This is a genomic window from Streptomyces sp. NPDC048650 (genome assembly GCF_043199095.1).
GTDB lineage: Bacteria > Actinomycetota > Actinomycetes > Streptomycetales > Streptomycetaceae > Streptomyces.
The window spans coordinates 338,484-395,097 of sequence record NZ_JBICVM010000004.1; the positions used below are offsets into that span (position 1 = coordinate 338,484).

The 56,614-nt window shown below is 71.1% G+C and carries 50 protein-coding genes and 1 tRNA gene (2 of these 51 only partly in view); 27 read left to right on the forward strand and 24 right to left on the reverse strand.

All coding sequences use genetic code 11. The features are described from left to right. The 6 genes from ACGFML_RS13920 to ACGFML_RS13945 all read right to left on the reverse strand — a co-directional run. A protein-coding gene (locus ACGFML_RS13920) for a PE-PGRS family protein (RefSeq protein WP_393543283.1) crosses the window boundary here: on the reverse strand, positions 1-723 show its 5' portion. The gene continues 399 nt to the left of window position 1, outside the view; only the first 723 of its 1,122 coding nucleotides appear in the window; it begins with the start codon at positions 721-723; its stop codon lies beyond the left edge, outside the window. 70 nt (positions 724-793) lie between these two features. Further along, on the reverse strand, positions 794-2,902 hold the full coding sequence (locus ACGFML_RS13925; protein WP_393543285.1) for a hypothetical protein: 2,109 nt from the start codon (positions 2,900-2,902) through the stop codon (positions 794-796). Further along, positions 2,899-3,756, reverse strand: coding sequence for a hypothetical protein (locus ACGFML_RS13930; protein WP_393543287.1), 858 nt, complete (start codon positions 3,754-3,756; stop codon positions 2,899-2,901). Before ACGFML_RS13930 ends, ACGFML_RS13925 begins: the two co-directional genes overlap by 4 nt. Before the next feature lie 130 nt (positions 3,757-3,886). Further along, complete coding sequence (locus tag ACGFML_RS13935; protein WP_393543771.1) at positions 3,887-4,537, reverse strand: Crp/Fnr family transcriptional regulator; 651 nt, start codon at positions 4,535-4,537, stop codon at positions 3,887-3,889. A gap of 193 nt (positions 4,538-4,730) precedes the next feature. Continuing rightward, positions 4,731-5,495 (reverse strand): recombinase family protein, encoded by a 765-nt coding sequence (locus tag ACGFML_RS13940; protein ID WP_393543289.1) that lies wholly within the window; start codon positions 5,493-5,495, stop codon positions 4,731-4,733. Between the two features lie 150 nt (positions 5,496-5,645). After that, on the reverse strand, positions 5,646-6,068 hold the full coding sequence (locus ACGFML_RS13945) for a YjbQ family protein (RefSeq protein WP_393543291.1): 423 nt from the start codon (positions 6,066-6,068) through the stop codon (positions 5,646-5,648). 326 nt (positions 6,069-6,394) lie between these two features. Between ACGFML_RS13945 and ACGFML_RS13950 the strand changes: the two genes are divergently transcribed. Continuing rightward, positions 6,395-7,297, forward strand: a complete 903-nt coding sequence (locus tag ACGFML_RS13950; protein ID WP_393543293.1) for a winged helix-turn-helix domain-containing protein — start codon at positions 6,395-6,397, stop codon at positions 7,295-7,297. Positions 7,298-8,144: 847 nt separating this feature from the next. Next, complete coding sequence (locus tag ACGFML_RS13955; protein WP_393543294.1) at positions 8,145-8,582, forward strand: ankyrin repeat domain-containing protein; 438 nt, start codon at positions 8,145-8,147, stop codon at positions 8,580-8,582. Positions 8,583-8,705: 123 nt separating this feature from the next. Here ACGFML_RS13955 and ACGFML_RS13960 read toward each other — a convergent pair whose 3' ends face one another. After that, positions 8,706-9,527 (reverse strand): alpha/beta fold hydrolase, encoded by an 822-nt coding sequence (locus ACGFML_RS13960; RefSeq protein WP_393543296.1) that lies wholly within the window; start codon positions 9,525-9,527, stop codon positions 8,706-8,708. 101 nt (positions 9,528-9,628) lie between these two features. Between ACGFML_RS13960 and ACGFML_RS13965 the strand changes: the two genes are divergently transcribed. The 7 genes from ACGFML_RS13965 (at position 9,629) to ACGFML_RS13995 (ending at position 15,996) form a co-directional block, all read left to right on the forward strand. Then, positions 9,629-10,159: a PadR family transcriptional regulator gene (locus ACGFML_RS13965; RefSeq protein WP_393543298.1), complete on the forward strand. Its 531-nt coding sequence runs from the start codon at positions 9,629-9,631 to the stop codon at positions 10,157-10,159. Positions 10,160-10,434: 275 nt separating this feature from the next. Continuing rightward, positions 10,435-10,518 (forward strand): putative leader peptide, encoded by an 84-nt coding sequence (locus ACGFML_RS13970; RefSeq protein ID WP_393543773.1) that lies wholly within the window; start codon positions 10,435-10,437, stop codon positions 10,516-10,518. Positions 10,519-10,673: 155 nt separating this feature from the next. Then, positions 10,674-11,576: an ABC transporter permease gene (locus ACGFML_RS13975; RefSeq protein ID WP_393543300.1), complete on the forward strand. Its 903-nt coding sequence runs from the start codon at positions 10,674-10,676 to the stop codon at positions 11,574-11,576. Continuing rightward, on the forward strand, positions 11,549-12,460 hold the full coding sequence (locus ACGFML_RS13980) for an ABC transporter ATP-binding protein (RefSeq protein WP_393543302.1): 912 nt from the start codon (positions 11,549-11,551) through the stop codon (positions 12,458-12,460). The genes ACGFML_RS13975 and ACGFML_RS13980 overlap by 28 nt, the downstream gene beginning before the upstream one ends. Continuing rightward, positions 12,457-13,500, forward strand: a complete 1,044-nt coding sequence (locus ACGFML_RS13985; RefSeq protein ID WP_393543304.1) for an ABC transporter substrate-binding protein — start codon at positions 12,457-12,459, stop codon at positions 13,498-13,500. Before ACGFML_RS13980 ends, ACGFML_RS13985 begins: the two co-directional genes overlap by 4 nt. Before the next feature lies 1 nt (position 13,501). Continuing rightward, a complete protein-coding gene (locus ACGFML_RS13990; protein ID WP_393543306.1) occupies positions 13,502-14,707 on the forward strand; it encodes an LLM class flavin-dependent oxidoreductase in 1,206 nt (401 codons plus the stop codon). Between the two features lie 155 nt (positions 14,708-14,862). Continuing rightward, the gene (locus ACGFML_RS13995; RefSeq protein ID WP_393543308.1) at positions 14,863-15,996 is read left to right on the forward strand and encodes an NAD(P)-binding domain-containing protein; all 1,134 of its coding nucleotides are present in this window, start codon (positions 14,863-14,865) and stop codon (positions 15,994-15,996) included. A 447-nt stretch (positions 15,997-16,443) separates the two neighbouring features. Here ACGFML_RS13995 and ACGFML_RS14000 read toward each other — a convergent pair whose 3' ends face one another. Further along, positions 16,444-17,787 (reverse strand): MFS transporter, encoded by a 1,344-nt coding sequence (locus ACGFML_RS14000; protein ID WP_393543310.1) that lies wholly within the window; start codon positions 17,785-17,787, stop codon positions 16,444-16,446. Between the two features lie 122 nt (positions 17,788-17,909). Here ACGFML_RS14000 and ACGFML_RS14005 point away from each other — a divergent pair, with 122 nt between their 5' ends. The 5 genes from ACGFML_RS14005 (at position 17,910) to ACGFML_RS14025 (ending at position 23,240) form a co-directional block, all read left to right on the forward strand. Beyond that, positions 17,910-18,686 (forward strand): (Fe-S)-binding protein, encoded by a 777-nt coding sequence (locus tag ACGFML_RS14005; RefSeq protein WP_393543312.1) that lies wholly within the window; start codon positions 17,910-17,912, stop codon positions 18,684-18,686. After that, positions 18,683-20,182, forward strand: coding sequence for a lactate utilization protein B (locus ACGFML_RS14010; RefSeq protein ID WP_393543314.1), 1,500 nt, complete (start codon positions 18,683-18,685; stop codon positions 20,180-20,182). Before ACGFML_RS14005 ends, ACGFML_RS14010 begins: the two co-directional genes overlap by 4 nt. Further along, entirely contained in the window at positions 20,179-20,910 is a 732-nt protein-coding gene (locus ACGFML_RS14015) for a lactate utilization protein C (protein ID WP_393543316.1), read from the forward strand. Before ACGFML_RS14010 ends, ACGFML_RS14015 begins: the two co-directional genes overlap by 4 nt. Before the next feature lie 153 nt (positions 20,911-21,063). Continuing rightward, complete coding sequence (locus tag ACGFML_RS14020) at positions 21,064-22,443, forward strand: hypothetical protein (RefSeq protein WP_393543318.1); 1,380 nt, start codon at positions 21,064-21,066, stop codon at positions 22,441-22,443. A gap of 65 nt (positions 22,444-22,508) precedes the next feature. Further along, positions 22,509-23,240: a hypothetical protein gene (locus ACGFML_RS14025; protein WP_393543320.1), complete on the forward strand. Its 732-nt coding sequence runs from the start codon at positions 22,509-22,511 to the stop codon at positions 23,238-23,240. Here ACGFML_RS14025 and ACGFML_RS14030 read toward each other — a convergent pair. The 3 genes from ACGFML_RS14030 to ACGFML_RS14040 form a co-directional block, all read right to left on the reverse strand. After that, on the reverse strand, positions 23,134-23,721 hold the full coding sequence (locus ACGFML_RS14030) for an NUDIX hydrolase (RefSeq protein WP_393543322.1): 588 nt from the start codon (positions 23,719-23,721) through the stop codon (positions 23,134-23,136). The genes ACGFML_RS14025 and ACGFML_RS14030 overlap by 107 nt on opposite strands. 186 nt (positions 23,722-23,907) lie before the next feature. After that, positions 23,908-24,315, reverse strand: coding sequence for a DoxX family protein (locus ACGFML_RS14035; protein ID WP_393543324.1), 408 nt, complete (start codon positions 24,313-24,315; stop codon positions 23,908-23,910). An 83-nt stretch (positions 24,316-24,398) separates the two neighbouring features. Beyond that, on the reverse strand, positions 24,399-26,279 hold the full coding sequence (locus tag ACGFML_RS14040; RefSeq protein WP_393543326.1) for an ABC transporter ATP-binding protein: 1,881 nt from the start codon (positions 26,277-26,279) through the stop codon (positions 24,399-24,401). A 115-nt stretch (positions 26,280-26,394) separates the two neighbouring features. Here ACGFML_RS14040 and ACGFML_RS14045 point away from each other — a divergent pair, with 115 nt between their 5' ends. Together ACGFML_RS14045 and ACGFML_RS14050 are read left to right on the forward strand one after the other, a co-directional pair. Further along, a complete protein-coding gene (locus tag ACGFML_RS14045) occupies positions 26,395-26,853 on the forward strand; it encodes a MarR family winged helix-turn-helix transcriptional regulator (protein WP_393543328.1) in 459 nt (152 codons plus the stop codon). Positions 26,854-26,904: 51 nt separating this feature from the next. Next, positions 26,905-29,835: an FAD-binding and (Fe-S)-binding domain-containing protein gene (locus ACGFML_RS14050; RefSeq protein ID WP_393543330.1), complete on the forward strand. Its 2,931-nt coding sequence runs from the start codon at positions 26,905-26,907 to the stop codon at positions 29,833-29,835. A gap of 42 nt (positions 29,836-29,877) precedes the next feature. On the opposite strand, the gene ACGFML_RS14055 is transcribed toward ACGFML_RS14050, so the two are convergent. Beyond that, complete coding sequence (locus ACGFML_RS14055; protein WP_393543332.1) at positions 29,878-31,254, reverse strand: alpha-amylase family protein; 1,377 nt, start codon at positions 31,252-31,254, stop codon at positions 29,878-29,880. 315 nt (positions 31,255-31,569) lie between these two features. Between ACGFML_RS14055 and ACGFML_RS14060 the strand changes: the two genes are divergently transcribed. Further along, positions 31,570-33,006 carry a Gfo/Idh/MocA family protein gene (locus ACGFML_RS14060; protein WP_393543334.1) on the forward strand — a complete coding sequence of 479 codons (1,437 nt, stop codon included), beginning with the start codon at positions 31,570-31,572 and terminating at the stop codon, positions 33,004-33,006. Between the two features lie 54 nt (positions 33,007-33,060). Here ACGFML_RS14060 and ACGFML_RS14065 read toward each other — a convergent pair whose 3' ends face one another. Together ACGFML_RS14065 and ACGFML_RS14070 are read right to left on the reverse strand one after the other, a co-directional pair. After that, the gene (locus tag ACGFML_RS14065) at positions 33,061-34,461 is read right to left on the reverse strand and encodes a cation:dicarboxylate symporter family transporter (RefSeq protein WP_393543336.1); all 1,401 of its coding nucleotides are present in this window, start codon (positions 34,459-34,461) and stop codon (positions 33,061-33,063) included. Between the two features lie 183 nt (positions 34,462-34,644). Further along, complete coding sequence (locus ACGFML_RS14070; RefSeq protein ID WP_393543338.1) at positions 34,645-35,394, reverse strand: L,D-transpeptidase family protein; 750 nt, start codon at positions 35,392-35,394, stop codon at positions 34,645-34,647. Positions 35,395-35,622: 228 nt separating this feature from the next. Between ACGFML_RS14070 and ACGFML_RS14075 the strand changes: the two genes are divergently transcribed. Both ACGFML_RS14075 and ACGFML_RS14080 read left to right on the forward strand, forming a co-directional pair. Further along, a complete protein-coding gene (locus tag ACGFML_RS14075) occupies positions 35,623-37,473 on the forward strand; it encodes an ABC transporter transmembrane domain-containing protein (protein ID WP_393543775.1) in 1,851 nt (616 codons plus the stop codon). Beyond that, positions 37,470-39,251 carry an ABC transporter ATP-binding protein gene (locus ACGFML_RS14080; RefSeq protein ID WP_393543340.1) on the forward strand — a complete coding sequence of 594 codons (1,782 nt, stop codon included), beginning with the start codon at positions 37,470-37,472 and terminating at the stop codon, positions 39,249-39,251. Before ACGFML_RS14075 ends, ACGFML_RS14080 begins: the two co-directional genes overlap by 4 nt. 109 nt (positions 39,252-39,360) lie before the next feature. On the opposite strand, the gene ACGFML_RS14085 is transcribed toward ACGFML_RS14080, so the two are convergent. The 3 genes from ACGFML_RS14085 to ACGFML_RS14095 form a co-directional block, all read right to left on the reverse strand. Beyond that, complete coding sequence (locus tag ACGFML_RS14085; protein WP_393543342.1) at positions 39,361-40,152, reverse strand: metal-dependent hydrolase; 792 nt, start codon at positions 40,150-40,152, stop codon at positions 39,361-39,363. 156 nt (positions 40,153-40,308) lie between these two features. Beyond that, complete coding sequence (locus ACGFML_RS14090; protein ID WP_393543344.1) at positions 40,309-41,505, reverse strand: alpha/beta hydrolase family protein; 1,197 nt, start codon at positions 41,503-41,505, stop codon at positions 40,309-40,311. 110 nt (positions 41,506-41,615) lie between these two features. Then, on the reverse strand, positions 41,616-43,019 hold the full coding sequence (locus tag ACGFML_RS14095; RefSeq protein ID WP_393543346.1) for a purine-cytosine permease family protein: 1,404 nt from the start codon (positions 43,017-43,019) through the stop codon (positions 41,616-41,618). A 348-nt stretch (positions 43,020-43,367) separates the two neighbouring features. Between ACGFML_RS14095 and ACGFML_RS14100 the strand changes: the two genes are divergently transcribed. From ACGFML_RS14100 to ACGFML_RS14110, 3 genes are all read left to right on the forward strand, one after another. Next, entirely contained in the window at positions 43,368-45,881 is a 2,514-nt protein-coding gene (locus ACGFML_RS14100) for a DEAD/DEAH box helicase (protein ID WP_393543348.1), read from the forward strand. A 52-nt stretch (positions 45,882-45,933) separates the two neighbouring features. Further along, positions 45,934-46,851 carry an acyl-CoA thioesterase gene (locus ACGFML_RS14105; protein WP_393543349.1) on the forward strand — a complete coding sequence of 306 codons (918 nt, stop codon included), beginning with the start codon at positions 45,934-45,936 and terminating at the stop codon, positions 46,849-46,851. A 283-nt stretch (positions 46,852-47,134) separates the two neighbouring features. Beyond that, entirely contained in the window at positions 47,135-47,338 is a 204-nt protein-coding gene (locus tag ACGFML_RS14110) for a cold-shock protein (RefSeq protein ID WP_393543777.1), read from the forward strand. Positions 47,339-48,683: 1,345 nt separating this feature from the next. Here ACGFML_RS14110 and ACGFML_RS14115 read toward each other — a convergent pair. The 3 genes from ACGFML_RS14115 to ACGFML_RS14125 all read right to left on the reverse strand — a co-directional run bounded on the left by ACGFML_RS14115 (position 48,684) and on the right by ACGFML_RS14125 (position 50,407). Then, a tRNA-OTHER gene (locus ACGFML_RS14115) sits at positions 48,684-48,755 on the reverse strand. A gap of 279 nt (positions 48,756-49,034) precedes the next feature. Further along, the gene (locus tag ACGFML_RS14120; protein WP_393543351.1) at positions 49,035-49,919 is read right to left on the reverse strand and encodes a DUF6397 family protein; all 885 of its coding nucleotides are present in this window, start codon (positions 49,917-49,919) and stop codon (positions 49,035-49,037) included. An 80-nt stretch (positions 49,920-49,999) separates the two neighbouring features. After that, a complete protein-coding gene (locus tag ACGFML_RS14125) occupies positions 50,000-50,407 on the reverse strand; it encodes a roadblock/LC7 domain-containing protein (protein WP_393543353.1) in 408 nt (135 codons plus the stop codon). A gap of 165 nt (positions 50,408-50,572) precedes the next feature. Here ACGFML_RS14125 and ACGFML_RS14130 point away from each other — a divergent pair, with 165 nt between their 5' ends. Further along, a complete protein-coding gene (locus tag ACGFML_RS14130; protein WP_393543355.1) occupies positions 50,573-51,001 on the forward strand; it encodes a PPOX class F420-dependent oxidoreductase in 429 nt (142 codons plus the stop codon). Between the two features lie 17 nt (positions 51,002-51,018). On the opposite strand, the gene ACGFML_RS14135 is transcribed toward ACGFML_RS14130, so the two are convergent. Then, a complete protein-coding gene (locus ACGFML_RS14135; RefSeq protein ID WP_393543357.1) occupies positions 51,019-51,633 on the reverse strand; it encodes an ATP/GTP-binding protein in 615 nt (204 codons plus the stop codon). Between the two features lie 252 nt (positions 51,634-51,885). On the opposite strand from ACGFML_RS14135, the gene ACGFML_RS14140 reads away from it, so the two are divergent. Further along, positions 51,886-53,370: a purine-cytosine permease family protein gene (locus ACGFML_RS14140; RefSeq protein WP_393543359.1), complete on the forward strand. Its 1,485-nt coding sequence runs from the start codon at positions 51,886-51,888 to the stop codon at positions 53,368-53,370. Next, the gene (locus ACGFML_RS14145; protein ID WP_393543361.1) at positions 53,367-53,978 is read left to right on the forward strand and encodes a class I SAM-dependent methyltransferase; all 612 of its coding nucleotides are present in this window, start codon (positions 53,367-53,369) and stop codon (positions 53,976-53,978) included. Before ACGFML_RS14140 ends, ACGFML_RS14145 begins: the two co-directional genes overlap by 4 nt. 16 nt (positions 53,979-53,994) lie before the next feature. Here the strand turns inward: ACGFML_RS14145 and ACGFML_RS14150 are convergent, their stop codons facing one another. After that, positions 53,995-54,891, reverse strand: coding sequence for an oxygenase MpaB family protein (locus tag ACGFML_RS14150; RefSeq protein WP_393543363.1), 897 nt, complete (start codon positions 54,889-54,891; stop codon positions 53,995-53,997). Positions 54,892-55,113: 222 nt separating this feature from the next. Between ACGFML_RS14150 and ACGFML_RS14155 the strand changes: the two genes are divergently transcribed. Then, positions 55,114-55,305, forward strand: coding sequence for a hypothetical protein (locus tag ACGFML_RS14155; protein WP_393543365.1), 192 nt, complete (start codon positions 55,114-55,116; stop codon positions 55,303-55,305). On the opposite strand, the gene ACGFML_RS14160 is transcribed toward ACGFML_RS14155, so the two are convergent. After that, complete coding sequence (locus tag ACGFML_RS14160; RefSeq protein WP_393543367.1) at positions 55,248-55,652, reverse strand: hypothetical protein; 405 nt, start codon at positions 55,650-55,652, stop codon at positions 55,248-55,250. The genes ACGFML_RS14155 and ACGFML_RS14160 overlap by 58 nt on opposite strands. Positions 55,653-55,741: 89 nt before the next feature. Between ACGFML_RS14160 and ACGFML_RS14165 the strand changes: the two genes are divergently transcribed. Then, on the forward strand, positions 55,742-56,524 hold the full coding sequence (locus tag ACGFML_RS14165; protein ID WP_393543369.1) for a hypothetical protein: 783 nt from the start codon (positions 55,742-55,744) through the stop codon (positions 56,522-56,524). A gap of 88 nt (positions 56,525-56,612) precedes the next feature. Here the strand turns inward: ACGFML_RS14165 and ACGFML_RS14170 are convergent, their stop codons facing one another. Next, a protein-coding gene (locus ACGFML_RS14170) for a hypothetical protein (protein WP_393543371.1) crosses the window boundary here: on the reverse strand, positions 56,613-56,614 show a 2-nt sliver of it. 181 nt of this gene lie beyond the right edge of the window; only 2 of the gene's 183 nt are visible here; the start codon falls outside the window, past its right edge; its stop codon straddles the right edge of the window (only 2 of its three bases are visible, at positions 56,613-56,614).

Below are 56,614 nucleotides of genomic sequence, written 5' to 3' on the forward strand. Positions count from 1 at the left end.
CTCATCCTGGCGACCCTGCAGCAAGACCAGTTCGTGATCCTGTCGGGCCCGCTCCACACTCCGCTCCGCCCTGAGCCGGTCCTCTCGAATTTCCAAGTCGTGTGACATGTCCAGCTGTTCGTCGGCGTACCGGAGTCGGCGTAGCTCCCGCTGGTGGGCAATCGCCGCGTCGTCCAGCCTGAGCCGCACGGCACACGACGTGCGCAACCCGGCCTCGTCCCCCAACTCACCCACCCTGGCGAGCACCTGGTACACGGCGCGTTCGGCATCCGCACTCCGGTCGATCGGAAAGCCACGGCTGACGGGGTACATCAGCTGCTCCAGTCGGCGCCTCAGGAGAGCGGGTACGTCCCGTTCTCCGCTGGCCACGAACTGTTGCGGCCGGGAGACCTGCCAGGTCAGCTCTACCTCGGCGGTGAAGTCGAAGGCGTCGTTGTCGCTGGGCAGAAGCAGCGACACGGTGCCGGTGTGCACCCCCATGTCGACCTCGTAGACCGCGGTGTACCGCCTGGTGGCGAGCAGAGAGCGCGCTGGCCGATGGGGCGGCAGGTAGACATCGAACGCCCCTTTGTCCGTGGTGAAGACCAGCGCGTTGTCGATCCGGCTGTAACCCCTGCGGTGGTCGAACCGGGACAACTGGCGAACAGTCAATACGGGGTCGACCAGCTCACTGTGCCGGTCCGCGCCCTGGTCCCAGTCGGGCTCGCGGCGGATGTCCACCATGGTTCATCTCTCCTCAGTCAGCGGTGATCCGGAATTTCGCGGCCCGTGGCCGCATACGAGAGGCGGCGGCTTACAGCACGGCCATCAGGCGATGGGCCACCGCGGGCGGGCCGCCCCCGCGCCGGTCGCGCAGCGACCCGAGCATGTGATCGAGGCGCTTACGGTCCTCGTCGGTGCCGACAAGCATCGGAAACAGCATCGCCAGTTCCCGCTCGGCCTGAGGATCGCCGTTCGCATCGAGGACCCATCCGGCCAGGGCCTTCAACGCATCGGCCGTGTACCGCAGATCACCCAGGGCGGTCTGCCAGAGCAGGGACAGCCACCGTGCGTCCTCGGCCGGGCCCGTTGAGGCGGCCTCCGCGTGCCACCGCAACAACAGCCGGCTGTCGGCGCGCGCGCAGGCCAGGACAAACGCGTGCAGTGCCAACCGACGGTCGGAAGGTCCGTCCCGGAGGAGTTCGAGCAGGCCCCGCAGCACCCGGCTGCGCACCGATGCCGATTCGTCGCTCAACAGCAGCGCGGCGGACTCGGCGATGTGCTGCGCTTCCTGCTCGTCGTCCCCGGTGCGGGCGGCCTTCGCCAACGCCTTCAGCGCTTCGTCAGGCATCCTGGGGCCCACCAGAGCGTAGGCCCTGATGGCTGTCCAGCGAAGCCGTGGTCCGGCATCCTCCTCGCACCAGGAACGCAGGATCGGCGGGATGTTCGGGGCGCCGACGGCGTGCGCCGTCGCGAGGGCGTTGGCGGCGACGAGGCAATCGCGGTAGAGCTTCGACTTCGCCCAGCCCTCGATGAGCAGGGCCATCGCCGAGGGCAAGTCGGTCTGGGCGAGCACCGCGGCGGTCACCGCCGCGCGGGCACGCACCAGCGGTCGGCCGTCCTGTGCGAGCTGACGGAGCCACGCGAGCAGAGCAGGCCGCGCGGAGGGGTGGCTCGTCCAGACCTCGCGAAGGACCTCGACAGAGGTTCTGGGCTCCTGGAATCGGGCCACGCGCTGGCGCACGGGGCCCCACTCGGTGTGCTCCTCCCTCCAGTACTCGACAGCTCGGGCCAGGCGCAGGCGTTTGGTGATGGACGTCCCGAAGATACCGACCTGGGGCTCCCTCCCGGCGTCCTCCGTTCTCTGGAACTGCGCGTACAGGGTGTCGCTGAGCTCCGCGGTCAGGGCGTAAGCCGCCTCGTCGAACGCTGCCAGGGAGATGAGGAACGCCTTGTCCCGAAGCTGGGTCTCGTCATCATCCCCGAACCATTCCCGGACCTGCTCCCGGACCAGCCTCGGGCCGACGTTCGCCAGCTCCTCCCGAGTAGTCGTGCCGTCCGCGTGTTCGGCCAGTGCCTTCGCGAACGCCGCCGCCTCCCGCAGCTGGTGGTCGTGCCGGTCGAGGAACTCCTGAGAGAGTTCCAGAGCCAGCAGCTCGCGCTCCCTCCGAGGGTCGTCCACCAGGGCGTGCAGGTGTGACCGGAGCACAGCCTGGGGCGACGGAGGCACCCATGGGACGGGGTCGACGCCCCGCAGGGTCGCGAACAGGTCGACGGTGATGACCAGATAGGCGTCCTTCTCCCGGAGGGCGTCCCGCAGGGCCCACAGGTCGATGTCGCGCAGTGGGTTCTCCCTGCCCGTCACCAGGTCGCTCACGAGGTAGCCGTGCGAATCGCTATTCACCTCGTCCTTCAGCGCGGTCGGCGGGGTGTTGGGGTCGACGGCGCGTACGGGCACGGCGTCCAGGGAGCGCAGCAGCATCAGGGCAGCGCTGCGGCGGCCGGTGAAGGGCGCGCCGTACAGCACGAGTACCCGCTTCTCGCGCAGCTGGTCGCGCAGGGGGTGCACGAGTTCCTCGTAACCGGCGAACTCCATCGCAAGTTGGTCGAGTTCGGACGAGGGGATGTCTCCGGAGGTGTGGGGGGCGGCACCGATACGGTAGTGGTGCTCCACCTTCGTGCCGAGAACGACGTCGCCCGCGACGCTGCCCCCGCTGACCCCGATCTGATCGCCGCCGACCAGGCTGCCGCTGACCGCGGCCGGTACGTGCTCGTACAGCTCGCGCCGCGCCGCCCAGGGGTCCTGCGGGCGGTCGTCCTCCGCCTCGGTGTGCTCGTCGTTGGTCCGCTCCTGCTGGTCGGCCGTCGGGTCGGTGTCGTCCCGGGAGCGATCCGCCTGCTTGTCACCAGGCTGATCGCTCATGCCTGCTCGCTCCGGCCCTCGTGCCGGACAGAACCCATGACCACGTCCCCGGTGACGTGGCCGCCGCTGACCCCGGTCTGATCGCCGTTGATCTGGCTGCCGCCGACCGACACGGTCCCGCCGTTGAACGCGAATGCCGCCCCGGTGCTCGCAGGCGTTGAGACAGGCGCCGTGGGAGCCTGGCCGGCGGCATCATTGTGCGTACCCCCGCCGCCGCGCCCGGCGGGCGCGGGTCCCGGGGCAGGGACGGTGGTGACGTGCGGGAGCGGATCGTGCAGCCACAGGTCGAGCCGGTCCTTCTTCACGGCCACCGCGGCGTGGTGGAACTCCTCCGGGCGCAGTCCGCGGTGTCCGTGGCGGACCACCCCTTCGTAGACGGGGGACGACACCGCCAGCACACAGTCCGCGTCCCGCTGCGCGAGCCCTTCGCGCAGGGCGTCGGCATCGAGCAGCCGGCAGGACTGGTTGAGGTCGTGGCCGACGAGCCCGCCGACCGTGCCCTGCTTCGGGTCGAAGGCGACCTCCCCTGCGGCCAGTACCATCCGCAGCCGCATCTGGGCACTGCTCGATGCCAGCCGGTTGTACTGGCACAACGCATCCGGGGTGGTCGTCAACAGGGCCCGGAGGAGCACAGTTTTCGGGATATCGGCGCTGACCAGCACGATCAGGCCGTCCCCGCGGTCCTCGCGGTACTGCATATTCCTCTCGACACCCGCCTCAGCCAGGGTGTCCTCCACCACGTTGTGCAGTTCCCGGCGCAGGCAGGCCTGCACCACATCGCCCCGTGGGCTGAAGTCCTCGATGTCCAGCAGCAGAATGGTGCGGTTGACGGGTTCTGTCAGGGCCAGAGTCATAGGTGCCTCTCGGATGGTCGGGCTCAATCCGGAGCACTATCTCGTAGGGGTCTGACAGCGGAAAAGGAACAGCTGCACACAGCGTCTGTAGCCGATGGCACACAACTTGCCCCCACTGCAGGGCCGTCGGCTATTCGCCGCCCCCAATCCGGCGCAGCAGGTCCGGGCGGACGATGACCAGTCCTCTACGGCTGGTGCGGACGATGTCGCGTTCCCGTAGCTCTTTCAGAAGCCTGGCCACCGCCTCGCGGGAGGCTCCGACCGCGCCTGCCAGCTCGTGCTGGCTGAGACCGGTGGTCAGGCGCACCCCCTCCGCATCCTGCACCCCGTGTGTGCGCGACAGCTCCAGGATCAGGAGCGACAACCGCTCACGAACCCCGAGCGCTCCTTGCTCCACGCGTCGCCGGTCGCTGGCCTGTGTCCGGTCCCCAATGAGGCTGAGCAGTTGGAGGGCAGTAGCCGGGAACTCCGCGAGATGGTCCAGGAATCTGCCACGCTCGATCGTGACGGCCTCGACCTTTCCGAGTGCGGCGACCGTCGCCGAGCGCGAGCGGCCGCTGACTGCGGAGGCCTCACCGACGATGTCGCCCGGCCCCCGCAGGGCGAGCAGAGCTTCATAGCCGTTGGCCGCGGAGTGGATGACCTTGGTCCAGCCGGCGAGGATGACCATCACGTGGGTGGACGGTTCGTCCTGATGCACCAGGACGGACCGCGGGCTGTACTTCATGGGCCGGCCCAGCTCCAGCAGCCCGACCCGCTCCTGGTGCTCCAACCGGGCCAGGAACGGAACTTGATCGTCGAGCCTGCTGGCTCGTGACGGCCTCTTGGGCTCGGACTCCGCGGGGGCGGCCGCTGGTCCCGGCTGCCCCGACACCGGGTTGACCACGCTGTCGGTATCCACCCACACTCCCCCAAAGCCGCTTCACTCCACGGTACTTCAGCGAAGTCTTCCTTTCACACCCTGCGCATCGAGCCTATGGCACACAAACCAGAGCGCCCCAGTTGAGCGCGTCCTCCTGGCGCCGACAAAGGCACGTGGGCAGGTAGGACACCGTGGGCGTCGCCCCACCAAGCAAACCGACACGGCGAGTGTCCGACCCCCAGCCGTGGCCCCCGAGAGCGCACGAGAGCCGCCACCCGGACCAGGCCCTCCAGGGAATGACCAGTCCCAAGGTCACCCCAGGAAGCTCGATCTCACCTTTCGGTTCGGATTGTTCCCGTTTGTATCCGCCTGGTCGATCTTGCCGCCCATCACCACCCGGACATAGCGGAAACCGTTCGACGATTTCCCCTTGGGCCGTCCTGCTGGCAGCACGCGTCTTGACGGTGGCGCTTCGATTCCGGCGCTGGATGGCGCGCAGTGCCATCCGGGCACCCCACGCCTCCATGGTGAAGCGGTTCTCGTCGGTGGCGTCGTTGAGCTCCCAGGGGCCGTCGTGGCCATACCTGACGAGCAGCTTTCCCTCGTCACACATCTTGTAGCCAGTGCTCTGGCAGTCCACGACGGTGCGGCCGAGCCGGTCCACCGCTGCGGCGACGAGGGCCGCCATATGGCAACCGCTCGCCACGAAGCCACGGCCGAGCTTGGGCCGGGTGACCGGGTCCGGAGCTCCCGATGCCTCCCAGTCGTCGGCCCAGCCGACGATGTGCCCGCCGACAGATGCTGCGGCAGTCGGAACGTCCTCCCGTTGACGCTCCGGGGACGACGCGGCCGGCTTCATACGGGACAGCCGCAGCACGCCGAGCAGGCACTTTCCACATGCCGAGCAGGCACGTTCCACATCCGTCAGAGGGTCGTTCGATCATGTCCAGGTCCGTACCGCGCAAGACTTCTCCGTTTCGGGAACGCAGGGTACGGAGAATGCGCGGCCACCCCAGGACGATCTTGGTCAGCCCAGGAAGCTCAGCCGAACCTGACGGTTGACATTAGAGATGTTGGTGTCCACCAGGCACACCGACTGCCAGGTGCCGAGGGCCAGTTCGCCCCCCACCACCGGGAGTGTGGCGTGCGGCGGAACAAGCGCCGGCAGCACATGGTCGCGACCGTGGCCAGGGCTTCCGTGCCGGTGTCGCCACCGATCATCCGCCGGGAGCAGGTCACCGAGAGCGGCCAGCAGGTCCTCATCACTTCCCGCTCCCGTCTCCAGGAGTGCCACGCCCATCGTGGCGTGGGGGGTGAAGACGTTCAGCAGTCCGTCCCGGCCTCGGGCCATGTCCCTCAGGAAGGACGCACACTCCCGGGTCAGGTCGTAGACCGTCTCATCTGAACCGGTCCGCACGTCGATCACTCGCGTCATGAAGGTCTCAGCCATGCTTCGATCCTGCCAGACACGCGAGATGCGCGCGTGGACCACGGCGGGGCGCGACGTCGGGTGTGAACCGCCCCTGTGCGGCACGCACGTGCGTCGGCCCGTCGCCGCTCCGTTCGGCCGGTCAGGCGCCGAGGACGACGCCCGGCAGCATGACGACGACCCGCCCCGATGCCGGAGGACTCCGCCGGAAACGGCCTCGGGCGTCGAAGGGTTGGGGTCCCGCCGGTCGGAACATGTTCTGACCGTCGGGACCCTTTCGGAAAGTGGAGCCGGATCGCGCATACCGGCGCTACGGTGGTTCCGCGGCGATTCCAGGGGAGGGCCAGATGCCCAGGACAACCAAGTACGAGCAGGTCGCGGACCGGATTCGTCATGCGATCAAGGGAGGGGATCCGGGCGAAGCGCTGCCTGACATCGTCGACTTGGCGCACACGTACGAGGTGTCCCGCGCGACGGTCACCAAGGCGCTGGAGGTCTTGCGGGACCAGGGCTCGGTGCAGCCGGGAGATGCCGGCGGCTATGTCATCCCGCCGACGAGAACAGTCGCGGTACCGGCCAGCCGGGAAGCACCCGAGGTTCTGTCGGGGCGCGTGATCACGGAGCACATCGACCCCGACGCGGAACGCGCCCTCAAGCGGCCAGAGGTGGCGCAGGCGTACCAGGAGGGCCGGGAGCTGGGCCGGGCCTGGGTGGCAGCGGAGGGCCGGGCGACAGAGGCCAAGCGTGCGCTGTCCGTCAAGCTGATGGACATGCGCGAGATGTTCCAGCACAAGGGGCACCTCGACTGGAACGGCCAGTCCCGCGAGTACCAGGCCCTGGCCGCCCTGCTGTACCAGGACCTGGGGGTGGACAGGCCGGCACAGCGGGCGGTCCTCCACCACTTGGAGGACCGCAAGCGGGAGCGGGTGCCCAAGGCCCTGTGGCCGGAGTTCGGCGTGGAGGAGCTGACCCGAGGGCAGCGGGCCGGACTGGGGAGAAAGGCCGCCAAGGCACTGACCGAGGTTTCACAGACGGCCGATGCCGCGGCCGGGCAGGCCGCCAAGGGCAAGACCACCGGTCACCAGCTCGTGACGCTCGCCAAGCGCATCGACCAGGGCATGGCCGTGTTCTCCACGGCCTCTCTTCGCGTCCTCACCCCGAAGCAGCGGCAGACGTTCAGGGACGAGGTGAAGGCGGCGCGGGACCATGCGGACGCGCTCCTGAGGGAGTTGGAGGGACTGGACGAGTGAGGTCACGCGATGCCGGCTCACCCGGTAGGTCCGCCATGGCGGACCTGGCCGACTGGCGAGTCGGGCGGCGAACTCGGACCTGACCGGATTCGCCGGGCGACGCGGTGGGCGGGGTGGTGGCGCCCCCGCCCACACATCGTCTGGGACCGGAACGGCACACCGAGGCCATTCGGCGAAATCGCGGTTTCACGGGGGGTCCGAGCATGAAGCGTGTCGCCGGCACGAAGCGTGTCGCCTCCTGTCGAGCGGGGGAGCAGAGACAGCCCCCACCGGACCGGTCACGATCCCGGAAAAGCGGAGGTGGAGGGCGCTCGCCTCACCTGCACCGGAGCCACCGCTGGCCAATGTGGCAAAGTTCCACCCCCGGTTTTGTACACAAACGGTCCACGACGGCGATGGGGTCGAAGGTGCTTGACTACCCCTATGAGTCAGCGGGTTGAGAAGAAACCGAGACCTCCACAGTTCGAACTGCGCTGCGGAGGAGTGCATCTGATAATTCACCGCATCCCAGGGTGGTTGATCACGCTGGTCACCACGGCCACCGGTAGCGGACTCGCTTGGTGGACGAGCCGATAGCGCGCGGCGGACAGCGCCGCTTCGACCACTTCCGCCGGGCCGGCGGGTTCCACATCCGTACCCCGTGCCGTGCACCGCTCCCCCGCACTCACAGCACGGCCACGCCCGGGACCCAATCCGGGTGGTTACTGCCTCATGGGTCGTGAGGCGCAACCACGCGGCCCGGAATCGGTGCGTCCGCAGTTCGTACCCGGTAACCGTGCTGGTCGCAGCCGTCAACGAGTGGATACAACTGGCGCCGCCACGTGCTCAGTCGCTAACCTCGGCCCTCATGAACCAACGGCGGCAGAAGAAGCTCTCTCGTCATCTCTTCCATGAGATCCTGGCAGGTGACACCGCCCGCGTGAAAACTGTTCTGCGGGCCGGGATCGACCCCAACAAGCTGTACGGCGAGGGGACTACGCCTCTGTATCTGGCATCCGTCACCGGAGAAGCGGATATCGCCCGCCTGCTCCTCAAGGCCGGTGCCTCCCCCGACACCGAGAGCAGCGGCGGATTCGGCTCGGAGGGCACTCCGCTGTGCGCAGCCGCGTGCTGGGGACACACCGAAACGGTGCGCGAACTGTTGGCACACGGCGCCGATCCCAACCGGCGCGAAGACCACGGAACGGGCCGCTCCCCGCTGGACTGGGCCAACGAAGGCCCCCATCCTGAAACCGTCGAACTTCTCACCTCGGCGGGCGCAACCGCCAGCAGGGGGACCACGTAGCAGCGCCGTTCGTCGTCACGAATCCCATTGCCGGCCCAAGAGCCACCTGCGCCGCAGGCCCTAGAAGGCCGGGCTTGGCAGGCCGGGCTCTCAAGCGCTCCCGGCCGGCGGTGGCAGGGGTCGTCACTCGTCACCAAGAACGGGTCCCGGGTGCCCGGCGGTCGCGCGGTCGAGGAATTCCCTTACGGTTGCGCCCAGTTCTTCCTGGTGCGTGATGTAGAAGTCGTGGTGCCCGTCGATCGTCACGACTTCCGTGCCAGGTCGGAGGCGGACCATCTCCTCTGCGTGCTGGTGCGGGACGACCGTGCTGCGTCCGCCCCGCACCACCATCAGCGGTTGCTCGGCGGCGATGAAGTCGTCCCACCAGTCGCCTCGGACGGCGACCTTGGCGGCGTGTATCTCCTCCGCCCGCCACAGGAACCGCCAGCCCTCCGGCTCCTCCACCGCGCTCTCGGTGAAGTGCCGGGGCTCGTCCATGGACGCGAGCGCGTCCAGCATCGCCCGCATGCTCGGGAAGTGCGTCGGCAGTGCGCCCAGCTGATCGTCGCCGATCGGTGCCCGGTACTCCGCCGGAAAGTCCACCACGACCACCGCCGCAACCAGTTCCGGTCGCCGTGCGGCCAGTTGGTACGCGGTGATGCCTCCGAGTGAGTGTCCGACGATGGCGACCGGACCGAGTCCGAGGTGTTCGACGAACGCGGCCGCGTCGGCGACGTAGCCCTCTCGCCCGTAGTCGTCGGGGTGGTCGGAGAGGCCGTGGCCGCGCTGGTCGAGCGCGATGAGCCGGTATTCGGGTCCGAGATGGTCGGCGAGTCCGAGCATGGAGCGGCCGCGCCCATAGGCACCGTGCAGGGCGAGGACGGGGCGGCCGGTGCCGCCCAGGTCGAGGTGGGCGAGCCGGATGCCGTCCGGGGTGCGGAAATACCGCGTGGTGGCCATCGTCATGACTTTGACTCTAACAGAGTTATCTCTATTCGAGGCATGAGTGGAGGCGCGGCTACTCTGGACAACCACGACGACCGCGAAGTACGCACCTCGGAGGCCCGGTGCTCACCCTCTGCATCCTCGGATTTCTCAACGAGGACCCCCTTCACGCGTACGACCTGCGCGCCCGCATCTCCGGCCTCAGCGGCCATGTGCGCCCCGTGAGCGACGGCGCCCTCTACCCCGCCGTCAAGCGCCTGGAGGCCGCCGGGCACCTCACCCGCCACACCGAACCCGGCGAACGCGCCACACCCCGCCAGGTCCTCACCCTCACCGAATCCGGCCGCGCAGAACTCAGGCGCCGACTACGCGAGCCCACCGACCTCGAGATCACCGACCGCAACTCCTTCTTCGTCCTGCTCGCCTTCCTCGGCCAGCTGCCCAATCCCGCCGACCAGGCCCGCGTCCTGCGCCGCCGCCTCGCCTTCATGGACGAGCCCGGCAGCTACTTCTACGAGGACGGCCGCCCGCTGCGCGTCCGCGACATGACCGACCGCTTCCGCCGCGGCATGCTCCAACTCGCCGACGCCACCAGCAAGGCCGACCGCGCCTGGCTGGAGCGCACCGTCGGAGAGCTGGCAGGCGACTCCTAGAGCCCGAGAAGGGTGGAGCGGCCGTCGTGCGGATCCGAGGGTCCCGTAGTACCCGCGCCCCCCGATGCCTGTGATCACACGGTCGGCCAAAGAACTCTGACCCGGTACCCGCCGGGGAAGGACAGCGCCGGCACACCGGCCGGCGCCTCCGACGCCGCATCCACCCGCGCAGGTCTCCGCGCCCCGCGCGGGCCCCCGCAATACGCGTGCAACAAAGGTCCATCAGCCGAGACGGCGTTTGACCCTGCTCGGAACGCACCGCTACGTTCGGCGACATGTCCAAGTCAGCCCAGCTCACCACGCGCGGTCACATCGACCTGTTGCGGGTGGCCTCCGCCGCGTGTCGCCGCGGCCGCTGACGCGACCCCACCCGCGCACCCCTCTGACGGGTTCGTCGCCCCGTAGGTAGCGCTCTTCGCCGGTGCCCTCCGGTCTCCGCTCGCTCTTTCCGCCCCTGTGTCGCCGCCTCCCGGCCGGCGGCCGCGGCGCACCCTCTCCTGTCCGTGGAGCTCCCATGACACTCGACCAGGCCGTACCCGGCCACGCCCCGCCCGATATCACCAAGAATGCAGGGAATGTCGAGGCTGCACCGTCCGCGGCGTTGCCCGCCTCCCCCGAACTCGCCCGCGTCGTGCCCGTTTCCGGCCGTCGCCGGCCGGTGCCGCGCTGGCTGCGCCGTGCGGCGGGGCCGGTCGGACTGCTCGTGCTGTGGCAGGTGCTCAGTGCGACCGGTGCACTGCCCGCGGATCAGCTGGCGTCGCCCGGCACCATCGCCACCACCGCCGGCGATCTGCTCGCGGACGGGACCCTGCCCTCGGCGATGCTGGTGTCGCTCCAACGGGTCGCCGTCGGGCTGCTGTTGGGCGGCGTGGCCGGTATCGCGCTGGCGCTCGCCTCGGGGCTCTCGCGACTCGGTGAGGACCTGGTCGACGCCACGGTGCAGATGCTGCGGTCCATCCCCTGGGTGGGCGTGATTCCGCTGTTCATCATCTGGTTGGGCATCGGCGAGGCACCCAAGATCGCGTTGATCTCCCTCGGTGTCGCCTTCCATCTGTATCTCAACGTGTATGCCGGGATTCGCGGCGTGGACGCCCAGTTGGTGGAGGCAGGGACGTCCCTGGGGCTGAGCCGGTGGGGACTGATCCGGCACGTGGTGCTGCCGGGCGCCCTGCCCGGCGCCATGACCGGGCTGCGCTACTCGCTGGCCACCGCCTGGCTCGCCCTGGTCTTCGGCGAGCAGGTCAACGCCGATGACGGGCTCGGCTTCCTGATGAACCAGGCCCGCGAGTTCTTCCGTACCGATGTGATCGTGGTGTGCCTCGTCGTCTACGCGATCCTCGGGCTCATCGCCGACTTCGTCGTCCGCACACTGGAAAGGCTGTTGCTGCAATGGCGACCGACATTCACGGGGCAGTGAGCCCGGCGGACACCGGCACCGCCGTGGAGGTCGACGGGCTGGTGCGCTCCTTCGACGGGCGGGCCGTCATCGACGGTCTTCACCTGACGCTCAGGCCGGGCGAGTTCGTGGCGCTGCTGGGCCGCAGCGGCTGCGGCAAGTCGACGCTGCTGCGGGTGCTGGCCGGGCTCGACCGGGAGATCGAGGGCGAGGTGCTGGTGCCGCGCCGCAAGGCGGTGGCGTTCCAGGCTCCGCGGCTGATGCCGTGGAAGCGGGTCTGGCGCAATGTGCTCCTCGGGCTGCCCGGGCGGCCGGAACGCGACGCGGCGGTGCGGGCGCTGGCGGAGGTCGGGCTCGGCCACCGGGCGGATGCCTGGCCGAAGACGCTCTCCGGGGGCGAGGCGCAGCGTGCGTCGCTCGCCCGTGCGCTGGTGCGCGAGCCCGATCTGCTGTTGCTCGACGAGCCGTTCGGCGCGCTCGACGCACTGACCCGGATCAAGGCCCAGCGGCTGGTGGCCGAGCTCTGGCAGGAACGCGGCTGCGCGGTGCTGCTGGTCACGCATGACGTGGAGGAGGCGCTGCTGCTCGCCGACCGTGCGCTGGTGATGGAGGGCGGCCGGATCGCGTACGAGACCGAGGTGGACCTGCCCCGGCCGCGCGAGGTCTCCGACCCGCGCTTCGCCGCGCTGCGCGCCCGCCTCCTCGACCGGCTGGGCGTCGACGAGACGGAGGCGGGGCCGCGGAACGGCGGGGCGGCGCCCCGCAGCGGAGCCGCCGCCTCGCGCACGGCGGACGAGCAGGCGTCCGGCGCCGGGACGTCGTCCGCTTCGCCGGCCGGCCCCACCGCTGCCACCGACCTCACAGCCCGGCCCGATCACTCTCAGCACAGAACGGAAAACCCATGAGACCACGGCACCTCACCCCCGCCCTCCTGCTCCCGCTGACCCTGGTGCTGGCCGGATGCGGTGGCGGTCCGCGGGCCGGCGGCGCGTCGGGCGGAACCGGCAGCGGGACCGACGGGAAGGGGTCGGTGACCCTCAACGTCGGCGATCAGAAGGGAGGTTGGGAGGCCGTTCTGCGGGCCGCCGGGGAGCTGGACCACCTTCCGTACAAGATCAAGTGGTCGACGTTCACCTCCGGACCGCCGCTGTTGGAGGCGGTGAACGCCGGGGCCGTCGACGTCGGCGGAGTCGGGAACACACCACCGGTGTTCGCCGCGGCCGCGCACTCGAAGATCAAGGTGATCGCAGGGACGCACAGCAGCGCCCACGGCGAGGCGGTCCTGGTGAAGAAGGGCTCGCCGCTCAAGCGACCGGCCGACCTGAAGGGCAGGTCCATCGCCGTGGCGCAGGGCAGCTCGGCGAACTACCAGCTGGTCGCCGCGCTGAAGAAGGCCGGGCTGTCCACCAAGGACGTCACGCTCAACTACCTTCAGCCGGCCGACGCGCTCGCCGCCTTCTCCCGGGGCAAGGTGGACGCCTGGGCGGTGTGGGACCCCTACACCTCGCAGGCGCTCGACCAGGCCGATGCCCGGGTGCTGACCACCGGCCAGGGCACCGTCAACGGACTGAGCTTCCAGGTCGCCGCGCCTGCGGCGCTGGCCGACAAGAAGAAGTCCGCGGTGCTCAAGGACTACGTCGACCGGCTGCGGCGGGCGCAGAACTGGGTCTTCAAGCACCCGGACGCCTGGGCGACGGCATGGGCCAAGGAGACCGGACTGCCACGGAAGGTGGCGCTGGACGCGGTCAAGCGGACCCGGGGCACCGCCGTGTCGGTCGCCGTGGACAAGGCCGCGATCGCCTCCGAGCAGAAGATCGTCGACACCTTCGCCTCGCTCAAGCTCATTCCCCGCTCCTTCGACTTCGGGTCGTTCGTCGACCCGCGCTTCAACGGCGATCTGCCTCCTTCGAGCACGGCGCCCCGCACCTATGGAAAGGCCGGCTGACATGTCCGTACACCTGCATTGGTTCCTGCCGACCGGCGGCGACGGGCGCACCCTCGTCGACCGGCACGCGTACACCGACGGCGGAGTGCGTCGGGACCGCATCACGCCGGTCAGCGGGGTCCGGGCGCCGGACATCGAGTATCTGGCCCAAATCGCCAAGGCCGCCGAGCAGTTGGGGTTCGAGGCGGTGCTCACGCCGACCGGGACGTGGTGCGAGGACGCGTGGCTGACGACGGTGGCGCTCACGCAGGTCACCGAGCGGCTGAAGTTCCTGGTCGCCTTCCGTCCCGGGGTGATCTCACCGGTGCTGGCGGCGCAGATGGCGGCGACGTATCAGCGGATCTCGCGCGGGCGGTTGCTGCTGAATGTGGTCACCGGCGGTGACTCCACCGAGCAGAAGCGGTTCGGGGACTCACTCGACCACGACCGGCGCTACGCGCGTACGGATGAGTTCCTCCAGATCGTCCGGGGCGTCTGGGGCGGGGCTCCGTTCGACTTCCGGGGCGAGCACTACCAGGTCGAGGGCGGCCTGACGGCGCTGCCGCCGGACCCGCTGCCGCAGATCTTCTTCGGCGGCTCGTCACCGGCCGCGGGGCCGGTCGCGGCCCGGAACGTGGATGTCTACCTGACCTGGGGCGAGCCGCCCGAGCAGGTCAAGCAGAAGATCGACTGGATCCGTGGGCTCGCGGAGAAGGAGGGGCGTACGGTCCGGTTCGGCATCCGGCTGCACACGATCTCGCGGGACTCCTCGAAGGAGGCGTGGGCGACGGCCGGGCGGCTGCTCGACGACCTCGACCCGGAGACGGTTGCGGCCGCGCAGCAGGCCCTGGGCAAGAGCGAGTCGGTGGGTCAGCAGCGGATGCTGGCGCTGCACGGCGGCTCGCGCGACAAGCTGGAGATCTCGCCCAACCTGTGGGCGGGCGTCGGCCTGGTACGCGGCGGGGCGGGCACCGCGCTGGTGGGCAGCCACGCCGAGGTGGCCGACCGGATCGAGGAGTACCACGCGCTGGGCGTCGAACACTTCGTGTTCTCCGGCTACCCGCACCTGGAGGAGGCGTACTGGTTCGGGGAAGGCGTACGGCCCGAACTCGCCGCGCGCGGGCTGCTGGACGCCGTCCCGTCGCCGGTGGCGGGCGTACCGGCCGCCAACGGCCGCCCGGCGTCGGCACCGGGCGGGGCACCGCTGCTGGTGGCGGGTGGTCGCTGACACCCACGGCGGGTGGCCGGGGCGCCCCTCCCCCGGCCACGGCCCGTCCCCTTCGTGGGCCTCCTCCGCTCGTCCGCGGAGGAGGCCACCGGCACGACCTGGGCCGCAGCCGTCCGTCCGGGAAGACTCGCGGCCCGTCGCTGGTTGACCCGGGCATGAACGACAGCGGCGGGCGCGCCACGGACATCGAAGTGCTGGTGGTCGGTGCCGGGCAGGCGGGCCTGGCCGCCGCCTTCCACCTGCGGCGCACCGGCCACACACCGGACCGGGACTTCGTCGTCCTCGACCACTCGCCGCGCCCCGGCGGCGCCTGGCAGTTCCGGTGGCCCACCCTGACGTACGACAGGGTCCACGGCATGCACGCGCTGCCGGGGATGGAGCTGACCGGCGCCGCCGGGGACCGCCCGTCGTCCGAGGTGATCGGGGGCTACTTCGACAGCTACGAGCAGACCTTCGGGCTGCGGGTGCACCGGCCGGTGAGCGTGCTGGCGGTACGCGACGCCGGTGCGGGTCCCCCCTGGGCGGAGCCCGTCGGAGCGGTTGGGGGAGGGCGGCTGCTGGTCGAGACGTCCGAGGGTGCCTACGCGCCACGCGCCCTGATCAATGCGACCGGCACCTGGGACCGGCCGTTCTGGCCGCACCTCCCGGGCCGGGAGACGTTCGGCGGGCGGCAGGTGCACAGCGCGCAGTACGGCGGCCCAGAGGCGTTCCGGGGCGCGCGGGTGGTGGTGATCGGCGGCGGCACCTCGGCAGTACAGCAGCTGTTGGAGATCGCCCCGGTGGCGGCGGCCACGACCTGGGTGACGCGCCGGCCGCCCGTGTTCCGGGAGGGCCCGTTCGGCGCGGACGAAGGCCGGGCCGCCGTCGCGCTCGTCGAGGAACGGGTCCGGCAGGGGCTGCCGCCGCGCAGTGTGGTGAGCGTGACCGGACTGCCGATGACGGAGGCGATCCGGGCGGCCCGGGCGAGCGGGGTGCTGGAGCGGCTGCCGCTCTTCGAGCGGATCACACCCGGCGGGGTGGTCTGGCCGGACGGACACGCCGTCGCGGCGGACGTCCTGCTCTACGCCACCGGCTTCCGCGCCGCCATCGACCACCTCGCCCCGCTGAAGCTGCGCGAGCCGGGCGGCGGCATCCGGATGGCCGGCACCCGCGCCCTCCGCGACGCGCGGGTGCACCTCGTCGGCTACGGGCCGTCGGCGAGCACCATCGGCGCGGGGCGCGCGGGCCGGGCGGCGGTGCGGGAGATCGGGCGGCTGCTGGACCGGGAGCCGGCCACCGACGGCAGCTGAGGGCCGCCGCGCAGGGGGCCGACGACAGGGGGAGCACCTCAGCGCCCCGGCACCCCGGCGCCCCGGCGCCCCGGCGCCCCGGGACACAAAGGGCACTCCCACCCGTACCCCTTGTGGGAACAAGCGAACGTGGGACCGAGTGTTCGTCAGAAAGTGTGGTCGATACCGGAAGGGCTTCCGGGGGCGCGACACATCGGGCGATGCTTACGGGGCGCAAGCGACGGGCTGCAGACCGTTACCGCGCCTCCGGTCGACATCCCTTGCTGGGCCGGAGAGTTGGTCCCACAACGCAAACTTGCACGACTTGCTCAAGGAGACAGAGCCAGATGAACTTCCTCACCAACCTGCTCGCCGGCGTCGTCCACTTCGTGGGTTGGCTCGTCTGACGGACCTCGTACACAGCGCCGCCCCTCCCTGTCCCGGGAGGGGCGGCGCTCTGCGTGGGGGCTACTTGTCCAGCTTCTGCCGGGACGTCTCCGGCAGCGTCAGATAGACGCCGAACGACACCAGGCACAGCACGGCCACGTACCAGGGGAACAGCCCGGCGTGCCCGGCCTGCTTGAACCACGTACCGACATACGGGGCCGTGCCGCCGAAGAGGGCCACGGTGAGGGAGTAGGGGAAGCCGATACCGGCCGCCCGCACCCGTGCGGGGAAGAGCTCGGCGTTCACCGCCGCGGCGATCGACGTATAGCCCGTCAGCAGCACCATGCCCGCACACTGCACCAGCAGCAGTGACGCCCAGGCGTCGGAGACCAGGTGCAGCAGCGGCACCGCCAGGACCGCGAAGCCCAGGGAGAAGCCCAGCAGCAGCGGCTTGCGGCCGATCCGGTCGGAGAGCAGACCGCCCAGCGGCTGCAACAGGGCGAAGAACGCCAGCGAGATGGTGCCGACGGTGAGCGATTCCCCCTTGTCGAAGCCGGCGTTGACCTGTGCGTAGGTCGGCAGATAGGTGGTCCAGGTGTAGTAGGCGATCGTGCCGCCCACGGTGACGCCGCAGATCCGCAGGGACTGCCGGGGATAGCGGCGCAGCGCCTCGAAGAGGCCGGGCCGCGCGGCTGCCTTCCGGTCGGCACCCGGGGTCTCCTCTGCTCGGACGGAGTCGTGAGCCTGGGGAAGGGTCTCCTGCGCCCCTCGGCGGATCCACAGTCCCAGCAGGCTCAGCACCGCGCCCACCAGGAACGCCACCCGCCAGCCCCACTGCCCCATCTGTCCCTCACTGAGCTGCCCGGCGAGCAGCGCGGCGGTCCCCGAGGCCAGCAGCTGGCCGATGCTCGTGGAGACGTACTGGAAGCTGGAGAACAGGCCGCGCCTGCCGGGCCCCGCCGACTCGACGAGGAAGGTCGTGGAGGCGGCGAACTCCCCGCCCACCGACAGCCCCTGCACCAGACGGGCGATCACCAGGACCACGGGGGCCAGCACGCCGGCGCTCGCATAGGTCGGGGTGAGCGCCACCAGCAGGCTGCCGCCGCCCATCAGCAGGATGGTCAGCGTCAGCGCGGTCCGCCGGCCACGACGGTCGGCCACCGCGCCCAGCAGCAGCCCGCCGACCGGCCGCATGAAGAAGCCGACCGCGAAGACCGCGAAGGTGGACAGCAGCGGCACCAGGGAGTTGCCGCTGCCCTTGGGGAAGACCTGTTCGGCGAAGTAGGCCGCCAGGAAGGAGTACGCGTACCAGTCGTACCACTCGACGGCGTTGCCCACCGAGGCGGCGGCCAGCTGCCGCAGTCGCGACGGCGGGCGCCCGCCGCCGGCCGTCCGGCCCTCTGCTATGTCCTGTGCGCTCGGCATGGTCCTCCGCTCCCGGTTCTTCTCCTGAGCCCGCTCCTGGGGCAGGATGATCCGACAGGTGATCATGTACCGGTGAGGCGGGTGGCCGCCAGAGCTCGCGGCGGCCGAAAGGAGATGGCAACGTGCGCGTAGCACTGTTCGTCACCTGTATCAACGACATGCTCCATCCCCGGACGGGGCAGGCGGTGGTCACCCTTCTGGAGCGGCTGGGGGTGGACGTCGACTTCCCCCAGGAGCAGTCCTGCTGCGGGCAGCCGCAGTTCAACACCGGCTACCGGCACGCCACCGAGCCGCTGGTACACCGCTTCCACCGGGCCTTCAAGGACTACGAGTACGTCGTCACCCCGTCCGGCTCCTGCGCGGCCATGGTGCGCGACAACTATCCGCGGATCGGCGCCAAGGCAGCCGCCGAGGGACGCGGCCGGGAGCTCGTCGCCGCGGCGGCGCTGGCGGTGCCCAAGACGTACGAGCTGACCGAGTTCCTGGTCGATGTGCTGAAGGTGGAGGACGTCGGCGCCTGCTACCCGCACACCGTCACCTACCACCCCACGTGTCACGGCCTGCGGATGTTGGGCCTGGGCGACCGCCCGCGGCGGCTGCTCTCCCACGTCAAGGGGCTGGAGCTGCGCGAGCTGCCCGGTGCCGAGGAGTGCTGCGGCTTCGGCGGCACCTTCGCGGTGAAGAACCCGGCGGTCTCCTCGGCGATGGGCGCCGACAAGGTCCGCCACATCACCGGGACCGGCGCGGAAGCCGTCTGCACGGTCGACAACTCCTGTCTGCTGCACATCGGCGGCACCCTCGCCCGCCAGGGCTCCCCGGTCCGCCCGGTCCACATCGCCGAGATCCTGGCCGCTACGGAGGACGGTACGCGGGCCGGGACGGAAGGGAGTGCCCGATGAGCGGCACCTATCTGGGCATGCCCGCCTTCCCCGAGGCCGCGGCGGCCTCCACGCGGGACACCCGACTGCGCGCCAATCTCACCCACGCCACGCACACCATCCGCGACAAGCGGGCCAAGGCCGTCGCCGAGCTGGACGACTGGGACCGGCTGCGGGCCGCGGGCGCGGCCGTCAAGGACCGCACGCTGCGCCATCTCGACGACTATCTGGTGCAGTTGGAGGCGGCGGTGACCCGGGCGGGCGGGCACGTCCACTGGGCGGCGGACGCCGACGAGGCCAACCGCATCGTCACCCGGCTGGTCCGGGAGACCGGCGAGCGGGAGGTGGTCAAGGTCAAGTCGATGGCGACGCAGGAGATCGGGCTGAACGAGGCCCTCGCCGAGGCCGGGATCCGCGCGTACGAGACGGACCTGGCGGAGCTGATCGTGCAGCTCGGCGACGATCTGCCGTCGCACATCCTCGTCCCGGCGATCCACCGCAACCGCTCCGAGATCCGCGACATCTTCCGGCGGGAGATGGGGCGTTGGGGCCGCCCGGCGCCGGAGGGCCTGTCCGACTCGCCCGCCGATCTGGCGGAGGCCGCACGGCTGCATCTGCGGGAGAAGTTCCTCGCGGCGAAGGTCGGCATCTCCGGCGCCAACTTCATGGTGGCCGAGACCGGCACCCTGGTGGTCGTCGAGTCCGAGGGCAACGGCCGGATGTGCCTGACCCTGCCGGAGACCCTGATCTCGGTCGTGGGCATCGAGAAGGCCGTTCCCACATGGCAGGACCTGGAGATCTTCCTACAGCTGCTGCCCCGCTCGTCCACCGCGGAGCGGATGAACCCCTACACCTCCACCTGGACGGGGACCACCGACGGCGACGGTCCGCAGACCTTCCATCTCGTCCTCCTCGACAACGGACGCACCGACACCCTCGCCGACACCGTGGGGCGCCAGGCGCTGCGCTGCATCCGCTGCTCGGCCTGCCTGAACGTCTGCCCGGTGTACGAGCGGGCCGGCGGACACGCGTACGGCTCGCCCTACCCCGGCCCGATCGGCGCCATCATCACACCCCAACTGCGCGGCGTGTCCGGCTCGCTGGAGGCGTCGCTGCCCTACGCCTCGTCGCTGTGCGGGGCCTGCTACGAGGTGTGCCCGGTGGCCATCGACATCCCGGAGGTGCTGGTGCATCTGCGAGAGCGGGTGGTGACGGGCGGACCGGTGACCCGCGACGGGGTGCGTACGGTCCTCAGGCCGGCCAGGGGGCATGCCGCGGAACGCGCCGCGATGCGCGCGGCCGGCTGGGCCTTCGACCACCCCGGGCTGCTGCGCGCCGGGATGCGGCTGGCGGCCCGTACCCGGCGGCTGCATCCGCGACGGCTGCCGGGGCCGGGGCGTGCCTGGTCGGACACTCGCGATCTGCCGACCGTGCCGGCCGAGTCCTTCCGCGACTGGTGGCAGCGCACCCGCGGTACGGACACACCGTCGTCGGAGCAGCGAGGAGCCGGCAAGTGAGCAGCCGCGACGAGGTGTTGGGGCGGGTCCGGCGGGCCCTGGCGGATGTGCCGGGCGACGAGCGGCCGGGCGGCCCACCGGTGGTGCGCGACTACCTGCGGGTGCACGGCGCCCGAACGGCCGGGCAGCGCGTCGATCTGCTCGCCGAGAACCTCGCGGACTACCGGGCGGTGGTGCACCGCTGCACCGCCGCGGGGCTGCCGGCGCTGATCGCCCGGCTGCTGGCGGAGCGCGGGGCACGGACGGTGGTGGTCCCGCCGGGCGTTCCGGCGTCGTGGACGGCCGCCGCCGAGGTGACCTGTGTGCCCGACCGTGCGTCGACCACGGCCCGGGAACTGGACGCCGTGGACAGTGTGGTGACGGGCTGTGCGGTGGCCGTCGCGGAGACCGGCACCCTGGTGCTGGACGCGGGACCCGACCAGGGCAGGCGGCGGATCACGCTGGTACCGGACCATCACCTCTGCGTGGTCCGCGTCCCGGACCAGGTCGTCGACTCGGTGCCGCAGGCGTTGCCGCGGCTGTCCCCGAGCCGGCCGCTGACCTGGATCTCCGGCCCGTCCGCGACCAGCGACATCGAACTCGACCGGGTCGAGGGGGTGCACGGGCCGCGCACGCTGGAGGTGATCCTGCTGGCGGACGAGGCGGCCCGGCCCCCGGAATCGGATCCGGATGCGGAGTCGGACTCGGAGTCGGACTCGGAGTCGGAATCGGAGTCGGATCCTGCCTAGTCGGCGGGATCCCCTCCCCACGTGGGTCCGCCGCCCGCGCGGGCCGGGACAGGTGTGCGACCCCGCTGTCGGTGGGGACTTCTACACTGATCGGGTTGCCATGCCCCGCGCATGCGGTGCGGGGTGGCGCCGTCCGGGGGGAGGGAGCGGATCATGCTGCGGCAGCGCGTACGGCCACCGGGGCCCCGCACGGGCGGCGGGACGCCCCCGCGGGCTCGCGGGGCGGCATCGCCGGCGGCGCCGGATTCACCGCCCCTCTCCACTCCCTCCCGGCTGCTCACCTGGCTCGGGCGACTGGGCGCGCCGGCCGCGGCGTTCGCGGTCTTCCAGACACTGCTCGGGATCCTGCCGGAGCAGTTGGCGGGCGAGGTGGCGCGCTATTCCGTGGCGGCCACGGCCGGGGTCGGGGCGGGCGCGGTGGTCTGGCTGGCGGCCGCCCTGCTGCACGCCCGCGCCGCGGTCGGCGCGCAACCGGCGTCGCACGCATCGTCGCCGACCGGTCCGTTGCCGGAGCTGATGGACGGTGCGTACGAAGCGCTGCGGCGCGGCCTGTCGGTGATCGATGTGCCCGGGCGCGGGCCGCTCACCGGGTGGCCGCACTCCCTGGCGGAGAGCGATCCACCGGTGCATCCGACGGCGTTCGGTACGGCCTACGGCCTGCATCTGCTGCTGGACATCGCCCCGCTCGACGGCCGTGTCCGCGCCGGTGAGGTCGCCGAGACGCTGTGGCGGCTGCGGCTGCCCGGCGGCGGCTGGGCCGCGCGTTCCCAGGGCGGCGGGGCGCGTCCCGAGGTGACGGCGATCGTGCTGGGCGCGCTGGCGCGTGCCGGGGCCGACCCCCGGCTGCTGGAGTCGGAGGTCCGCTCCTGCGAGGTCCTGCTGGACTCGCAGCACGACGCGTCGGGGCTGGCCAACACCTATGTGGTCACGAACGTCCTGCGCGGGCTGCTGCGCGCCGCGCCGGGGTCGGCCGCGCTCGCCGGACTGCGCGATGTCCTGGTGAACGGCGCCACCGCCGATCCCCTCCGCGGCAACCACCGCTGCTGGGGCGCGGCGCTGGCCACCGGGCGCGGCAATCCGGCACCGTCCGCGGTGCACACCGCGCGGGCGGTCGTGACGCTCGACCGGGCGGCGCGGGTGCTGGGCGAGGACGAGCGGCAGCGTGCGGTGCGCGAGGAGGGGCTGCGCTGGTTGCTGGCGGGCGGGGTGCCGGATCTGGAGAACTGTCAGGAAGAGGTGCGCCGGCCGGGCCGGGAGGATCCGCTCCATCAAGAGCTGCTTTCCGTACGCCACTTCGGGGCGGCCTGGGTGGCGCGGGCGCTGATGACGGACGGGGCCGGGCGGGTCGCGGCGGACGGGGTCGGGGTGGTGGCCTGGCAGTCGCAGCTGTCCGCCGCCGTGGCGCGGGTCCACGGCATGCAGCGCGGCGGGGTGTGGCGGTGGGACGACGGACCCATGGGACACCCGGTGTGGATGGCCTATCAGGGCCTGTCGGTGCTGCGCCGGCATGCGCTGATGGTGCACCGGCCGTGACGCCACGGCCGGATTCGGGTACGCCGGGACCTCCGAGGGCCGGCGGCAGTGAAGGGGAGGCACGCATGCAGGTCGAGGATGCGCGGTGGCTGCTGGCGGACCGGCTGGGCGGCGGGCCGCGGCCCCCGTCGCCCGAGGCGGCGCGGGACGCGGTCGCCCGGCTGGCCCGCCCGGACGCGCTCGGCCCGCTGCTGCGCCGATTATCCGCGGGCGGCACGGACCTCGCCGGCTGCACCGGCCTCTCGTACCGCCATGTCCTGGGATTCGACAAGCTGTTGCTGCTCGACGGGACCCCGCACTTCATGCTGCGGGTCCATCTCTGGCACGGCGGGACGGGTCCGGTGCCCGAGGACATCCACAACCACCGCTGCGCCATCGCCTCGGCGGTGGTGCGCGGACGGGTCCGGATGCAGTGCTACGAGCCGGTCGCGATCGGCGGGCCCGAGGACGCCCTGCCCGCGGACGTCGTGCCCACGGTCGCCTACCGCGAGACCATCGACGGCCCCGGCGGTGCGTGGCGGCTGCGGCGGATCGGGCCGGCGCGGCTGCGGCCGGTGCGCGACGACCGGTACGGCGCGGGGAGCAGCTACTGCCTCGGAGCCCGGGCGCTGCATCGCGTGGTGAGCGAGGAGGCGACCGTGACGCTGTTCCTGGAGACCGCCGCTCAGCGCGCGGTGACCGATGTCCACGTCAGGACCGGCGGCGCCGAGCGGCCGGATCCGCCGTCCAAGACGCCACTGGCGACGGGTGTGTATCTCGCCGAACTCGACGCTCTGGCGAGCTCTTTGGGCTATTGATGCCGTTCGGTGCGAGGCGCAGGGGCCCGAGCGTGGCCGGGGCCCGGAAGCCGGACGCGTCCAGCCGGCCGCCGAGGGCCTGCCGGATCACATCGAGGTTGTAGGCGTCCACCCCGATGCCGGCGAGCTCGGCGGGCCGGGCCCAGAGGTAGGCCTGGTCCGCGCTGGGCAGCACGACGTCCAGGGTCAGCGGGCGGACGGCGAAGTTCTCCTGGTGGTTGCGGACGCGCCGCCCCTGATACGTACTCAGGAACGTCGACGAGCCGGTGTGGGCGACGATGGTGCCGAGGAGACCGGTCTCCTCCTTGAGCTCGCGCAGGGCGCCGTTGCGGGCGGACTCCCCGCGATCGAGCTTGCCGCACGGCACGCCCCACGCGCCGGGCAGAAAGCGTTCGTTGTAGCTACGGCGCACGATCAACACGCGCGCGTGGTGCACCACCACGGCCGCGGCCAGGTAGGTGTGAGCTGCGGGCTGATTCATCAGACATCTCGCGTTCCGGGAGGACGGGCTCCTGGGCCCGATGCGGATGTCCACCGTACCGGCGAAGGCCCGTGGGCGGACCGGCTCCGGCAGGCCCGCAGCCGATGCAGTGGTGCGCGAAGGGCGGCAAGGTGGCGTGCCGGTGGCATTCGCCTGGCGTGCGTGCGGTGCCCGCGCGGCGGGAGCTTACGGGCGTTGCCCCTGCGGTGCGGGCAGGGTGTCGCGGGAGGCCGTGCGGGCGGTGCGCAGGGCCCAGCCGATGAGCGGCGCCTGGGCGGGCAGGCGTCCGTAGGCGAGGGCCTTGAGAGGCGCGGAGCGGTGGCGCCAGTCGTGGGCCATCTTGACGTTGGCCGGGAAGACTCCGGCGAAGAGGCCCGCGGCGGCCAGGGCGCCGGCCCGGCGGGTACGGGGCACGGCGATGGCGGCGGCCACGGCGAGTTCGGCGGCGCCGCTGACGTAGGTCCAGGTGCGCGGGGTGCCGGGCAGGCGCCGGGGCACCATGGTGTCGAACGGCCGCGGGACGAGGAAGTGGGCGACCCCGGCTCCCGCGAGCAGCTTGGCCAGCAGGAGAGCGGAACGATCGTTGGCTGCCACGGAGACCTCCCGGATCGATGAAAGGGTGCGGCGGCCGCCCCGACCAGTGAACTGGCCGCCGCGAGGATGACCTTACCCGCGGGTCACTTAGCGGTCATCACCTGATCGCCGACGGGTGTGAGGTGTGCGTCACGCTCGTCGGCCTCCGGGCGGGTGGCGTCGTGCGCCTCGGCCGGTGTGCGCTGGGCGTCGCGGCGCAGCAGGGCCGCATAGCGTCCGTCGGCGGCGAGCAGTGCGTCGTGGGTGCCGCGTTCGGCGATCCGGCCGGCGTCCAGGACGACGATCTGGTCGGCGTCGCGGACGGTGGAGAGGCGGTGCGCGATGGTGAGCGTGGTGCGGCCCCGGGTCAGGGCGTCGATCGCCTGCTGGACGGCGTGTTCGGTGCGGGTGTCCAGGGCGCTGGTGGCCTCGTCCAGCACGAGAACGGGCGGGTCGCGCAGGATGGTGCGGGCGATGGCCAGGCGCTGCTTCTCGCCGCCGGAGAAGCGGTAGCCGCGCTCACCGACGAGGGTGTCGTAGCCGTCGGGCAGGGCGGCGATGTGGTCGTGGATCTGGGCGGCCCGGGCGGCGCGGACCAGTTCGTCGTCGGTGGCGTCCGGCTTGGCGAAGCGCAGGTTGTCGGCGACCGAGGCGTGGAAGAGGTAGGTCTCCTGGGAGACGACACCGACCGAGCGGGCGAGGGTGTCGAAGGTGAGCGCGCGGACGTCCTCGCCGTCCAGCGTGACCCGGCCCGCGGTGACGTCGTACAGCCGGGGCACCAGATAGCTCAGGGTGCTCTTGCCGCTGCCGGTGGGGCCGACGACGGCGAGGCTGCCGCCGGCGGGGACGGTCAGATCGATGCCGTCGAGGGTCGGGGCCGCCTCGGGGTCGTAGCAGAACGTCACGTTCTCGAAGCGGATCTCGCCGCGCGGGGCCGGGAGGTGCACCGGCTCGGCGGGCTCGGTGATGGCGACCGGCAGGTCGAGGTATTCGAAGATGCGCTGGAAGAGGGCGAGGGAGGTCTGCATCTGCACGCCGGTGGACAGCAGGGAGACGGTCGGGCGGAGCAGGCCCTGCTGCAGCGAGACGAAGGCGACCAGGGTGCCGAGGGAGAACGTCGGGCCGCCGAACCGGAGGACCAGGCCGGCCGCCCAGTAGATCATCGCGGGCATCGCGGCCATGACGATGCCGATGGTGGCCATCCGCCAGCGGCCGGCCATGTTGGCACGGACCTCGAGGTCGACGAGGCGCTCGGACTCGTCGGCGAAGTTCTTGGTGAGCGAGTCGGCGCGGCCCATCGTGCGGCCGAGCAGGATGCCACTGACCGACAGCGATTCGGTGACCATCGCGGACATCGACGCCATCTGCTTCTGCCGCTGAGTGGTGATCTTCTTGCGTTCGTTGCCGACCCGGCGGCTGATCCAGACGAAGAGCGGGAGCAGGACGAGGGAGACGACGGTCAGCCGCCAGTCGAGGGCGACCATGGCGACGACGGTGGCGACCACGGAGGTCAGGTTGGAGACCAGGGACGTCGCGGTGGAGGTGACCGTCGCCTGCATGCCGCCGATGTCGTTGGCGATCCGGGACTGGACCTCGCCGGTGCGGGTGCGGGTGAAGAAGGCCAGCGGCATCCGCTGGAGCTTGGCGTAGACGGCGGTGCGCAGATCGTGCATGACGCGCTGGCCGACGGTGGTGGACACCAGGGTCTGCAGGACGCCGAAGACGCTGGTGGTCACGGCCGTGGCGATCATGCCGAGGGCGAGGAGGGTGAGCAGTCCGGTGCGTCGGCCGGGGATGGCGACGTCGAGGATCTCGCGCAGGAGGAACGGCGAGGCGACCGAGACGAGGGAGGAGGCCCCGACGAGCAGGCCGACCAGGGTCAGCCGGGCGCGGTAGGGGCGGAAGAGCGTGAGGATCCGCCGCAGTGGGACCGGCGCCTCCGGGTCCTTGGGCGGTGCGGTCCACTGAGGTTCGTCGCTGCGCATGGGCTCCTTCGGGAGGGGGTGGGGAGGAACGGTCGATACGGGCATCGTGGAGCTTAGCTCATTGTTACCTAAGCTCACAATGAATAAGGTCCTGGATATCGGCTATCCTCACCGCATGCCCTCCCCCGAGCCGACGGTCAGCACATCGAACCTCGCCGAGCAGTTGGTCCGGTTGACCCGCCGGATGCACCGCGCCCAGAAACACCATCTGGACGGCCTGGACATCGTCTTCACCCCGGCCCAGTCCCGGCTGCTGCGCATCGTGGACCACTACCGCGACGCCCCGCCCCGGATGGCCGATCTCGCCGAGCGCCTGGAGGTGGTCCCGCGGGCGGTGACGACGCTGGTGGACGCGCTGGAGGCGCACGGAGCCGTGCGGCGGGCGCCGGATCCGGCCAACCGGCGGGTGGTACGGATCGAACTCACCGACACCGGCCGGTCCACCCTGCGCGCGCTGCGCAGCGCGCGGCGGGCCGCGGCAGAGGAGATCCTGGCCCCACTGACCGCCGAACAGCGCGAGGTACTCGGAGGTCTGCTGTCGACTCTGGTCGACGGGCCGGGTAAGCAGCACTAGCACGGGCGCCCGGCCCAACCCCGCGCGCCCGGCCGATGGGAGGAGTGCGTCATGCCCCTGCTGGAGCCCGGGCCCCGAGCCCTGCGGCCGACCGCCGCCGCGAACCCCGCGCCCGACCGGGTGCCCGAACTGCGGGCGTCGGGCACCCCCGAGCCGCTGCGCGGCGACCTCGTCGCGCTGCTCGGCCCGGACAAGGTGTTGCACAAGATCTCCGACCTGGTGCGCTACGCCTCGGACGCCAGCCCGTACCGCTTCGTACCGCAGGTGGTGGTGCTGGCCGAAGACATCGACGACATCTCGGCCGTCTTCTCGTACGCCCACGGCAAGGGCCGCAACGTCGTCTTCCGAGCCGCCGGCACCTCGCTCAACGGGCAGGCGCAGGGCGAGGACATCCTGGTGGACGTGCGGCGCCACTGGGCCGGGATCGACGTGCTCGACGGCGGTGCCCGCGCCCGGATCGCCCCGGGCACGACGGTTCTGCGGGCCAACGCCACGCTCGCCCGCCACGGCCGGCTGCTCGGCCCCGATCCGGCCAGCGCGATCGCCTGCACCCTGGGTGGAGTGGTCGCCAACAACGCCTCCGGCATGACGGCCGGCACCGCCCGCAACTCCTACCGCACGCTGTCCTCGGTCACCCTCGTCCTCCCGTCGGGCACGATCGTGGACACCGCGGAACCGGACGCCGACACCGAACTGGCGCACGCCGAGCCCGCGCTGTGCGCCGCGCTGCTGGCGCTGAAGGCGCAGATCGAGGCGGATGCGGAGCTGGTCGCGAGGATCCGCGCCAAGTACGAGATCAAGAACACCAACGGCTACCGGCTGGACGCCTTCCTCGACGGCACCACACCGGTGGAGATCCTGCGCGGGCTGATGGTCGGCTCCGAGGGCACGCTCGGCTTCATCGCGGAGACCGTCTTCGACACGCTCCCGCTGGACCGGCACACCGCCGCCGCGCTGCTGTTCTTCCCCACGCTGCGCGCCGCGGCCGCGGCCGTACCGGCGTTCAACGAAGCGGGCGCGCGGGCCGTGGAGCTGATGGACGGCAACACCCTGCGGGCCTCGGTGCGGGTGGCCGGCGTCCCGGCCGACTGGGCGGCGCTGCCGAAGGAGACGACCGCCCTGCTGGTGGAGTTCCGGGCGCCGGACGAGGCCGCACTGCGCGGGTACGAAGAGGCCGCCGCGCGGGTCCTGGCGGGGCTGGAGCCGGTCGCCCCGGTCGCCTCCGTCAGCAACGCCTTCACCAGGGACGCCGGCACCATCGGCGGCTACTGGAAGGCGCGCAAGGCGTTCGTGACGGCGGTGGGCGGCTCCCGGCCGACCGGCACGACACTGATCACCGAGGACTTCGCGGTGCCGCCGTCCCGGCTCGCCGACGCCTGTGCCGCGCTGCTGGAGCTCCAGGCCCGGCACGGCTTCGACGCGGCGGTCGCCGGACACGCCGCGCACGGCAATCTGCACTTCCTCCTCGCCTTCGACGCGGCGAAGCCCGCGGACGTGGCGCGCTATGCCTCCTTCATGGAGGAGTTCTGCCGGCTGACCGTCCAGCGCTTCGACGGATCACTGAAGGCCGAGCACGCGACCGGCCGGAACATCGCACCGTTCCTGGAGCTCGAATGGGGCCCGCAGGCCACGGCGGTGATGTGGCGGATCAAGGAGATCATCGATCCGCACGGCATCCTCGCGCCGCGCGTCGTGCTCGACCGCGATCCGAACGGGCATCTGCGCGGCCTGAAGACCATCCCCGAGGTCGAGGCGATCGCCGACCCCTGCATCGAGTGCGGTTTCTGCGAACCGACCTGCCCCAGCGAGGACCTGACCACCACCCCGCGCCAACGGATCGTGCTGCGCCGCGAGATGCTGCGCCAGCCGTCCGGGTCCCGGGTCGAGGACGAGCTGCTGGCGTCCTACGGCTATGACGCGGTGGACACCTGCGCCGGCGACTCGACCTGCAAAATCGCCTGCCCGGTGGGCATCGACACCGGTGCCCTGATGCGGGACTTCCGACACCGCCGGCACTCGCCGCGCGAGGAGCGGGTGGCTGCCCACCTCGCCCGGCGGTTCACGGTCGTGGAGCGGTCCGCGCGGCTGGCGGTGGCGGCCGCGGACCGGATCGGCGACCGCCTGCTGACGTCGCTGACCGGCGTGGCCCGCAAGGCGGTGCGCCCTGATCTGGTGCCCGAGTGGCTGCCGCAGATCCCGGGCGCCGCGGCCCGGAGGCTGCCCGCCACCCCCAAGACCGGGGCGGTCGCCGTCTACTACCCGGCGTGTGTGAACCGGATCTTCGGCGGACCGGCCGGGTACCGCGGACCGTCGCTGCCCGAGGCGGTGGTGACGGTCTCACGGCGAGCCGGCCGCCCGGTGTGGATCCCGCCGGACGTGACCGGTACGTGCTGCGCCACCATCTGGCACTCCAAGGGATACGACGAGGGCAACCGGGTGATGGCCGACCGCATGGTGGAGGCGGCCTGGGGCTGGACGGCCGGCGGACGGCTGCCGCTGGTCGTGGACGCGTCGTCGTGCACGCTGGGCATCGCCGAGGAGGTCGTGCCGTATCTGACGCCGGACAACCGCGCGCTGCACGCCGAGCTGACCGTCGTCGACTCCGTCGTGTGGGCCGCCGAGGAGCTGCTGCCGCGTCTGGAGATCCTGCACACCGTCGGCTCCGCCGTGCTCCATCCCACCTGCTCCATGCAGCACTTGGGCGACGAAGCGCAGCTGCGGGAGGTCGCCGAGGCGTGTGCCCGGGAGGTCGTGGTGCCGGACGACGCCGGCTGCTGCGCGTTCGCGGGTGACCGCGGGATGCTGCACAAGGAGCTGACCGAATCGGCCACCGCCAGGGAGGCGGCCGCGGTCACGGCGCGGCCGTTCGACGCGTATCTGTCGGCGAACCGGATGTGCGAGGTGGGGATGGACCACGCCACCGGCGGGCGGGGGTACCACTCGGTGCTGATGGCGCTGGAGCGGGCCACCCGGCCGGACTGATCCCGGCCTGAGCGGCCCGCCCTTGGGGACGGCGTCCGCGAGTCAGCTCTTGGCGCCGATATGCAGCGCGACGGCGCCCTTGGCCGGGACGGCCAGCTCCGCCTTGCCGTCGTCGCCGACGGTGACGGTGTTGCCGTCGCAGCGCTCCGGCGCGGCCTTCGCCACGTTGCAGTAGGTACCCGCGGGCAGCGAGGTGGCGAAGGTCCGGTGGAGTTCGCCGTCGCCGTTGTTGAGGGCGACGAACCCCTTGGCGCCGCGGCCGAAGGCGATCGCGCTGCCGCCGTCGTCCCACCAGTCGGTCAGTGCGGCCGAGCCCACCGCGTTGCGGAAGCCGACCAGGCCGGTGATCTCCCGCTTGGTGTGCTCGTTGGTCCAGCCTTCGGCGCCGCTGGGCGGCCCCGCGTCCTTGTCGGACCACTCGTAGCCGGAGTAGACGTTCGGCGAGCCGTAGGGAGAGGCGAGCATGAAGACGTTGGCGAGGGTGTAGGACGCGCCGTCCTTGTAGGTGAGCGTCGAGCCGTTGCGCTCGGTGTCCCAGTTGTCGACGAAGGTACGGGCCTTGTCGCTGCCGAGCTTGCCGTCCGCGACGGACTTGAGCTGGGCGAGATTGCTGCCCTGGAAGGCGCTCTTGAGGTGGCTGCCGTAGCGGAATTCGTCGACGTCGCCGATCCCGGTGTACTCGTCGGGCTGGACGGCCTCGCCGGAGCCGTGGACGACCTCCTGCACCCAGTAGCCGGGGTCGCTCATCTTGCCCTTGATGGCGGCGATGTCGGTGGCGGACATGTGCTTGGCGGCATCCACCCGGAAGCCGTCGACGCCCAACGACCGCAGGTCGCCGAGGTACTTGGCGATGGTGGTCCGGACGTAGTCGCTACCGGTGTCGAGGTCGGCGAGCCCGACCAGTTCGCAGTTCTGGACGTCGTCGCGGTTGCCGTAGTCGGAGATGTTCTTGCGGCAGCCGTGGAAGTCCTGGTCCTGGTAGGAGCCGGGGTAGTTGTACTTGCTGTACTGCGTGCCGCCGGTGCCTGTGCCGGAGCCGGCGGCCATGTGGTTGATGACGGCGTCCGCAATGACTTTCACGCCCGCGTCGTGACAGGAACTCACCATCGACGCAAAGGCGTTCCGGTCGCCCAGCCGCCCGGCGATCTTGTAGCTGACGGGCTGGTAGGAGGTCCACCACTGGCCGCCCTGGATGTGCTCGGTGGCGGGCGAGACCTCGACATAGCCGTAACCGGCCGGGCCCAGCTGATCGGAACAGGCCTTGGCGACGTCGGCGTACCGCCACTCGAACAGGGTGGCCGTGACGGACTTCTCGCCAGGTGGGGTGGCCTGCGAGGACCAGGGCGCGAGGGTGGCCAGGCCGACCGCGGCCAGTACACCGGCCAGGGCCCCGCCCAGCACACGCGAACGATGCTGCATCTTGCGGCTCCTTCGTCTGCGGGCGCGGCAGGGCACACCGCGCCCTCGAAAGCAGCCACGCGCCAGGCCGCCATGGGGGGATTCCGTTAACGGAGCCTGCCGTTTCGCTCGTGGACACGTCAAGGTTCATGCGCAAGACATTTCAGGTTCTTGCGAAAGATGCTGCACAGGGTGGATGCGGCATCGCGGCGAAAGAGTCCAAGGGTGTCGCCCCAAGAGTCCAACTTGCCCTCTTGTGCCTCAGGCGGCTCAACCGCCAAGGTCCTGACCGAGGTTCACGCATGCCCCGCGCACCATCCGCTCCCTGGAGGACCGATGACCGAGGCACCACAGCAGAACCACGGCCATGATGACGAGGCGGGGCCGAGCCGACGCTCGGTCCTGTGGACCGCCGGTGCGGCGGGCGCCGGGCTCGGACTCGGCGGGCTGACCGCGGGCAGCGCCGCGGCGGCCGCGCCGGAGGACGCCCGCGCCGCGACGGTGGCCGCCGCGACCCCCGAGGCCAAGGGCAGCACCATGATCGGGGTGCCGTTCGAGGGGCGCAGCACGGTGCGCGTCGGCCTCATCGGCCTCGGCAACCGCGGCGGCAGCATGATCGATCTCTTTCTCGCGGTGCCCGGCGTGCGGGTGGTCGCGCTGTGCGACCCGGTCAAGGAGAAGACGGCGAAGGCCGCCAAGAAGGTCACCGACGCCGGGCAGCCCGCACCCGCCGTCTACACCAACGGCGAGCACGACTTCGTCAACCTCTGCAAGCGCGGCGACATCGATTTCGTGTACGCGGCCACCCCCTGGGACCGGCACTTCGAGATGGCGAAGACCGCCCTGCTCAACGGCAAGCACGTCGGCGTGGAATGTCCTCTCGCGCTCCGCCTGGACCAGCTGTGGGAGCTGGTGGATCTCTCGGAACGCACCCGCAGGCACTGCATGCAATTGGAGAACTGCTGTTACGGCAGAAACGAGATGCGGGTGCTGCGGATGGCGCACGCGGGCCTGTTCGGCGATCTGCTGCACGGCGCCGGCGCCTACCACCACGACCTGCGCGGCCTGATGTTCGACCCCGCGTACTACGAGGGCCCGTGGCGCCGCCTGTGGCACACCCGGCTGCGCGGCGACCTCTACCCCAACCACGGGTTCGGCCCGGTCGCCAACTACATGGACGTCAACCGCGGCGACCGGGCCGTGCGCATCTCCAGCTTCGGCACCCCCTCCCTGGGCCTGGCGGCGTACCGCAAGGAGCACATGCCGCCGAACGACCCGAGCTGGAAGGAGTCGTACATCGAGAGCGACCGGACGATCAGCCTCGTCCAGACCGCCAAGGGCCGGGTGATCCGCCTGGAGCACGATGTCTCCACCCCGCATCCCTACAGCCGGATCAACAGCCTCGGCGGCACCAAGGGCGTCTTCGAGGACTACCCCGAGCGGATCTACATCGAGCCGGATCAGAGCAACGACGAGTGGGGCGACTTCGCCGCGTACGCAAAGTGGGACCACTGGCTCTGGAAGGAGCACGCCAACCCGCCCGGCGGCCACGGCGGGATGGACTACATGCTGGTCTTCCGGCTGATGCAGTGCATGCGACTGGGCCTGGTGCCGGACTTCGATGTCTATGACGCGGCGACCTGGACGGCGCCGGTGCCGCTGAGCGACCTCTCGATCAAGGCGCAGGGCGCACCGCAGGAGATTCCCGACTTCACCCGCGGCCTGTGGAAGAAGGCGCGGCCGGGCATGGATTCGCCGAAGCCGCAGGAGTAGGAGCGGCAACGGCCTTGGGGCGGGCGGGCGTTGCGGCCCGCCCGCCCCACGACGTCACTTCTCGCCGGTCGGGACGGCACTGTCGGCAGCCGGGACGGCGCTGTCGGCGGTCGGGACGGCGCTCACGGCCGGCTCGGGCGCCTTCTCCGCAGCGCCCTCCGCCGGCCGCTCGCCGTTCAGGACCCGCTTCGCCGTCACCCGGTCCAGCGCGCCCTCCCAGCGGGACACCGCGAACACCGCGACGCAGTTGCCCAGCAGGTTGGTCGCCACCCGCATCGAGTCCATGATGCGGTCGACGCCGAGCAGCAGGGCGACCGCGGCGGCCGGGATGACGCCCAGTGCGGAAGCGGTCGCGGACAGCGCGAGGAACGCCGAACCCGGCACGCCCGCCATGCCCTTGCTGGTGAGCATCAGCACCAGGACGACGGTGACCTGCTGCCCGAGCGAGAGGTCGACGCCGATGGCCTGCGCGATGAAGAGCGTGCCGATGGAGAGGTAGATGGAGGCGCCGTCGAGGTTGAAGGAGTAGCCGGTCGGCAGCACCAGGCCCACCGCGTCGTCCCGGCAGCCCGCGGCCCGCAGCTTCTGCATCATCCGCGGCATCACCGTCTCGCTGGATCCGGTGCCGAGCGCGAGCAGCAGTTCCTCACGGGTGTAGCGGACGAACTTCCACAGGCTCAGCCCGGTGACGGCCTTCAGGGCCAGCCCGAGCAGGACGAGGAAGACCAGCGCGACGCCGTAGCAGACCGCGATCAGCTTGCCGTACGTCGCCATCGCGCCCAGCCCGTACTCCCCGACGAGATGAGCGGTGGCGCCGAGGACCGCGAGCGGGGCGAGCTTCATGATGTAGCCGACGATGGTGAAGACGACGTCCTGGACCTGCTCGATCAGCGGCAGGATCTGCGGCACCTTCCGCTGCCCGAGGTGCAGCAGCGCCGCGCCCACCAGACAGGCCAGCACCAGGACCTGGAGCAGCGAGTTCTCGGCGAACGCACCGATCGCGCTGTCCGGCAGGGACTCCAGGACGAACTGGGCGGCGGAGGGCAGGTGACTGCCGCCCGTCTTGGCGTCGACGGCGCCCTTGTCGAGCGATGCCGGGTCGACGTGCATCCCGGCGCCGGGCGCGAAGATGTTGCCGGCCAGCAGCCCGACGACCAGCGCGATGCTGGTGGCGACCTCGAACCAGAGCAGGGCCTTGACGCCGATCCGGCCGAAGGACTTGAGGTCACCGGCCTTGGTGATGCCGGCGACCACGACGCAGAAGACCAGCGGGGCGATCATCGACTTGATCAGCCGGACGAAGCCGTCGCCGAGCGGCTGGAGCGACGAGCCCGCCCCCGGCCACAGGCGCCCTACGACGACGCCGAGGACCAGGGCGACGAGTACCTGCGTGAACAGGCTGGTGCGCAGGAGACGGCCTGCGCGGCGTACAAGCGTTCCGTTGGCGTGCGGCACGGGCACTCCTACATGGACGGATTCTGGCATGCGGAATTTAACTTCCGCGACCCGTCACTATTGCGGCCCGTGGTTCCTGACGAAAGAGGCCGGTGAAATTTCCCGCGAAATCTTGGAGCTTGATCCAAGCCACGCGCACCCGGGTGTTCCCGCCGGGCGCACTTCACCCCGCCACCTGCGCACTCAGACCGAAAGGTGAGCTTTGTCGCCCATCACGACGACGGGGTGCCGCGCCGGATCGAGCGTCCGCAGCAGGGCCGCCATCCCGGCCTTGGGGAGGCTGACGCAGCCGGAGGTCCCGCTGCCGTGGTCGAGGTGCAGCCAGATCCCGCCACCCCTGGTCTGCCCCTGAGGCCGCGTCGGATCCAGCGGGGAGGTGCCCTTGACGCGGTTGTAGTTGATGGCGACCACATAGTCGAAGTCGTGCCGGGTGCCCTTGTCCCAGTACGGGGGCGGGGTGAACTCCGTCGAATGCGTATAGGGCAGCCGGGCCCCCGGGTCCGTGAGGACGCCGCCCGCGTCGGTCAGCGTGAACACCCCGACGGGACTGCGCTTGTCGCCCTCGTGGTGATTCAGCGTCCAGCCGTTGCGCCCGTTGTGCGCGGCCCAAGTCGCCTTGCGGTCCCAGCCCTTGGCGCCCTTTTCGTAGAGCACGACGGTGGATTCGGCGGAGTCCGCACCCTGGCCGTAGACCGCCACGACCTGCCGGGACTCCGCGGGGATCCGCGCCCGCAGTGCGCCGCCGACCTCGGGAATGTCCTTGAGGTGCGTGGTCGCCGACCGGCCGCGCGCCGGGCCGCCCGGCCGCTCCCCCTTCCCGGCGCCGTCGTCCTTGCCCTCGCCGCCGCCCGCACCGCTCCCGCAGCCCGCCAGAAGAACCAGACCCACTGCGGCCACCGCCGCCGTCCGCATCACATTGCCCGCAATTCGCATGGGCACATCGTCGCACCGGAAGTCCGGCGAACCTTCAGCACCCGCCCGTTGCGTACGCGTCCCACACGATTGGCCCGATATCCGCGGCGACGACGGAAAACCGTTTGAAATCGGCCCGTCCGGCACGCCAACCTTCGTCTTCCGCCCCCGCTTCCGCTCCCCCTGCGCTCCCGCCCGTCGCACCGCCTCCCGCGGGCCGGGCGCCCACCCTCGACCGCCTTGGACATCATGCACATTCGCGATCTTCCGCACCCCGATCCCGGCGTCCCGGACGTCCGCACGGGTGGCAGATTCCTCCTCTGGCTCTACCGCCGGCAGCTCGGCGGGCAGGCCAAGGCCCTCGTGTGGGGACTGGTGCACACCGGCGCCGTGGCCTCGTTCCCGGTGCCGGTGGGCATCGCCGTACAGGCCGCGGTGGACCGAGACGGCGGCCAACTGGCCCTGTCCGGCGGCCTCATGGTGCTCCTGGGGGTATTGGTCTCCCTCGGTGACGTCATGCTGCACCGCTCGGCGGTCACCAACTGGATCACCTCCGTCGCCCGCGTACAGCAGCTGCTCGCCCGCAAGACCACCGAGCTCGGCGCGGCCATGACCCGGCGCGTGGCCGCGGGTGAGATCGTCGCCGTCAGCACCGGCGACCTGGAGAAGATCGGCTGGTTCGTCGAGGCGATCTCCCGGTTCGGGGCCGCGGCACTGACCTCGGTCGGCGTCTGCGTCGCCCTGGTCGTCCTGCAGCCCGCCCTCGGCATCGTGGTGGCCCTGGGCGTACCCGTCCTGGCGCTGGCCGTGCTCCCGCTGCTGCCGCCCGCCACCCGGCGTGCCGACGCCCAGCGCGAGAAGGCGGGCAAGGCCACCGAGCTGGCCTCCGACACCGTCGCCGGACTGCGCGTACTGCGCGGCATCGGCGGTGAGGACCTCTTCCTCGGCCGCTACCGCAGCGCCTCCCAGGAGGTTCGCAGGGCCGCCGTCCGCAGCGCCCGTATGTGGTCCCTGATCTCGGCCGTACAGGTCGTGCTGCCGGGCCTGCTGCTGATCGCCGTCGTCTGGTACGGCGTCCGGCTCGCCCTGGCCGGCCGGATCGCCATCGGCGAACTCGTCACCGTCTACAGCGCGGTCGCCTTCCTGCTCTACCCCCTCCGCCACTTCGAGGAGATCGCCATGGCGTACTCCTTCTCCCGGCCGTCGGCCAAGCGCGCGGCGCGGGTGCTGGCGCTGAGCCGCCCCGCCGAGGGCCGGATCGCCGGGGACGGGACGGCGGACGGCGAGCTGCACGACCCGCTCAGCGGGCTGAGCGCCGCGGCCGGCCGGCTGACCGCGGTGGTCTGCGGCGATCCCGACGCCGCGGGCCGGCTCGCCGACCGGCTCGGCGGCCACCCCCCGGAGCGGGACGAGGCGGCGCCGGCCGTGCCGTCCGTCCTCCTCGGCGGCACACCGCTGGACGACCTGCCGCGCGCGGCCGCCCGGACGGCCGTGCTCGTTCAGGACAAGGACCCCGTCCTGCTCTCCGGCACCCTCCGCGAACTCCTCGACGTGCCCGCCTCCGGGCGGGTGACGGCGGCACAGGCGCTGGCCGCCGCGCAGTGCGGCGATGTACTGACCGCGCTCGCGCAGGCGTCCGCCGACGACTGCGGCGATCCGATGCGCACCCGCATCACCGAACGCGGCCGGTCCCTCTCGGGCGGCCAGCGTCAGCGCCTGGCGCTGGCCCGGTCGCTGGTCACCGATCCCGCCGTCCTGGTGCTGGACGAGCCGACCAGTGCCGTCGACTCCCACACCGAGGCCCGTATCGCCGACGGGCTGCGCGACATCCGCACGGGCCGCACAACGGTGGTCCTCACCTCCAGCCCGCTGCTGCTCGACAAGGCCGACGAGGTGGTCTTCCTCCCGTCCGGCACGGTCGCCGCCTCAGCCACCCACCGCGAATTGCTGCGCACCCACCCCGCGTACCGCGCCGTCGTCACCCGCGAGACCGACGACACCCCGCCCCGCGCGGCCCTCACCGCTCCATCCGAACGACGCGACCGGCTCGACCCGATCGACCCGATCGACCGGCTCGACCAGATCGAGGAGACCGCATGATCGGCCTGGCGCCGCCGGAACACGATCCGGACGCCCCGCAGACCACCACGACCCTGCCCGTCGGCTCCCCGGCGACCGTGCGCGGGTACGTCGCCGACCTGATCCGGCGTCACCGACGCGCCTTCACCGTCCTGGTCGGCGTGAACGCCGCGGCGGTGATCGCGTCGATGGCCGGCCCGTATCTGCTCGGCGGCCTGGTCGAGGACCTCTCCGCGGGCCACCGGGACATCCAGCTGACCCGCGCCGTCGTGCTGTTCGCGCTGGCGCTGGCCGCGCAGACCCTGTTGGTGCGGATGGTCCGGCTGCGCGGGGCGATGCTCGGCGAGCAGATGCTGGCCGACCTCCGCGAGGACTTCCTCGTACGGTCCGTGGCACTGCCGCCGAGCGTCCTGGAGCGGGCCGGCACCGGCGATCTGCTGTCGCGTATCACCACCGACATCGACCGGCTGTCCGAAGCGATGCGCGAGGCCGTGCCGCAGCTGTCCATCGGCGTGGTGTGGATCGCGCTGCTGATCGGCGGGCTCACCGTGACCGCGCCGCCGCTCGCGCTGTCCGTACTCGTCGCGCTGCCCCTGCTGATCGTCGGGTGCCGCTGGTACTTCACCCGCGCGCCGGGCGCCTACCGCTCCGAGGCCGCCGGGTACGCCGCCGTCTCCGCCGCGCTCACCGAGACCGTGGACGCGGGCCGCACCATCGAGGCCCACCGGCTGGGAGCCCGCCGGGTCGCGCAGTCGGAGCGCCGTGTCCGAGAGTGGACACAGTGGGAGCGGTACACGCTCTACCTGCGGTCGGTGCTCTTCCCCGTCGTCAATGTGACGCATGTGCTGCTGCTCGGTTCGGTGCTGCTGCTCGGCGGCGTGTTCGTCATGCACGGACAGCTGACACCCGGCCAACTGACGACGGGTGCGCTGCTGGCGCAGATGATGACCGAGCCGATCGGCATGGTCCTGCGGTGGTACGACGAGCTGCAGGTGGCCCAGGTCTCCATCGCCCGGCTGGTGGGCGTACGGGAGATCGAGCCGGAGGCCGCGGACGAGCGGGTGACGCCCGACGGCCGGGACGTGTGCGCCGACGAGGTGCGCTTCGGCTACCGGGCCGGGGTCGATGTGCTGCACGACGTCTCGCTGCGGATCCGCCCCGGCAGCAGGCTGGCCCTGGTCGGCCCGTCCGGCGCCGGAAAGTCGACGCTGGGCCGGCTGCTCGCGGGGATCTACGGGCCGCGGACGGGCACCGTCACCCTGGGCGGGGCAGAGTTGTCCGAGATGCCCGCCGAGCGGGTCCGCGCGCATGTGGCCCTGGTCAACCAGGAACACCACGTCTTCGTGGGCTCGTTGCGCGACAATCTGCTGCTCGCCCGCACGAACGCGGCCGATGCCGAACTGTGGGCGGCGCTCGGCGCGGTGGACGCGGACACCTGGGCGCGGGCGCTGGAGGCGGAGCTGGACACCGAGGTCGGCTCGGGCGGGCACCCGCTCACGCCCGCGCAGGCCCAGCAGATCGCGCTGGCCCGGCTGGTGCTCGCCGACCCGCACACGCTGGTGCTGGACGAGGCGACGTCCCTGCTGGACCCGCGGGCGGCACGCCACCTGGAACGCTCCCTGGGCAAGGTGCTCGACGGCCGTACGGTCGTCGCCATCGCGCACCGGCTGCACACCGCGCACGACGCCGATCTGATCGCCGTCGTCGAGGAGGGCCGGATCAGCGAACTGGGCAGCCACCATGAGCTGGTGGCCGCGGACGGCGCCTACGCGGCGCTGTGGCGGTCCTGGCACGGCTGACGGATCGGGCCCCGCCGATACGGGTGCGCCGCGGCCTGTCGCAGGCCGCGGCGCACACCGGTCGGATCACACACCGGTCGGATCACACACCGGTGGGATCACACACCGGTCAGATGTAGCCGAGGGCGCCCAGACCGCCGAGGCCGCCGAGGACCATGAAGACCGGCATCAGCACCTTGAGCTCCACCCAGCTGCCCGCCTTGAAACGCATGGCCTTGGGCGGGCCGAGCGGATACCAGCGCTTGCGGCCTATCGGGATCGGCCACAGCACCGGACAGCCGGAGACGGTCAGCGCGTCACCGATGTCGTGGACCAGCGCACCGAGCACCACCGGCAGCCCCAACCACAGGTACTGCTGGCCCGGTTCCGTGAACAGCCAGCTCGCGCCGTTGCCCGGCTGGTCGAGGATGCCGCCCAGGATCCAGGCCGCGGCGGCGCCCAGCAGCCACACCAGGACATCGCTGGAGACCCGCGCCGCCCGCCACAGCAGGCCCTCGATGGCGAGCACCATATGGACGAAGAGGATACCGAGGACCGCCCAGCGGCCGCCCTGCATCGCCAGCAGCGACATCCCACCACCGACGAGGACCGCCCACAGCCAGGTATGGGTGAGGGTGCGGTGCCCGCCGTTGCGCGTCGAATCGCCGCGCATCCTCGTCGCCTTGTAGACCGCGTGCGAGAGGGCGTCGACCACCTCGCACACGATCCGCGAAAGCGGCCCGAAGGCCCGGGAGATGGTGGCGGACTTGTGATCGAGGTCGGGGGCGAGTGCCGCACCGGCGCAGATCAGAGCTCCGCAGACGAGCACCGGCCACGGCATCGGATACCCGGCGGCGTCGGCCGCTGCGCCCACCCCCAGCCAGGCCGCGGCCCCGGACAGCGAGTGCGCCGGTCCCATCATGGTCGATCCCCCACCTTGTCTGTCGGCTGCCGGTGGCAGCTGTGTCGGCTCTCGCGCTGTGGACGCCGCGCCGGTGACGCTGCGCTGGTGACGCCTCGTCGGCCCGGCCACTCAGCGTAGCGTCAGATGATCTCCCCAGATCGCGCGGGTGCGGCCTCAGACGCTCAGCACCTCGTCGAGCCAGTCGAAGGCCCGCTGGTCGAACCGTGAACGGTTCCAGCTCTCGCAGTGCCCGGCCGACCCCTCGTCAGCGGTGAAGCGGACCAGGTGCTTGGGGCAGCGCAGTGCGTCGTACAGCTGCTCCGCCTGCGCCGAGGTGGGGTCGTTCTCGGCCGCCGCGACCAGGGTGGGGCAGTTGATGGTCGGCGCCACCTCCGCCAGCCGGTAGCGGCTCATCTCCACCACGTACTCGCCGAGTGTGCGCAGCCCGTGCACCCACAGGCCGCGCTGGATCAGCTTCCACTTCAGGGTCGGATCGTCCGCGACCCCGGCGAGGTAGGGGTCCAGTTCCGCCGGATCGACCTTGGGCAGCCGCTCCTTGAGCTCGTCCGGCAGGGGCAGCTGCTGGGCGAGCGACGAGGGATCCCACTGTCCCGGGTCGGCGATCAGCGCCGCGATCCGCGGCTCGCCGCTGACCCCGCGCGGTGCCAGGCAGCCGCCGAAGCTCCAGCCCATGACGGCGATCCGCCCAGGATCGATCTCCGGCAGGGTGAGGGCGTGGTCGACGACGGGACGGAGCACGGTGTCCCAGTCCGGCCGCAGCGTCCGGCCGTCCTTGATCAGGGCCCTGCCCTGGCCGGGCCCGTCGACGAGCAGACAGGCATAGCCGCGGCGCAGCGCGGGAACCGCATGCGACCAGTACATCTCGTGGATGTTGGAGTCGTAGCCGTTGACGCCGATGAGAGTGGGGCGGGGCGTGTCCCCGTCCTGTGGCGCACACAGGTAGCCGGGCAGGGTGCCGCCCTCGAAGGGGATCTCCACGGGCCGCATCGGGTGCGGCGCGAGTTCGGCGAAGCGGGCGAAGCAGCGGCTCTCCCGGTCGAACGCCTCGACCAGCCGGGGATCGATCGGGGCGCCGAACAGCGGGAAGTAGGAGGCGCGGTAATAGGTGGCCGCCCGCAGATACGCCTCGCGGGCGCTGACCCGGCGCCCCCGGCTGTCGCTCTCGCGCGCCCAACCCTCGACCGTGGCGGCGGTGGCCGTCCACTCCCGGTGCCACCCGGCGAAGTCCCCAGGGACGATACGTCCCAGGGTCTTCTCGCACTCGCCGTACTCGGAGCCGCCGCGGGTGCTGAGCGCGAGCGCCCGCTCGGCGAACGACTGGAACAGCGGATCGCTGCAGAGACGGGGCACGGGCGTGGCTCCTCGGCGAGGACGGCAGCGGACGCCTCACTCCTACCCTCGCGCGGCGCGAGCGGGCGCATGCCTGCCGGTATCCCCACCGAACGGTCGATCGCCGCGCGCTATGCGGCCCCGGCCGCCGCCGGCACCTCGGCGGTACGGGCGGCAGCCCTCAGCCGCAATGGCGTGTAGACGGCCACCGCGACCACGAAGGCCACGTAGTAGGCGAGGTCGGCGCCGTGCAGGGCGGCCGCCACCGGGCCGACGAACAGGGTCGTGTCCATGAACGGCACCGCGGCGGCGAACGCGGCCACGAAGGCGGCGGTCGCGGGCCACCACGGCTGGGGGCGGGCGAACTCCGCCGCCACGTCGAAGGGCGCGCCCTTCCTGGCACGGGCCCGCAGCCGTGCGTCGACGATCACCACACCGATGAAGCCGGGTATCCAGTACCCCACGAACAGCAGCACGTTCTGGAAGCGGGCGGTGGTGTCCGCCGAGTGCATCCACAGCACCAGCAGAAAGCCGAGCACGGCGGCCACGCCGGCTGCCAGCGGCCGGGGAAGGCGCACGCCGGCCGCCTGGAGGGCCAGGGATCCGCTGTAGTCGTTCATGGCGTTGCTGCACACGGCCGCGGCCGCGATGGCCAGCAGCCCGAACGTGCCCAGGGCACCGCCGCCCAGCAGGCCGTGGACCCCGGCGGCGGTCTGGTCGGTGAACAGCTTGGCGCCCCACAGCCCCAGCGCCTGGACCCAGACGAAGGAGAACACCATCCCGCCAGCGGAGTACCAGAACATCCGCAGCCGGGAGGTCGTACGGGGCAGATAGCGGCTGAAGTCCGAGGCGTACGGCGCCCACGAGATCGCCAGGCTCAGCGCGATCGTGCTGGTCAGGACGAAGGCCCCGGCACGGTCGGCACCGTGCGCGGAGCCCGTCGCGGGGAGCGGCACGTCGGACAGCAGCTTGACGCTGAGCACCACGAAGGCGGCACCCAGTACGAAGGTCATCCAGCTCTGGAGCTGGTGCAGGGCTTCATACCCGAAGACGCCGACCGCCCCTTGGAGCAGCAGGACCACCAGCGCCCCCACCCAGAACGGCCAGCCGAGCAGCTGGGCCAGCGCCTCACCGCCGAAGAGTCCGATGAGCGCGTCCCAGGCGATGGAGGAGAGCCACTGCAGAACGCCGGGCAGCGCCACACCCCGGCCGAAGGCCAACCGGGACAGCGGGAGCTGGCCGGTGCCGGTACGGCTGCCCCAGGTGCACAGATAGGCGGCGGGAAGTGCGCCGGCGACCGTGCCCAGCACCATGGCGATCAGCGCGGTCCAGAAGTCCAGACCGAGTGATATGCCAACAGTTCCGGTGAAAACGCCGCTCATGGTGAGATTGGGCGCAAACCACACCGTGAAGAGTCGGCCGGGCTTCCCGTAGCGGTTGCTTTCGGGCACCGGCTCGATGCCGTGCCCTTCGACCGCCAGGTCGCCGGCTCGCGCGGGCATGCGCCCGCCGAAGGTGGACTGCTCGATGGTCATGGCTCTCCCAGGCTTCAACTACAGCGCCTCACGGTAAGCCGGGGGTGTGCAGGACGGGAAACAGGGCGGTGGCCGGCCGGGTCCGTCCCACATGGTGGGCGCCCGGCGGGCCGTGGCCTCCCGCCCTGCGGAACGGACCCGGCTGCGGCTGCGCGTCCCCTTCTTGCGCATCGACGGCCCGTCCCGCGCACGGGCCGTGCCCCGGCCTCGCGAACGGGCCTCATCACCGCAGCTCAGACGGCACCGGGTGACCGCCGTCACCGATCCCGGGGCTGTCCGGGCGGTCAGATGATCAAGAGATGTACGACCGGTTCCCTGATCCGGGCCGAGGGCAGGCAGTATGGGGGCGTGACCCTCATCGATCATCTGCCGAACGACGCCGACCCCGATGCCCTCTTCGAAGCCTTTTCGAGCTGGGCCGAGCAGCAGGGCATCTCGCTCTACCCTGCCCAGGAGGAGGCGCTGATCGAGGTGGTCTCGGGCGCGAACGTCATCCTCTCCACCCCCACCGGCTCCGGAAAGAGCCTGGTGGCGGCCGGTGCGCACTTCACCGCTCTGGCCAACGACCAGGTCACCTTCTACACCGCGCCCATCAAGGCCCTGGTGTCGGAGAAGTTCTTCGATCTGTGCAAGTTGTTCGGCACCGAGAACGTCGGGATGCTGACCGGCGACGCGTCGGTCAACTCCGACGCTCCGGTCATCTGCTGCACCGCGGAGGTGCTGGCGTCCATCGCACTGCGCGACGGCAGGCACGCCGACATCGGCCAGGTGGTGATGGACGAGTTCCACTTCTATGCCGAGGCGGACCGCGGCTGGGCCTGGCAGATTCCGCTGCTGGAACTGCCGCAGGCGCAGTTCGTCCTGATGTCGGCGACGCTCGGCGACATGGCCCGGTTCGAGGAGGACCTGACCCGGCGTACCGGCAAGCCGACGTCGGTGGTCCGCTCCGCGACCCGGCCCGTACCGCTGTCGTACGAATACCGCACGACGCCCATGACGGAGACGCTCACCGAGCTGCTGGAGACCCGCCAGTCCCCGGTCTACATCGTGCACTTCACCCAGGCCGCCGCGGTGGAGCGGGCGCAGGCGCTGATGAGCATCAATATGTGCACGCGCGCCGAGAAGGACGAGATCGCGCAGCTCATCGGGAACTTCCGGTTCACCACCAAGTTCGGGCGGAACCTTTCGCGGTACGTCCGGCACGGCATCGGTGTGCACCACGCCGGCATGCTGCCGAAGTACCGCCGGCTCGTGGAGAAGCTGGCCCAGGCGGGTCTGCTGAAGGTGATCTGCGGTACGGACACCCTCGGCGTCGGCGTCAACGTGCCCATCCGGACAGTGTTGTTCACCGCGCTGACGAAGTACGACGGGACCCGGGTACGGACGCTGCGGGCCCGGGAGTTCCATCAGATCGCGGGCCGCGCGGGCCGGGCCGGGTTCGATACGGCGGGCTTCGTGGTCGCCCAGGCCCCCGAGCACGTGGTGGAGAACGAGAAGGCGCTGGCGAAGGCGGGCGACGACCCGAAGAAGCGCCGCAAGGTCGTCCGCAAGAAGGCGCCGGAGGGCTTCGTCAACTGGGGCGAGAACACCTTCGAGAAGCTCATCGCCTCCGACCCCGAACCGCTGACCTCCCGCTTCCGGGTCACGCACGCCATGCTGCTGTCCGTGATCGCCCGGCCGGGCAATGCCTTCGACGCGATGCGCAGACTGCTGGAGGACAACCACGAGCCGCGCCGGAACCAGCTGCGCCACATCCGCCGGGCCATCGCGATCTACCGGTCGCTGCTGGACGGCGGAATCGTGGAGCGGCTGGCGGAGCCGGACGCGGAGGGCCGGATCGTGCGGCTGACCGTCGATCTCCAGCAGGACTTCGCGCTCAATCAGCCACTGTCCACCTTCGCGCTGGCCGCCTTCGACCTGCTCGACCCCGAGTCGCCGTCCTACGCGCTCGACATGGTCTCGGTCGTGGAGTCGACGCTGGACGATCCGCGTCAGATCCTGGCCGCGCAGCAGAACAAGGCCCGGGGCGAGGCGGTCGCCCAGATGAAGGCCGACGGCGTCGAGTACGAGGACCGCATGGAGCGGCTCATGGACGTCGAGTACCCCAAGCCGCTGGACGAGCTGCTCTCCCACGCCTACGACCTCTACCGCAGGAGCCATCCGTGGGTCGGCGACCATCCGCTGTCGCCGAAGTCGGTCATCCGCGATATGTACGAACGCGCCATGACCTTCACGGAGTTCACCTCGCACTACGAGCTGGCGCGGACCGAGGGAATCGTGCTGCGCTACCTCGCGAGCGCCTTCAAGGCGCTGGACCACACCGTGCCGGACGACCTGAAGTCCGAGGATTTCCAGGACATCGTCGCCTGGCTGGGCGAGATGGTGCGGCAGGTGGACTCCAGCCTGCTGGACGAGTGGGAACAGCTCGCCAATCCCGCGGAGGAGACGGCGGAGCAGGCCGCGGAGCGCGCCGATCAGGTCCGACCCGTCACGGCCAACGCCCGCGCCTTCCGCGTGTTGGTGCGCAATGCGATGTTCCGGCGGGTGGAGCTGGCGGCACTGGACAAGGTCGAGGAGCTCGGCGAGATGGATGCCGACTCCGGCTGGGGCGTGGACGCCTGGGGCGACGCGATGGACGCCTACTGGGACGAATACGACGAGCTCGGCACCGGCCCGGACGCGCGGGGCCCGAAGTTGCTGCAGATTCAGGAGGATGCCGCGCACGGCCTGTGGAAGGTGCGGCAGACTTTCGCCGACCCGAACGGTGATCACGACTGGGGCATCTCCGCGGAGGTGGATCTGGCCGCCTCCGACGAGGAGGGGCGCGCGGTGGTGCGCGTCACCGATGTGGGTCAGCTGTGACGAGACGGCTTCGACCGAGGCCGTCGACGGATGCGACGGAGGTCCACCGGCCATGACCAACCCCGCCGAGAAGCTGGTGGATCTCCTCGATCTCGAGCGGATCGAAGTGAACATCTTCCGGGGCCGCAGTCCGCAGGAAAACCTCCAGCGGGTCTTCGGCGGGCAGGTCGCGGGCCAGGCCCTGGTGGCGGCCGGGCGAACCACCGAAGGAGACCGCCCGGTCCACTCGTTGCACGCCTACTTCCTGCGTCCGGGCCGGCCCGGCGTGCCGATCGTGTACCAGGTCGAGCGGGTACGCGACGGGAGGTCCTTCACCACACGCCGGGTCGTCGCCGTCCAGCAGGGACGCACGATCTTCAATCTGACCGCCTCCTTTCACCGACCGGAACCCGGCTTCGACCATCAGTTGCCGATGCGCCGGTCCGTGCCCGGCCCGGAGGAACTGCCCACGGTCGCCGAGGAGGTCCGCCGGCACCTGGGCGACCTGCCCGAGGCCCTGGAGCGCTTCGCCCGCCGACAGCCGTTCGACATTCGCTACGTCGACCGATTGCGCTGGACGCCGGACGAGATCGAGGGAGCGGAGCCGCGCAGCGCGGTATGGATGCGTGCGGTGGGGCCCTTGGGCGACGACCCGCTGGTGCACACCTGTGCGCTGACCTACGCCAGCGATATGACGCTGCTGGACGCCGTCCGCATCCCGATCGAGCCGCTGTGGGGCCCCCGGGGCTTCGACATGGCCTCCCTCGACCATGCGATGTGGTTCCACCGTCCGTTCCGTGCGGATGAATGGTTCCTCTACGACCAGGAATCACCGATCGCCACCGGCGGCCGGGGGCTGGCCCGCGGCCGGATCTACGACCGCGAGGGCAGACTGCTGGTCTCCGTCGTCCAGGAGGGGCTCCTACGCCCTTATGGCCCAAGCCATATGGACGGGACCGACAAGGACGCTGCTCCAGAGGCGACCACCTGAGAGACCCCGGACGCGGCGCCAGGGGGCCGTCTCCTCATCGACGCCACAGCCACCACGGCTCAGGCCCGGCCGGTAGGGGCCCCGGGGAAACGAACCCAAGGCACGTGGACACGCGCCGAATGCCGGGTGTGCGTCGTTCTCCGCTACCGCTCTCACCAGGAGTGTTCTCCTTATGACCCCCCGTTCGGGTGGCTCTCACACCGTCACCGTCTCATCAGGGAAGTGTTCAAGCGCTATCTCAGAAAAGCGCCTGAGCGCCATCCAGCAAGGAGACAAGGCAGCCATGGCTCAAGGCACAGTGAAATCCTTCAACGCGGAGAAGGGGTACGGGTGGATCACGCCGGAGGGCAGTGGATCGGACCTCTTCGCCCACTACAGCGAAATTCAGTCGAGCGGCTTCAGGTCCCTCGATGAGGGCGACAAGGTCGAATTCGAGATCGGGCAAGGGACAAAGGGCCCGCAGGCTCAGCACATTGTGAAGCTCTGAAACCAAATCGGTCGCAGACGTCCACCGGCTGCCCGGTGGACGTTCCCGCCCACGCCGCGAGCCCGGCACACGACGCAGCGCGATCGCCCAGCCCAGCCCAGCCCAGCCGGGTGTCGTACCTCCGGGCCTCCGCCTGGACACCCGCCTCCGTCGCGCCGCCGCACCCTCCGTTCGGCTTCCGCCGCACGGTGCCATCGGCACAGCGCCGGAAGGTCCGCCGGGGCGTGATGGTCACCCGGCACGAGGCGAACCACGTCCGTGGCCGCCACCGTGCACCGCGTCCCCGCGTCCCCGCGTCCCCGCGTCCCCGCGTCCCGCAGGACAGTCACGCACGGGAGGCCCTCCCGCCTCACCACGGACAGGCGGCGTGTGGACCGATGCGCTGGTGCGCCGGAAGCGGCGGTTCCTGCTGTACCACCCCACGGCGCCGCTTCTCTCGCGAGCGGACAGAACCCGTTCCGCCCGAAGACCACTGATCCAGCTGGTCGGTGGCCGAATTGCTGTAGGCATAACCCGCAACCGCAACCCTCCGCCATAGCCGCTCGGGCAGGTCAAAGAACTGCCCAAGGTGCGAGGCCAGGAGCGCTTTTCCACGGGTCGAGCATAGGGGCCCACCATTCGGCGTAAGGCCAGGCGCGTGTGTTTGCCTGAGAAGGGCCTGGGGGATCTAATGGCCCACGAAGCAACTCATTTGGCGTAACGACCCACCAAGTACGCCCAGAAGGGGGCTGGTTGGCATGCCCGCGAACCCGAAACGCGGAGAAGACCCGCCGCGCCCATACATCGAAATCCGCGTGGGGGAAGCCCACTTCACTTGCGGTCGGGCCCCGGTCCGGTTCACCACCGGAGTGATCACGCTCGCCGTGTCGTTCGCAACCTGGTGGTTCTCGACGCACTAGCAAGCCGATCGGGCGAGGGACCAACAGCCTCCCGGTGGACGCGAACACCGGTCACTAATGTGCCAAGCCATGCCCCCCCGTCGGAACATGTTCTGACCTCTACACACCCAAGCCAAAAGCCGCTTGGGCCGCGTCGATAATCACATGGAGACACCCTTCCTGGCGCTCCCCCTCAAGCCTGCGGCGTTACCACCAGCAGGTGTGCAACTCCCTTGCCCTCACGGGAAGATCCTGATCACGCGACGCACTCCCCCTGGAGTACGCCCGGAAGGCTCATACCGTGAATGACGCAACTCCGCCTGCATTCACGTGGTGTGGGTTCCGCATGGGTAACTTCCGCATGATCGCCGGACGGGCCCCGCACGGTTCTTCGCAGGCGCGGCCGGCACCGCGGCAGGAGCCCTGATCGCTTGGCGGGTCAACACCCATTGGGACATACCCCTCAAGGATCCCAGTCGGAATCGAACCGGCGCACTCCCGCCAACAGGCGGACGCCCTCATCACCGAGCTACGGGATCAGGGACCAACTCCCTTGCCTCGTCCCGAAGGAGGGGACGGGGGCACAGGAGGAGCCGACGGCTGAGGGATCGCACCCGCCTCCACGCCCGACGCCGGAGAGGGCGGCCATGACCCCGCCTTCATCTCCATTGCCGGCCCTCTCGCCATATTCCTGGGCCCCACCATTTCCACTTCCGCTTTCTGACCGGAGAGCGTCCGACAGGAGACGCCAGATCGCCCTAAGAGGGGGCCCTTCGTTCTCCGTAGGGACGGGCACGACCGTCCCAGGAAGTACTTGCTCAGGGCGCCGCAGGAACTGTCCGAGCCCCCTGGGAGGGGCCGTTCAGGAAGCTCGGCGGCTCATTCCGCCGGGCCGCCGCCGGCCGCGCCGAGCCGGCACGGAGCCGGCCCGGGTCTTCGTGGCGGGCGGCCTCCAGGGCGCGGGAGAGATTGACGCGGTACCACAGCACCTCGTCGAACTCCTCCGCCGTCAATACCCGCTCCAGCGACTCGCGGGCGGCGACGGTCGCTGTGATCACCGAGACGAAGACGGGTTTGAGCCGGCGGAGCAGCGACCGCTCCCTGGGGTCCTCGACCACCGAGGCCGTCTCCTCCGGCGGCAGTACGGCAGCGAGCACCGCCGCCGACTCCCACGGGTCGCCCGTCTGCCCCATCAGCTGTGCCACCCGCCGGGCACGCCACTGCCGTGGCCGCCAGTCCTGCCCGCCGTCGAGCATCACACGCATCGCGGCGGGGGTGTTGCCCGCCAGCAACTCCGGCTCGCGATCGGCGAATTCGGCGATCTCGGCGGCGAGATAGAGCCACACCACCGCGCCGTAACGGTTCACATAGAACCTGACCGGGCCGCAGCAGCCGGCGCGTGTCAGGCGCTGGAAGCGTCCGGGGCCGATCCGCAGCAGCTCGGCCGCCTCGTTCGTGCCGACCGTACGGACGCGCTCGCGGAGCGCCTCGGGAAAACCCGGCTCGGCCTGCAGCCGGGCGATCTCCTCCGCCGCCACCCGGCGCCGCCCGAGGGGCCCGGCGACGCCCGGCCGGCCTTCCGCTCCGGCCACACGCACCTCACCGAGCTGGGTGGCGAGCTCGAACTCGCCACTCCGCAGCTCCAGTTCCTGGGCGGCCCGCCCCACAGCAAGCGTTTGCCGCCCCTCGCACGTCACTGTCATGTCGAACTCCCCCGCGCCTCAGTCGATTACTGACAGTCACGACTTTAGCGGCGGGCTGTGACAGTGCGTCAACCGCCACCTCAGACCTGTGGATAACTTTCCGTCCGGCGGACCGCGACGCCCAAGTGCTCCCCCACGCGATTGACCAACAGCGTCATTTCGTAGGCGATCTGCCCCATGTCCGCCTCCGCTCCGGCCAGCACACACAGACAACTACCGTCCCCCGCCGACGTCACGAACAGCATGCCGTCGTCGAACTCGACCATGGTCTGGCGCACCTGCCCGGCACGAAAGTGCAGCCCGGACCCCTTCGCAAGGCTGTGCAGTCCCGAGGCGACCGCCGCGAGATGTTCCGCGTCCGCCCTTTCCAACTCCTGACTCGCGCCGGTCACCAGCCCGTCGCTGGAGAGGACCATCGCGTGCCGTACCTTCTCCACCCGCTTGGTCAGGTCGTCCAGCAGCCAGTCGAGTCCGCTGCTCAGTGCCATGCCGCTTCCTCCCCGTGTCTCCGTCCGCTTCCTTGACCGGACGGCAGTGCGCAGTCAGTGTGCGACCGCCGTGCCAGCCTGTCCCACCTCCGGCGTCTCGGCAAGCGGGTCCGCGGACCGGCGTGCCACTGCGCGCCGTGTCCGCGACGGCGGGAGGATGTCGGCATGGCACACAAGATGACCAAGGACGAGTGGCGGATGTTCCTCTCCGAGGGCACTCGCACCGGCAAGCTGGCGACGGTACGGGCCGACGGTAGCCCGCACATCGCACCGGTGTGGTTCCTCATGGACGGCGACGAGCTGGTGTTCAACACCGGGAAGGAGACGGTCAAGGGCCGCAATATCGCCCGCGACGGCAGGATTTCGCTGTGCGTGGACGACGAACGTCCGCCGTTCTCCTTCGTGGTGGTGCAGGGGTCGGCGGAGATCAGTGGGGATCTCGCCGATGTGCGGCACTGGGCGGCCCGTATCGCGGCCCGCTACATGGGCGAGGACCGCGCCGAGGAGTTCGGCGCCCGCAACGGCGTGCCGGGGGAGCTCCTGGTGCGGGTGCGGATCGAAAAGGCCGTCGCCCTCGCGGGCCTCGCGGACTGACGGACCGTCGGCCTCTGCTACCCCGCGGTGTTCAGCTGCCGGGCGGTGTGCCGCCGCCCGGCGTGCTCCACCAGGCGCACCAGCACTTCCTTGCCCGAGTCGCGGTCGCGCGCGTCGCACAGCACCACCGGGGTCCCCCGGTCCAGGTCGAGCGCGCGGGCCACCTCGTCCGCGCCGTAGGAACGGGACTGGGCGAAGCAGTTGACGGCCACCAGGAACGGTATGGCGTGGCGCTCGAAGTAGTCCACGGCCGGGAAGCAGTCCGCCAGCCGCCGGGTGTCGGCCAGCACCACGGCGCCGAGCGCGCCCTCGGAGAGGTCGTCCCACAGGAACCAGAACCGGCCCTGGCCCGGGGTGCCGAAGAGGTAGAGGGACAGACCCTGTCTGATGGTGATGCGGCCGAAGTCCATGGCCACCGTGGTGGTGGCCTTGCCGTCCACCCCTCCGGTGTCGTCCACCGCCTCCCCCGCCTCGCTGAGCCGCTCCTCGGTGCGCAGCGGACGGATCTCGCTGACCGCCCCCACCAGGGTCGTCTTGCCCGCTCCGAAGCCGCCCGCGACTAAGATCTTCAGGCTCAACGGAGTGTCGGAGCCCGGGGTTTCGCCCTCCTGGGCCCCTCTTGCAGCGTTCATCGGACGTCTCCTCCAGGATGCGGTTCCGCGCACGTCAAGGGGGTGTTCGGATGCAGGGCTCGACAGGGGGAGCCCCCGGCGGCAGAGAGCCGTCCGGAAATCCATGGCGAGGACCGTACCTCTGACTGATCGCGGTTATCTGCAATTTCAACAAAACCGCGGTGATCCGATCGTCGCCTCGTCCCGCCTGGTGACGGTCCTCAATCCTCCGGTGTCCGCCCCCGGTGCCATGCCGTACGGGAACATGGGGGCATGACTCAACAGCAGACAACGGGGCGGGCCGATGGAGCCGTTGGTACGAACGCCCCCGCACGTACCGTCGAACGCAACGGCATCAACCCGGTACCCGTGTCCGAACGGCGCGGCACCGCACGGTCGTTGTTCTGGCCCTGGGCCGCCTCCGGGCTGTCCCTGCTGTGCATCGCGTACGGCAGCTATCTCATGGGCCTGGGGCTCAACCCGTGGCAGGCGGTCGTCACCGGGTTGGTCGGCTATGTGCTGTCGTTCGTCCTGGTCGGCCTGATCTCGGTGGCCGGGGCGCGCACCGGCGCACCCACCATGGCCCTGGGCCGGTCCGCCTTCGGACTGCAGGGCAACAAGCTGCCCACGCTGTTCAGTTATGTCTCCAACGTCGGCTGGGAGACGGTGCTGGTCGCGCTGTCCTCGCTGGGCGGGGCCGCCATCCTGGCGCGGGTCTCCCCCGGTGCCTTCGCACAGGCCGACGGGACGACGCCGACCACCATGGCGCAGGCGCTGTGCTTCGCTGTCACGGCGGTCTCGGTGGTGGTCGTGGGGATCTTCGGCCACGCGCTGATCATGAAGGTGCAGAAGTATCTGACCGCGGCGATCACCCTGATGACCGTGGTGTACATGGTGCTGATGGCCGACCACATCGACCTCCGGGCACTGGGTGGCGGCAGCCCGGCAGGCATAGGCCCCGTCATCGGGGGCGTGGTGTTCGCGATGACGCTGCTGGGGCTGGGGTGGGTCAACTGCGGCGCCGACTACAGCCGTTACCTTCCCACCGCCACCAGCGGCCGGGCCATCACCGGCTGGACGACGCTGGGCGGCGTGCTGGCCCCGGTGGTGCTGCTGGTGTTCGGGGTGCTGCTGAACGCCGGTGACCCCAAGCTCGCCGGGGCCACGGCCGCCGACCCGGTGAGCGCGCTCGCCGCGGCCCTGCCGACCTGGTTCCTGGTGCCGTATCTGCTCACCGCCATCGGGGGCTTCGCATCCGGGGCAATCATGGACATCTACAGCTCGGGCATGTCGATGCTGGCCCTGGGCATCCCTGTCCGGCGCCACTTCGCGGTGCTGGTGGACGGTGTGCTGATGGCCCTCGGGGGCTGGTATGTGCTGTTCGTCTCGCCCAGCTTCTTCGCCACCTTCCAGGCGTTCCTGTCCATCATCGGGGTGGCGATGGCCGCCTGGTCGGCGGTCTTCCTGGTGGAACAGTGGCGCCGCCGCCGGATCGGCTTCGACCTGACCGCCGTGCGGCCCATGGGGTGGCCCGCGGTAGTCTCACTCGCCCTGGCCACCGTCGTCGGACTCGGCCTGGTCACCTCCGCCGATCCGCATATCGCCCGGGTCGTGGGCTTCCTGCTCAGCGACGCCGCCGCGCACGGCACACTGGGCGCCATGAATCTCGGCGTGGTGGTGGCCCTGGCCGTCGCGGCCGTCCTGTACGCCGTGACCGCCCCCCTGGCCGACCGTTCCGCCCCCGAAGGAGAGAGATGACCGACCAGCACGCAGACGGGCCCCACGAGGCGCGCGCGTTCTTCGGTCCCCGCGCCGCGGGCTGGGACGCCAAGTTCCCCGACGACGGCCCCGCCTACGCGGCGGGCGTGGGCGAACTGGGCCTTCGGGACGGCGACCGCGTCCTGGACGCCGGCTGTGGCACGGGGCGCGCTCTGCCCGCGCTCCGGGAGGCCGTGGGGCCGCGCGGGACGGTGCTGGGCGCGGATCTCACCCCGGAGATGCTGCGGGCGGCCGTGCGGGCCGGACGCGACCGCTGCGCGGGGCTGCTGCTCGCCGACGTCGGCCGGCTTCCGCTGCCCGACGCCGCGCTCGACGCCGTCTTCGCCGCCGGGCTCCTCTCCCATCTGCCCCACTCGGCGGACGGGCTCGCCGAACTGGCCAGGATCACACGCCCCGGTGGCCGGCTGGCCCTCTTCCACCCCATCGGCCGGGCGGCGCTCGCCGCGCGCAAGGGCCACGCGATCACCCCCGGCGACCTGAGAGCGGAGCCGAATCTGCGGCCCCTGCTGGCGGACAGCGGCTGGGAACTGGTCCGGTTCGTGGACGAGGACGCCCGCTATCTGGCCCTGGCGGTCCGGCGGGGGTGAAGCGCCCGGGCACCGCTCACCGGGGCGCCGGGTCCTCGCCGTGCGGCACCGGACAGCCGCTCACCGTGCGCGTTCCGGGAAAGGTGCCGAGGCCGGCGACCCGGAAGCCGTTGGGATAGCCCTTGATCTCGGGGTTCTGGCGGGCGTAGTGCGGCTTGCGGCGGGGCGGGAGCAGTCGTACGACCCTGGCGCGCAGCTTCAGGGCGCCGCGGACCGCCTTGCGGACCGCCGGTGCGGGCCGCTCATAGCGGAAGGTGTCCAGCAGCGTGTCGTCCAGCAGGGCCGTGCTCGCGCCGCGCACCAACGGAGCGAGCGGCCCGTACCAGCCCGCCATCAGGTCCAGGGTGGCGTCCGAGACGCGCCGGGCGCCCTCGTCCCAGCCGAAGTGGGCCTCTTCGTAGTCCTCCAGGCAACGGCTGAAGTCCTGGAAGGTCTGGGGGAGTTCGGTGATGCCCAGATGGCGGCCGAGGGTCCGGTAGTAGGCCGCCATGGCGTGCTTCTCGTGCTCGCTCAGCCGGCGCCAGCCGTACTGGCCGATCCAGCGTTCGGGCACCACCACGAAGGTGCACAGGACATACCGCATGTCGTCGTTGCTGATGTCGTAGCTGCGGTGCATCTGGTTCATCCGGCGGATCGCCGTCCGGCCGTCCCGGCCGTCGAAGCCGTGTTCGAGGACGGCGTCCAGGAGGAGGGCGGTGTCGTCGTAGCGTTTTTGCGTGCGGCCCGTCAGTTCCGCCGTCTCGGCGAGGAGTCGGCCGATGCTCGGTACGGCGTAGGTGCGGTAGAGGGCCAATTCCAGGGCCCTGGTCATGTCCCAGGGGAATTCATGGGTCGCGGTGATGCGGTGGATCCGCAGGAAGTCACGCTCCGGGTCGAGCCGCCGGATCTCCTTCAGCCAGTCGTAGCGCCGCACTTGGTGCCCGTCCCTTCGTCCGCCGACGTTCCCACTTTATGGGCGATGGACATGCTCGACGAGGGTGACGGGCGTCAGATCGAGAGGGGAAACGGCCGAATTCTCACGCGATATCGCCCGGGCGATCCGCGGCGTCGGGCAGCCCTCCGGTGAGGGGGGGGCGCCAGGTCCCGCCGCGGTGGCGGACCGGCGCGCGGGCACCACCTCTTCGAGGCGGCCGCGGTGCATGTGGCGGCGGGCGACGAGGCCGACGAGGAACACCGTGCGGAGGCGGCGGGACGGGTGTCGCCCGAAGCGCTCGCCTTCGGGATCGACGAACTGGCCTGCCGCGCGCTGATCGTTCGGGCCCGAAAGCGTCAGCAGCCGCCGCTGGAGGTCGACCGGGAGCTCCTGGGGCTGCCGGCGGCGCCGTAGCGGTCCGTCACCGTGGGGTCCGGCACGGCCAGCGCACGCCGGACGGGCATCCCGGTCCGGCCGGCCAGGGCGAGCCGCTCGGTGACCTCTCGCGGGGTGCGCGGGCGGTAGCCCGGCCCCGTGCCGCAGCAGCCGCCGTGGAAGGTCAGCCCGGCACGCAGTACGGCGCCGAGCGCGCGCCAGCCTGCGGTGTCCCGCTTCTTGGGGACCGCCAGGTCGGCACCCGCGTCGATCAGCGCGGCCCGGCACTGCGGGCAGCGACTCGGCCCCGGCACGGTGGCCGTCTTCTTGTACGCGACCCGGCAGTCCAGGCACACGAAGTGCATCCGGCGGCTGTAGAAACACATGTGTGCAGCGTACGGCGGGTGACAAGGCCGTACCCAGCCAATTAAGGTGCGCCGATGTGTTCCGGATGGATCGGATGGGGAGGCCCCGCGTGCCCGCGACCGAGAGCGTCGACAGCGACCAGTTGTTCGTGCTGACCGCGGTGCTGCTGACGCCCGCGCAGTTTCCGAGCGTGCTCGGCGACGACTACCCCGAGGTATGCGCCGACCTCGGGCTCGAACCGTACGCCGAGGGCTACGGGCTCGTCCTCGGCCAGGACGGCAACGGTGCGCGCTGGACGGTGGCGACGGAGGACGTGTCGCTGGTCGCCTGCGCCATCGCTGCGTGGGACTGCGGCATGGAGTACGACCTCTCGCCCCGGGAGGACAGCATCGTCGGGGCACTGCCCGGCTGGCCGCTCGCCCTCGCCGTCTCGGCGCCGGAGGTGCCCGAGCCGCACGACCCGGAGCCGCAGGAAGGCGACCCGGCGCCGCTCAGTCCGCCGGACGCCGAGGGCTGGGGACCGGCGCAACGCCGTCTCGGCGCCGACGAGATCGCGCTGCAGTGGGCTGCGTGGCGCGAGCAGGTGGACGACGCCGAGACCTTTGCAGAGCCGGGCGAGGGGACGCACCAGGGCGTCCAGCGGGTGCTGGCCCAGGCGCGCGGGTATGTGCAGCAGCCGCCGCCGCCCGGCCGGGTGCGGTCGTCGTTCGCGGCGGGCGAGGCGCGCACGCTGCGGGTGGACGGGCCGGGGTGGAGCATGGTCGCCCGCACCGACGACATCGCCTTCGTGCTGCTGGACGAGGAGCCGGGCGAGGTGCACCCGGTGGGCCGGGGGCCGGAACTCCCGGGGCTGCTCGCGTCGCTGGACAACTTGGCGGTGCGGCCTTCCTGACGCCGACGGGCCGAGGCCCCGGGCACTGACGGCCGCCGCCGCGAGGCCGGGGCGGCCCGCGCGAGGCGCGTCGCCCGCGGCCCGTGCGTC

Excerpts from the sequence above, each read along its gene's own strand:
- ACGFML_RS14095 (WP_393543346.1), bottom strand. The coding sequence starts at position 43,019 with ATGACCATCGAGCAGTCCACCTTCGGCGGGCGCATGCCCGCGCGAGCC.
- ACGFML_RS14145 (WP_393543361.1), top strand. The coding sequence starts at position 53,367 with ATGACCGACCAGCACGCAGACGGGCCCCACGAGGCGCGCGCGTTCTTC.
- ACGFML_RS13990 (WP_393543306.1), top strand. The coding sequence starts at position 13,502 with ATGTCCGTACACCTGCATTGGTTCCTGCCGACCGGCGGCGACGGGCGC.
- ACGFML_RS14060 (WP_393543334.1), top strand. The coding sequence starts at position 31,570 with ATGACCGAGGCACCACAGCAGAACCACGGCCATGATGACGAGGCGGGG.
- ACGFML_RS13960 (WP_393543296.1), bottom strand. The coding sequence starts at position 9,527 with ATGACGATGGCCACCACGCGGTATTTCCGCACCCCGGACGGCATCCGG.
- ACGFML_RS14040 (WP_393543326.1), bottom strand. The coding sequence starts at position 26,279 with ATGCGCAGCGACGAACCTCAGTGGACCGCACCGCCCAAGGACCCGGAG.
- ACGFML_RS13955 (WP_393543294.1), top strand. The coding sequence starts at position 8,145 with ATGAACCAACGGCGGCAGAAGAAGCTCTCTCGTCATCTCTTCCATGAG.
- ACGFML_RS14055 (WP_393543332.1), bottom strand. The coding sequence starts at position 31,254 with ATGCAGCATCGTTCGCGTGTGCTGGGCGGGGCCCTGGCCGGTGTACTG.
- ACGFML_RS14140 (WP_393543359.1), top strand. The coding sequence starts at position 51,886 with ATGACTCAACAGCAGACAACGGGGCGGGCCGATGGAGCCGTTGGTACG.
- ACGFML_RS13995 (WP_393543308.1), top strand. The coding sequence starts at position 14,863 with ATGAACGACAGCGGCGGGCGCGCCACGGACATCGAAGTGCTGGTGGTC.
- ACGFML_RS14050 (WP_393543330.1), top strand. The coding sequence starts at position 26,905 with ATGCCCCTGCTGGAGCCCGGGCCCCGAGCCCTGCGGCCGACCGCCGCC.
- ACGFML_RS14135 (WP_393543357.1), bottom strand. The coding sequence starts at position 51,633 with ATGAACGCTGCAAGAGGGGCCCAGGAGGGCGAAACCCCGGGCTCCGAC.
- ACGFML_RS14125 (WP_393543353.1), bottom strand. The coding sequence starts at position 50,407 with ATGGCACTGAGCAGCGGACTCGACTGGCTGCTGGACGACCTGACCAAG.
- ACGFML_RS14025 (WP_393543320.1), top strand. The coding sequence starts at position 22,509 with ATGCAGGTCGAGGATGCGCGGTGGCTGCTGGCGGACCGGCTGGGCGGC.
- ACGFML_RS13985 (WP_393543304.1), top strand. The coding sequence starts at position 12,457 with ATGAGACCACGGCACCTCACCCCCGCCCTCCTGCTCCCGCTGACCCTG.
- ACGFML_RS14080 (WP_393543340.1), top strand. The coding sequence starts at position 37,470 with ATGATCGGCCTGGCGCCGCCGGAACACGATCCGGACGCCCCGCAGACC.
- ACGFML_RS13945 (WP_393543291.1), bottom strand. The coding sequence starts at position 6,068 with ATGGCTGAGACCTTCATGACGCGAGTGATCGACGTGCGGACCGGTTCA.
- ACGFML_RS14000 (WP_393543310.1), bottom strand. The coding sequence starts at position 17,787 with ATGCCGAGCGCACAGGACATAGCAGAGGGCCGGACGGCCGGCGGCGGG.
- ACGFML_RS14105 (WP_393543349.1), top strand. The coding sequence starts at position 45,934 with ATGACCAACCCCGCCGAGAAGCTGGTGGATCTCCTCGATCTCGAGCGG.
- ACGFML_RS14020 (WP_393543318.1), top strand. The coding sequence starts at position 21,064 with ATGCTGCGGCAGCGCGTACGGCCACCGGGGCCCCGCACGGGCGGCGGG.
- ACGFML_RS13950 (WP_393543293.1), top strand. The coding sequence starts at position 6,395 with ATGCCCAGGACAACCAAGTACGAGCAGGTCGCGGACCGGATTCGTCAT.
- ACGFML_RS14010 (WP_393543314.1), top strand. The coding sequence starts at position 18,683 with ATGAGCGGCACCTATCTGGGCATGCCCGCCTTCCCCGAGGCCGCGGCG.
- ACGFML_RS14130 (WP_393543355.1), top strand. The coding sequence starts at position 50,573 with ATGGCACACAAGATGACCAAGGACGAGTGGCGGATGTTCCTCTCCGAG.
- ACGFML_RS13925 (WP_393543285.1), bottom strand. The coding sequence starts at position 2,902 with ATGAGCGATCAGCCTGGTGACAAGCAGGCGGATCGCTCCCGGGACGAC.
- ACGFML_RS14160 (WP_393543367.1), bottom strand. The coding sequence starts at position 55,652 with ATGTGTTTCTACAGCCGCCGGATGCACTTCGTGTGCCTGGACTGCCGG.
- ACGFML_RS13980 (WP_393543302.1), top strand. The coding sequence starts at position 11,549 with ATGGCGACCGACATTCACGGGGCAGTGAGCCCGGCGGACACCGGCACC.
- ACGFML_RS13930 (WP_393543287.1), bottom strand. The coding sequence starts at position 3,756 with ATGACTCTGGCCCTGACAGAACCCGTCAACCGCACCATTCTGCTGCTG.
- ACGFML_RS14045 (WP_393543328.1), top strand. The coding sequence starts at position 26,395 with ATGCCCTCCCCCGAGCCGACGGTCAGCACATCGAACCTCGCCGAGCAG.
- ACGFML_RS14075 (WP_393543775.1), top strand. The coding sequence starts at position 35,623 with ATGCACATTCGCGATCTTCCGCACCCCGATCCCGGCGTCCCGGACGTC.
- ACGFML_RS14070 (WP_393543338.1), bottom strand. The coding sequence starts at position 35,394 with ATGCGAATTGCGGGCAATGTGATGCGGACGGCGGCGGTGGCCGCAGTG.
- ACGFML_RS14030 (WP_393543322.1), bottom strand. The coding sequence starts at position 23,721 with ATGAATCAGCCCGCAGCTCACACCTACCTGGCCGCGGCCGTGGTGGTG.
- ACGFML_RS13970 (WP_393543773.1), top strand. The coding sequence starts at position 10,435 with ATGTCCAAGTCAGCCCAGCTCACCACGCGCGGTCACATCGACCTGTTG.
- ACGFML_RS14110 (WP_393543777.1), top strand. The coding sequence starts at position 47,135 with ATGGCTCAAGGCACAGTGAAATCCTTCAACGCGGAGAAGGGGTACGGG.
- ACGFML_RS14085 (WP_393543342.1), bottom strand. The coding sequence starts at position 40,152 with ATGATGGGACCGGCGCACTCGCTGTCCGGGGCCGCGGCCTGGCTGGGG.
- ACGFML_RS14120 (WP_393543351.1), bottom strand. The coding sequence starts at position 49,919 with ATGACAGTGACGTGCGAGGGGCGGCAAACGCTTGCTGTGGGGCGGGCC.
- ACGFML_RS13975 (WP_393543300.1), top strand. The coding sequence starts at position 10,674 with ATGACACTCGACCAGGCCGTACCCGGCCACGCCCCGCCCGATATCACC.